This is a genomic window from Nocardiopsis suaedae (assembly GCF_027706745.1).
Lineage (GTDB): Bacteria > Actinomycetota > Actinomycetes > Streptosporangiales > Streptosporangiaceae > Nocardiopsis_A > Nocardiopsis_A suaedae.
Window position 1 is genome coordinate 54,919 of the sequence record NZ_JAQFWP010000008.1, and the last position, 55,122, is coordinate 110,040.

Below are 55,122 nucleotides of genomic sequence, written 5' to 3' on the forward strand. Positions count from 1 at the left end.
CCTGGGCGACCTCGGGCGAGCCCTCGGTGCGGGCCAGCACCCGTCCGGCCAGGTCGCACACGGCGGCCTGGCTGCGCGAGATGCCCAGGGCGGCGCTGAGCACGACGCCGCCGCCGGCGTCGAACGCCAGCCGCCCGGGCGGGCGGCCGCCGCTGGAGGGGCCGTGGTCGCCCTCGGTGACCAGCCCCAGGTCCATCAGCTCGGCCACGCGGGAGGCGACCGAGGGCCGGGAGAGCCGGGTGACCCGCGCGATCTCGGCGCGGGTGGCGGCCTCGCCGGTGCGGATCAGCCGCAGCACGTGGCCGGCGGAGACGGCGGTCGCGGACGGGCCGTGGCGTCGGGGCATGCCGCAATTCAACCACGCGTGGGCCGTCCGGGACGCCGAAACGGCGCACTTCTGTAAAAAAATCTTCAGAAGGATGACTTGTGGTGTGACCTAAGTTGCCGCTAGGTTTCAACCGGTCTGTCCGAAGTCCTGCTGAAAGGGACCACATGCCCGCCTCTGTCCCGGCCACCCCGCCCCCGGGGGCGGCGCGCTCCGCCGCGCCCACCGACCTCGTCGTCTTCGGCGGCACCGGCGACCTGGCGATGCGCAAGCTGCTGCCGGCGCTGCTGCTGTGCGAGAAGGACGGGCGCCTGGCGCCCACCACCCGCATCGTCGCCGTCTCCCGCGACGGCATCGGGGACGCCGACTACCGGGGCAAGGCCGAGGCGGCGGTGGCGGACAGCCCCTCGGTGCTGCGGGCCGGGGCGGTGCCCGTCCCGGTGCTGCGGCGCTTCCTGGACCGCCTGCACCACGTGCCGCTCGACCTGGACGACCCCGGCGACGGGTGGGACCGGCTGCGCGCCCTGCTGGACGCGCCCCCCTCCGGGGACGGCGCCGACCCGGACGCCGCGGGCGCGCCGGGCGCGCCGGACACCGCGGATGCGGGCGGCCGCGGCCGCGTGTACTACCTGGCGATGCCGCCCATGCTCTTCGGGCGCATCTGCGCCGACCTGCAGGCCAACGGCCTGGCCGGCGGCGGGTCCCGTGTCGTGCTGGAGAAGCCCCTGGGCCGGGACCTGGAGTCGGCCCGCGGGATCAACGACGCCGTCGGCGCGGTCTTCAGCGAGCGCCGCACCTTCCGCATCGACCACTACCTCGGCAAGGAGACCGTCCAGAACCTGCTGGCGCTGCGCTTCGCCAACATGTTCCTGGAGCCGGTCTGGAACAGCCGGTGGATCGACCACGTGCAGATCACCGCCGCCGAGACCGTGGGCGTGGGCACCCGCCACGGCTACTACGACCGCTCCGGCGCCATGCGCGACATGGTCCAGAACCACCTGCTGCAGCTGCTGTGCCTGATCGCCATGGAGCCGCCCGCCAGCTTCGAGCGGGAGGCCGTGCGCGACGAGAAGGTCAAGGTGCTCCAGTCCCTGGCGCCGCTGTCCGGGGAGGGCGCCCTGCGCCACACCGCCCGCGGCCAGTACTCGGCCGGGTCGCAGGGCGGGCGCGAGGTGCCCGGCTACACCGGCGAGCCCGGGGCCGACGGCGCCAGCTCCACCGAGACGTTCGTGGCGCTGGAGGCCGCCGTGGCCAACTGGCGCTGGGCCGGGGTCCCCTTCTACCTGCGCACCGGCAAGCGCATGGCCCGGCGCTACTCCGAGATCGTGGTGCAGTTCCGCGACGTGCCGCACCCGATCTTCCCCGGGCAGGGCGCGGCCGCCACCTCGCCCAACCGGCTGGTCATCCGGCTGCAGCCGGAGGAGACCATCCGCCTGCACATGCTCGCCAAGGAGCCCGGCGCCGGGGAGCTGCGGCTGCGTCCGGCCCCGCTGGAGCTGAGCCTGTCCGACGGCTTCGCGGTGCGCTCCCCCGACGCCTACGAGCGCCTGCTCATGGACGTCATGAACGGCGACCCCACCCTGTTCATGCGCCGCGACGAGGTCGAGGCGGCCTGGCGGTGGGTGGACCCGATCATCGGCGCCTGGCAGGGCACCGACCCCGAGCCCTACGCACCCGGGGGCACCGGACCCCGGGGCGCCCACGACCTCCTCGCCCGCACCGGCCGGGCCTGGCACGAAGGGGAAATGACCCGATGACCCTCCATCCGCGCATCCACGACGTCACCGAGCGCCTGCGCGAGCGCAGCGCCGAGACCCGCACCGCCTACCTGGAGCGGATCCGCGCCGCCGCCGACGCCGGGCCCGCCCGCGGCGCGCTGGGCTGCACCAACCTGGCGCACGGCTTCGCCGCCTGCCCCGCCGGGGACAAGCTGGAGCTCAGCCGCACCGTCCCCGAGGGCGCCAAGCCCAACATCGCCATCGTCTCCTCCTACAACGACATGCTCTCGGCCCACCAGCCGCTGCGGGACTACCCCGAGCTGCTCAAGGAGGCCGTGCGCGGGGCCGGGGGCGTCGCCCAGTTCGCCGGGGGCGTCCCGGCCATGTGCGACGGCATCACCCAGGGGCGCCCCGGCATGGAGCTGTCGCTGTTCAGCCGCGACGTCATCGCCATGGCCACCGGGGTGGCGCTGTCCCACGAGATGTTCGACGGCGCCCTCATGCTGGGCGTGTGCGACAAGATCGTGCCCGGCCTGCTCATCGGCGCGCTGAGCTTCGGCCACCTGCCGGTGGCGTTCGTGCCCGCCGGGCCGATGGCCTCCGGGGTCGCCAACGCCGAGAAGGCCCGCATCCGCCAGCTCTACGCCGAGGGCAAGGTGGGCCGCGACGAGCTGCTCAAGGCCGAGTCCAAGGCCTACCACTCCCCGGGCACCTGCACCTTCTACGGCACGGCCAACTCCAACCAGATGCTCATGGAGGTCATGGGCCTGCACCTGCCCGGCGCCAGCTTCGAGCAGCCCGGCACCGACCTGCGCCGCGCCCTGACCGAGGAGGCCGGGCGCCGCGTCGTGGGCCTGACCCGCCTGGCCGGGACCTACACCCCCGTCGGCGAGATGATCGACGAGCGCGCGGTCGTCAACGCGGTGGCCGCCCTGCTGGCCACCGGCGGCTCCACCAACCACACGCTGCACCTGGTCGCCGTCGCCGAGGCCGCGGGCATCCACCTGACCTGGGACGACTTCGCCGACCTGTCGGAGGTCGTGCCGCTGCTGGCGCGCATGTACCCCAACGGCTCGGCCGATGTGAACCGGTTCCACGAGGTCGGCGGCATGCCCTTCCTCATCGGCCAGATGCTCGACGCCGGGCTGCTGCACGCGGACGTGGGCACCGTCGCCGGGCCCGGGCTGGACCGCTACCGCACCCGCCCCGAGCTGGCCGACGGCGCCCTGGCCTGGCAGGAGATCCCCGCCGAGAGCGGCGACACCGACGTGCTGCGCCCGGCCAAGGACCCCTTCGCCGCCGACGGCGGGCTGCGCATGCTCGACGGCAACCTGGGCCGGTCGGTGGTCAAGGTGTCCGCGGTGGCGCCCGAGCGGCGCGTCGTCGAGGCCCCGGCCCGCGTGTTCGACTCCCAGGCGGCCCTGCAGCAGGCCTTCGCAGACGGCGAGCTGGACGGCGACGTGGTAGCGGTCGTCCGCTTCCAGGGGCCGCGCGCCAACGGCATGCCCGAGCTGCACAAGCTCACCCCCGCCCTGGGGGTGCTGCAGGACCGCGGCCACAAGGTCGCCCTGGTCACCGACGGGCGCATGTCCGGCGCCTCGGGCAAGGTGCCCGCGGCCATCCACGTCTCCCCCGAGGCCGCCGCCGGGGGCCCGATCGCGCGTGTCCGCGACGGCGACACCGTCCGGGTCGACGCCGAATCCGGCACACTGGAGGTGCTCGCCGCCGACCTGGAGCAGCGCGCGCCCGCGGCGCCCACGGTGGACTCCTCGGTCGGCACCGGACGCGAGCTGTTCGCGGCCTTCCGCGCGTCGGTCGGCCCGGCCGAGCGCGGCGCAAGCGTCTTTGGAGGAGACCGGTGACACGTGTGCAGTCCGCCCCCACCGCCGAACGGCCCTGGATCGTCGGCGACATCGGAGGGACCAACGCCCGGTTCGGTCTGGTGCAGGCCCCAGGGGGGCGGCCGGTGCACGTGGGCAAGGTGCCCAGCGCACTGCACGACGGGCTGGCCTCGGCCGCCCGGGCCTACCTGGACGGGCTCGCCGACCCGGTGCGCCCCTCGGCGGCCTGCGTGGCCGTGGCCGGGCCCGTCCTGGAGGACCGCATCCGGCTGACCAACGTCGGCTGGGACTTCTCGGTGGAGGAGACCCGCACCGGGATGGGGATGGACCACCTGGAGGTGGTCAACGACTTCGCCGCGCTGGCCCAGTCGCTGCCGGTGCTGGGCGAGGACGACCTGCTGCCGCTGGGCGGCCCGGCCACCGACCCGGCCGCGCCGATGGCGGTGCTGGGCCCGGGCACCGGCCTGGGCGTGGCGGGGCTGGTGCCGCTGCCGACGGGCGGGTGGCTGCCGCTGCCGGGCGAGGGCGGGCACGTCGACGCCCCGGTGGTGGAGGACATCGAGGCCGAGGTGGTGCGGGTGATCACCGCCGAGCGCGGCCGGGTGAGCGCCGAGGCGCTGCTCAGCGGCCCCGGGCTGCCCCGGCTGTACCGGGCGCTGGCGCAGGTGCGCGGCGAGGCGGCGCGGCAGCTGTCCCCGCAGGAGATCACCGCGGCCGGGGTGCACCCCGAGGGGGCCGAGCCGCTGTGCCGGGAGACCCTGGAGGTCTTCGGCGCCCTGCTCGGCGGCTTCGCCGGGAACGTGGCCCTGACCCTCGGCGCCACCGGCGGAGTGTTCCTCGGCGGCGGCGTGCTGCCCCGCATCCCCGAGGTGCTGCGCAACGGCCGGTTCCGGCTGCGCTTCGAGGCCAAGGGGCGGATGACCGACTACCTGAAGAACATCGCCACCGTGCTGATCACCGCCGACAACCCGGCGCTGATGGGCGCGGCGGCGCGACTGGACCACCGACTGGAGCGCATGTGAAACCCCAGACCAGCCACGACCTGTTCGCCCTCGCCCCGGTCGTGCCGGTGGTGGTGCTCGACGACGCCGACACCGCGGTGCCGCTGGCCCGCGCGCTGGTGCGCGGCGGACTGCCGGCCATCGAGGTGACGCTGCGCACCGAGGCCGGGCTCGCGTCGATCGAGCGCATCGCCGCCGAGGTGCCCGATGCCGTGGTGGGCGCGGGCACGGTGACCACGCCCGAGCAGGCGGCCGCGGCGGCCAAGGCGGGCTCGGCGTTCCTGGTCAGCCCGGGCTGCACGGACCGGCTGCGCGGGGCCATGGCCGACACCGGCGTGCCGTTCCTTCCGGGGGTGGCCACCGCCTCGGAGGCGATGGCGCTGCTGGAGCAGGGCGTGGACGCGCTGAAGTTCTTCCCGGCCGAGGCGGCCGGGGGCCGCGCGTACCTGAAGGCGCTGTCGGGGCCGCTGCCGCAGGTGCGGTTCTGCCCGACCGGCGGCGTGACCCCGGCGAGCGCGCCGGAGTACCTGGCCCTGCCGAACGTGGGCTGCGTGGGCGGCACGTGGCTGACCCCGCGCGAGGCGGTGGAGGCCGGCGACTGGGACCGCATCGAGTCCCTCGCGAGGGAGGCCGCCGCCCTGCGCGGGTAGGGGCGCGTCCCGAGAACGTGTGGGAACGGCCCACCGGTGATCACGGTGGGCCGTTCCCATGTCCGCGGCCGGTCCGCGCGTTCACGCCCCCGACGCGCGCCAGGCGGCCAGGCACCGGGCCATGATCCGGAACGGGAGGGCCTGCGCCGTGGTCTGGTCGACGGTCCCGGCCAGGTGCACGTCCAGCTCGGGGCAGGTGAACAGCCAGGTCCCGGTGGCCCCGGAGTGCCCGACGAGGGTGATGGGCCGGTGGCGCGGTGCCGCGGCCCGGCCGACCGTGAAGAACATGGTGCCCAGCCCGTAGCAGAGGACGGGGACGTTGCGCAGCCGGTTGCGGCGCTCGGTGAGCATCGCGGCCGTGCGGGGGTCGTGGAAGGGCGCCCCGGCGAGCAGTGCCCTCTGGAAGGTGATCAGGTCGTCGACCGTGCTGTACAGGTCGTTGCTGGAGGCGGTCAGCGACGGCAGTTCCACGCGCCGCCGTCCCTTGTGGAGCGGCGTCGGCCGTGCGGCCCGGAGGTGGGGCGGGCGGTGTCCGGGCGCCCAGGTGTCGGCCAGGCCGAGGGGGTCGAGCAGCCGTTCGGTGAGTAGTGCGTGGAAGGGGCGGCCGGTCGCTTCTTCGAGGATGCGGATGAGCAGCTGGAAGCCGGTGTCGGAGTAGCGGGCCCTCTGCCCGGGGGCGTCCAGGTCCTGCGGCGGGAAGTGCGGGCGCTGCTCTTCGCGGGTGGTGCGCAGCGTGTCCTCGAAGGTCCAGGTCGTATCGCGGCCCGCGGCCAGGAGCCGGTACAGGCTCGGGCCGCCGCTGCGCCTCTCGAAGTGGTCGGGCAGCCCGGAGGTGTGGGTGGCCAGGTGGCGCACGGTGATCGACGGCGTGTGGTCGGTGCCCCGCAGGACGTGCAGCCCGGCGGTCGCCTCCGGCGGCAACAGCGTGGTGACCGGTGCGCCGAGGTCGAGTTCGCGGCGCTCGTGCGCCTGGAGGACCAGCGCGGCGATGAAGCGCTTGGTGATGCTCGCGATGAAGAACGGGGTCTCGGGGCGGAGCGGAGGGGCGGCGTCCGCGGGGCCGGCGGCGGCGGCGCTCCAGCGCCGTTCGCCGTCGCCGCTCGCGACGGCGACGACGGCGTGGTGGAGGCCGCGCCGCGCGGCGAGGCGCTCGACCAGGGAGGTCAGCCGTGCGTCGAGGGCGTCGGGTACGTGGTTGTCCGGGGCGTGGGCCGTCACCTGGGGCGGTGTCACGTCGTGCTCCTAGCGGCGGGACCCCGCTCCGCCCTCCGCCGGTCGGGGGCGTCCATCCGTCGGGCGGGGACCCGCGATGCTGACATGTCTACTAGACATGTCTATGAGAGACAATAGACTCGGGCGATGGCCCACGTGATCCTCGGACTCCTGCTGATCGCCCCGCAGAGCTATTACGACCTCATCAAGGCCTTCGAGGCCGGGGTCGGGCTCTTCTACAGCGCCAGCTCCGGCAGCATCAAACGTGCGCTGGACCGCCTGCTCGCGCAGGGGCTCGTCGAGGTCGCCGACGCCGAGAGCGGGGGCCGCGGGCGCAAGGCCTACCGCCCGACCGGCGCCGGGCGGGAGGAGTTCGGCTCCTGGATGGCGGCGCCGCCGACCGGCTCCGACGCGGAGTCCGGGGCGCTGGCCCGGCTGTACTTCCTCGGCCTGCTCGAGGAGGCCGAACGCCTGCCGGTCCTGCGCGGCATCGAGGAGCGCCTGGAGGGGGACCTCGCCGCGCTGCAGGACCTCGACCGGGGCCTGGACACCCGCGACGTCCCCGAGGGGCTGCACGAGGTCTTCGCCTACCAGCGCGCGACGCTCGACTACGGTCTCGCGGCGAACCGCTTCGCCCTCGGGCGCTTCCGCGCCCTCATCGACCGCCACGAACGCGGAGAGCCGCCGCGCGACTGACGGAGAGGCGGCCGGGTCCGGTCCGCGGGGATGCGCGACGGGGCGGGGAACCGGCGGTGCGGACGGAGGGTCGAAAAGGGGAAGCGACGCAGGAGGTCGGATGTCCCCTCAGGAATCCCCGCGCCCGAACGCCGACGCCACGGACGGCGGAGCAGGTGTGCCCCTGGGCCGTACCGACCCGGCCTTGAGGCGGCTGTTGTTTCGGGCCTTTCCCTCGCTCGACGCCGTCATCGCCCGGCATGGAGGGGTGCAGGCCGCCCGTGCCGCACTCGTCCGGACGGCCCGTTCCCGGGTCAAGGTCAGGGCCGTTCGGGCGATGCTGCTCATGGGGGAACTGGATCGCAGAGAAGGCGATATTGAAGCCGCCCGCTCCTGGCTCCGGCGCGCATCGGACACCGGTCCGGCATTGATTCGGCAGGCCGCCGCGTACCGGCTCGGCCTATTCGAAGAAGGGCAGGGCCGAGTGGAGGCGGCCGAGGGACTATACCGGGAGCTGGCCGCCGAGGGGCATGCGGCGGTCGCTCCCCTCGCAAGGAACGCCCTCGGCCGATTCGCTGAATCGGCGGGAGACGACTTCGCGGCCTTGGACGAATGGATGGCGGCTGCCGAGAGCGGCCACCCCGAGGCCGCGCCCTGGGCCTTCCTCTACATGGCCCGACTCATGAACAGGAGGGGTGAGCGTCGGTCGGCCTTGAATCTGTGGGACCGGGCGGCCTGTCTTGAGGAGCGGGGCTGTGCCGCCGTTGCTCTCTTCGAGGCGGGAAGGGCCCTCTATGCCTGGAAAGACCACCGGCAGGCGCGAAAGCGGTTCACTCGCTGTATCGACCTTGGGGTTCCTCCGACGGTGTTCCGGGCGCAGGCCTATCTCGGGCAGGTGGAGTACCTGCTCGGCGACCCGGTTGCGGCTCGTGAGCGGTTGATGTCGGCGGTCGAGTCCGGTGACGGCTTTGCACGGGCCCACGCCCAGCTCACACTCGGCCATATGGACAGTGACCAGGGACGAGTGGTGGAAGCGTCAAGATGGCACGAACGGGCGGCCGAGTCGGAGGACCTCACGCTTGCCGCAATAGCGGTGACCCGGCTGGCGGTATCGGCTCGCGAACGTGCCGCCTACGGTGAGGCGCGCCGCTGGTACTCGCGCCTGCTGGACCTGGGGGACGCGGAGCAGAGGAACATCGCCCGATTCAACCTCGCGTTCGTGGACGCGCAGGAAGGCGACCGCAGGTCGGCGCGTGAGGGATACGCCCGCCTCGTCGAGACCGGCGATGGAGGATTGCGGGCGAACGCGATGTTCCACCTCGGGCAGATGGCCGTCGTGGACGGCGAGCCCGAGGAGGGCCGTAGGTTGCTGGAGCGGTATCTGAAACTCGACGTTTCCGAACACAGGCCTAGCGTCCTGTACTGGCTCGGCGATGCCGCCGAGCAGTTGGGGGAATCCGATGAGGCCGTCGCGTTCTATGACCGTGCGATCGCGACCGGAGACGCGCTGGCCGCGCAGAAGGCGATGTTCGGACACGCCAGAATGGCCAATGCGAACGGAGAATTCGCTTCGGCGCGGACGTGGTTGTCCCGCATCCTGGACTTCGACGGAGGGGCCCATCCGGAGCTGGCCTCCCGGGTGCACGCGGCGCTCGACGACCTGGACGGCGACGCCGGACACGAGTGACCTCGGGGCGTCCAAGCCCGGAACCGACCACGCGCCGATGGGGACCGGGGTGGTCAGGCGTGCCGTCGATGAGGACGTGCCACTTGAGGCAGAAGCCGTGCGCGTCGGACGCCTCGATGGTCACGCTCGCGTGCGCACTGCGACGACGCGGATGCGTTCGACGTAGAACGTCACCACTGATTCGGTGTGCTCGGTCAGCAGCACGCCGTGGTAAGGAATCGGGCCGAGGCCACCGGGCATGTGCGGGTCGACCTCCATGGTGGGATCGATCGCACCGGCCAAGCGGAGCAACGCGTCGCCGAACTCGTCCCGGACCTTGTCGGGAAGCGCTCGGATCTGACTACGCGCCAGTGGTTCCAGGGTGATCGGGCGCACCGCCGGCGTCCTCTCCGCCCTCGTCGTCGAACAGGGCGTGCCACTGGCGGCGGAAGTCGTCCACGTCGGACGCCTCGATGGTCACGCTTCCCTCGGGGGGCGGAGCTCCCAGCACCATGCGGCCATAGCTCGCGAAGACGGCCTGGATGGTCTCGGGGTCCGTATCGCGATACGGCGTGCGTGGGGTGTCCACGGGCGGCCTCCTCAGCGTTCCCAGCGATATTCATGGTAGCCGGTTCGATGCGGCGAGCACGGGGATTCCGCGCCAGAGCGGGAACCCCGGGGGCTTGCGCCCCGCTTCGTGGTGGGGAATGATTTTCATTCGCGATCAGAACAGGGGGACGGGCATGTCCGGATCAGGGGTCGGCGAGGTCTTCGACGCCGGGGCGCGGGAGTTCGACGCGTGGGGTGCCCGGCTCTGGGACCCGATCGGGGAGGCCACCGTCCTGGCCTCGGAGCCGCAACCCGGGGAGCGCGTTCTGGACGCCTGCTGCGGGGCCGGGGCCTCCGCCCTTCCCGCCGCCTCGGCCGTGGCCCCCGGCGGGTCGGTCGACGCCGTGGACCTGTCCGAGGCCCTGCTGGAACAGGGACGCGCGCGTGCCGCCCGCGCCGGAGCGGACAACGTCCGCTTCGTCCGCGCCGACGCCGCCGCCTGGCCCGAACCCGGCGCCTACGACCTCGTCCAGGTCGTGCACGGCGTGGCCTTCTTCCCCGACATGGACGCCGGGACCTTAGCCCTCGTCCGCGCGCTGCGCCCCGGCGGGCGCCTGGCCGTCACCGTCTGGGCCGAGGGCGCCCTCGCCGATTTCATGACCCTGTACATCGAGGCGATCGGCACCGAGACCGGAACCCGCCCCGAGATGCCCGGCTTCCGGCAGGCCCGCGACCGCATCGCGGACTCCGACCGGCTGGCCGCCTGGCTGGAGGGTCTGGGGGCGGACGTCGGCCACGTCGCCCGGCACGAGCACCGCATCCCCCTCGACGGGGACTCGGCCTGGGAGTTCATCCAGGGCAACGCCGCACGCGGTCTGCTGGAGGGCCTCGACGCCGCCGAGCAGGGGCGGGTCCGAACCCACCTGGCCGCCCTGATGGCCGAGCGCGGTGCGCACACCCTGGACGCCTCGTTCACCGTCGCGGTGGCCCACCGGCCCGAGTAGTGCCGCCGTGTGCCGGGCCGCCCGGGGCCGTCCGCCCCGGGCGGGGGCGCGCCGCCGTTCAGGCCGGTGAGGCGGGGAAGCACCAGCGCGTCTGGCTGGCCGCCTCGCCGCGTCCGAAGCCGAACGCGGTCACCGGGTCGACCCGGAAGACCAGCGCCGTGCCGTTCTCATGGGCGAATCCCCCATCACGCACCTCGAACCGCCACACCTCCCCGTACTTGGCGGCGAAGTCGTCGGCCAGCAGCGCCAGTACCGCCTCGTCGGTCACCGGGTCGACCCGGCCCTCTACCACCACGTCCAGCCCCTTGCCCAAGTCGTTGGCGCCGGTGGTGAGCGTGCAGTGCGGGTTGTGGGCCAGGTTGCGGGCCTTGCGCTCCTCGGGCCCGGTGCAGAAGTGCAGGGCGTGGTCGCGCCACACCGCGATCAGCGGCGTCACGTGGGGCCGCCCGTCCGGGCGCACCGTGGACAGCCAGTACACCCCGGCGGCCTCCAGGGCGTGCCGGGCCTGCTGCCAGGGGGTCGCCTGGGCCCCCGGCCCGCTGTAGCGCGCGTCGAGTTCGCCCGCGGGGTCCGTCCGGTCCGTCATCGCCCTCTCCTCTGCTCCGTCGCCAAGGACCTCATGCGGTAGTGACGGTGCGGGTGCCCCGAACTCATCGCTTCCCGGCCGGGTCTCCGGAATTTTTCTGCGGGGGTTGACACGGGCGACCCCGACGAGCATATTCAACGCAGAGGTTGAACAACGAGAAGGTTGAATAAGCATGGCGGACGACCCGCTCAGCAAGGTGTTCGCGGCCCTGGCCGACCCCACGCGCCGGGAGATCCTGGCCCGGCTGGCCCAGGGCGAGGCCACCGTCAACGAGCTGGCCGAGCCGTTCGCGATGAGCCTGCAGGCCGTCTCCAAGCACCTGAAGGTCCTGGAACGGGCCGGGCTCATCACCCGGGGGCGCGACGCCCAGTGGCGCCCCTGCCGCCTGCAGGTCGAGCCGCTGGAGGGCGCCTCGGCCTGGATCGAGCGCTACAAGGACGTGCAGACCGACCGGTTGGACCGGCTGGCGGCCGAGATCGACCGCATCCGCACCGGGACCGGCCGAAAGCAGGCCCCAGGGCCGGAGAGAGGGCAGTGACATGGGCAAGACCGAGTTCGTCATCGAGCCGGGACGCCAGGACCTGGTGACCGTGCGCACCTTCGACGCCCCGCGCGAGGCGGTGTTCCGCGCAATGACCGACCCCGGCCTGATCCCCCGCTGGTGGGGCCCGGCCAAGTACGAGGTCCGCGTCGAGGAGGGCGACATCCGCACCGGCGGCGCCTGGCGCTTCCTCACCTCGGGCGAGGACGGGGAGTTCAACTTCCACGGCGTCTACCACGAGGTCAGCGCCCCTGACCGGATCGTGCAGACCTTCGAGTTCGAGGGCGCGCCCGGGCACGTCTGCCTGGAGACGGTCGAGCTGGAGGACCTGGGCGGGTCGACCCGCTACCGCGCGGTGAGCGTGTTCCAGTCGGTCGAGGACCGTGACGCGATGGTGGCGAGCGGCATGGAGGAGGGCTCGGACGAAGGCCTGGAGCGCCTGGAGGAGCTGGCGTCCGAGATCGCGCGCGGCGCGTGAGGGAATGAGCGGGGCGGCGGGCCGGAGGGTCCGCCGCCCCCGCCTGCCGGCCCCGTGCCGCCGCGGTCCCGGCGCCGCTCCGGGGTGGTGCGTGTACCACCCCGGGGAGAGGGACCCGGTGTATGGTCCCGGGCCTGCGCCCGTCCGTAGCGTTCGGGGCATGCAGAAGCTCATCCGGCGCCTCGGCGCCGACACCCGCTACGTCCTCATCGGCTTCCCCACCGCCGTCGTCGCCTTCGCCGTCACCGTGGCCGGGCTGGCGGCCGGCGCCGGGGCCGCGGTCGTCGTCGCGGGGCTGTTCGTGCTCTCCGGCACCCTGCTGGCCGCCCGGATGGCCGCCGCCGTCGAGCGCAACATGGTCCCCGAGGTCATCGGCCGCTCCCTGGGCGCCCCGCGCTACCGCCGCGCCCCCGCCGGGGCCTCCTGGTTCCGCACCGCCCTTACCCCGCTCACCTGCGGCCAGAGCTGGATGGACGCAGGCCACGCGCTGATCCGCCTGCCCGTCGCCACCGTCACCTTCGCCGTGCTCGCCTCCTGGTGGGCCGTGGCCCTGGCCGGGATCGCCTACCCCGTCTACGGGTGGGTGCTGTTCACCACCGTCGGGAACGACGGCGGCCTGCCCGAGCTGATCGGCCTCGGCGACTCGCAGACCGTCTCGATGCTGTTCCACACCGCCGTCGGCCTGCTCTTCGCGGCCAACCTGCCGTTCGTGGCGCGGGGGGCCGCGGGGCTCAACGCGGCGCTCGCGCAGGCCTTCCTGTCCCCCTACGCTCCCGCCTACGAGGAGCCCGACCCCGTGCGCCCCGCCCCGAGGACCCCGGCCGCGGCCCCCGCGCCGGACACCCCTGCCGAGGCGGTGGCCCTCGGCGCCCCGCTGCACGCCGCACGGTGAGCCGTCCGGCTCACCCCGGAGTGCCCTCGCTCCGCCCGGGAACCACCAGCCCGGCCTCATAGGCCGCGACGACGAGCTGGGCGCGGTCCCGGGCGCCGAGCTTGTGCAGAAGCGCCCCCACGTGGGTCTTGACGGTCGCCCGGCTGCGCTGCAGGCGTGCGGCGATCTCGTCGTTGGACAGCCCGCGCGCGATCAGCTCCAGGACCTCCCGCTCCCGATCGGTCACGCCGTCCAGCACCGCACGCGGCGCCTCCGCGGGGCGGGCGCCCCTGGCGAAGCGCTCGACCAGGCGCCGCGTCACCGACGGGGCCAGCAGCGCCTCGCCCCCGGCCACCACCCGGACCGCGCGCAGCAGCTCCTCGGGCGGGGAGTTCTTCAGGAGGAACCCGGAGGCCCCGGCCTCCAGCGCCGCGTACACGTACTCGTCGAGGTCGAACGTGGTGAGGATCAGGACCCGCGCACCGGGCACGCCGTCGGGGCCGGTGATGGCGCGGGTGGCCTCGATCCCGTCCGTGCCGGGCATGCGCACGTCCATCAGGACGATGTCGGGCCGCTCGGCGCGGGCGAGTGCGACCGCCTGCGCGCCGTCCAGCGCCCCGCCGACCGCCGCCATGTCCGGCGCGCTGTCCACGAGCAGGCGGAAGCTCGCGCACACCAGGTCCTGGTCGTCGGCGACGAGCACGCGCAGCGGCTCGGCCGTCCCGGCCATACCGTCTCCTCCCGTCGCTCCGGCCCACCGATTCCCCGCCCATCGTGCCTGCCGCGTTCGCCGACGGCCTCCGCCTCCGGAGGCGGTCCTCCGCGGTGGCCTGGGTGCCGTGGGTGGCAGGGACGGCCGGAGCCGAAGCCGCTCCCGTTGATGCGCCTCGGCCGCCCTGGGCGACCGGTCCAATGGCGGACACGGTGCGGTCCAGGGCAGTGGCGTCCGCCCTGGCCTGGTCAGACGGCACCGACACACTCCTCAGGGGCAGAGCGCCTTTCCGGGGCGGCCCACCCGGCCACGAAGGCGCCCGCTGGAACGGTGTGCCCATCGTCCACCCGGGTCACCATGGTCTCAACGGCTCCGAGCGGCGCCGGTTCCACTGCCGGGGCCCCTCCTCCGCCTCCCGATCCTCCCGGTCAGCGGTCGCCCTCCCGCCCCAAAGGCAGGCTCCCCCGCACCTCGAAGCCCCCGTCCGGGAGCGGCCCCGCCTCCAGCACTCCCCCGTGGGCCTTCGCGCGTTCACGCATGCCGATGATGCCGTGCCCCGGCGGCGCCGGCGCGCCCGGCCCGCTCCCGGGCGCCCGTTCGCCGCCCCCGCCGTCGGTCACCGCGAACCGCACCGCGTCCCCCTCGGCGCGCACCCGGACCGTGCATCGGTCGGCGCCCGAGTGGCGCACCGCGTTGGCGACCGCCTCCGACACGATCCGGTACAGCGAGGCCCCCACGGCCTCGGGCAGCCCTTCCGCGCCGTCGGAGTCCAGGTCGACCCGTATCCCGGCCTCTCCCGCCCGCCGCACCAGCTCCCCCAGGCGCGCCGGCCCCGGCGGCGGGGCGCTCGCACTCCCCTCCCCCGCCCTGACCGCGCCCAGCACCACCCGCATCTCGGCCAGCGCCTCCCGGCTGGCCCGCTCGATGACCTCCAGCGCCTCCTGGGCCTCCCGCGGCCGCTCCCCGGCCAGGTGCCGGGCCACCCCGGCCTTGATTCCGATCATGCTCAGCGTGTGCGACACGATGTCGTGCACGTCCCGGGCCACCCGCAGCCGCTCCTCGGCGGCGACCCGCGCCGCCAGCTCCTCGGCCGCCCGCGCCGCCTGGGCACGGCGCTCGCGGACCGCGTGCCCCGCCGCCCAGGAGGCGGCCAGCACCGCCGCCCCCGCCACCGCCTGGCCGGTCGCCGCCATCGCGGCGCCGAGCTGCGGCACCCCGGCGACCACCGCCACGACCAGGACGCCCCCCGCGGCCGTGCCGACGACGACGGCCGGCGCCCTCCTCGGGCCGGGCGTGTCCAGCGCCAGCGCGTAGAGCGTGAACCCCGCGGCCAGGAACGGGTCGCCGATCAGCCCGGTGGCCACTCCGACCGGCGTCGCGACGGCGACCGCGGCCGTGGACGCCCGCGGCGCGGCCCGGCGCAGCGCCATCGGCAGGGCCGTTCCCAGGACCACCACCGCCAGGGCCCAGGCGGGCGCACCGGCGGGCACGGGCACCCCCGCGGCCGCCAGGTACCCGGCATAGCCCGCCCCGGCGAGCGCGTCGAGCGCGAGAAGGCCTCCCCGGCCCGCGAACGGCCCCATCCGGCTGAACATGCCGGGAACGCTACCCCGGCCCGTGCACGGCCGCCTCGCCCTGCGGTCCCTCATCCCCGGGGATGAGCGGCCCTCCTCCAGCCGCCGGTCTCCGCCCCCGGGCCGACCCGGAGGTCCGGCCCCTGCTCCGATGCCCCGGGCGGCCCGCCCGCGACACACTCGCCGCCGTGATCGAAGTAGACGAACTCACCAAGAGGTACGGCCGCACCACGGCCGTGGACCGGCTCTCCTTCCGCGCCGAACCCGGGGCCGTCACCGGCTTCCTCGGACCGAACGGCGCGGGCAAGTCGACCACCATGCGCGCCCTGCTCGGGCTGGACCGCCCGGACGGCGGCCGCGCCCACGTGCTCGGCGGCCCCTACACCCGGTTCCGGTACCCCCTGCGCAGGGTCGGGGCGCTGCTGGACGCCGGCGCCCTGGACCCCGGGCGCTCGCCCCGCGCGCACCTGCACTGGCTGGCGCGCTCCAACCGCATCCCGCGCGCCAAAGCCGACCAGGCCCTGGAGTGGGCCGGGATCGCCGGGGCCGCCGACCGCAGGGCGGGCGGGCTCTCCCTGGGCATGCGCCAGCGCCTGGGCGTGGCCGCGGCGCTGATGGGCGACCCCGAGGTGCTGGTGCTGGACGAGCCCGTCAACGGCCTGGATCCCGACGGGGTGCGGTGGATGCGCGAGCTGCTGCGGGCCCAGGCCGCCGACGGGCGCACGGTGCTGCTGTCCAGCCACCTGATGGGCGAGGTCTCCCAGACGGCCGACCGGCTGGTGGTGGTCGCCCGGGGCGGGCTCGTCGCCGACACCTCGGTGCGCGCGCTCGTGGAGGGGAGCGAAGGGGTGCTCGTGCGCTCCCCGCGCCCCGGTGACCTGGCGCGTGTGCTGGCCGGGCGCGGTGCCGGGGTGGAGCCCGGCGCCGACGGGGCCCTCACCGTGACGGGGATGGACGTGCGCGAGGTGGGCGAGGCGGCCGCGTCGGCGGGCATCCCGCTGCACGGGTCCGCCCCCGTGGGCATCTCGCTGGAGGAGGCCTACATGCGCCTGACCGCCGACGCCGGGGAGGCGGCCCGATGACGGACGCCCTGGCCGCTGAGTGGCTCAAGCTGCGCACCTCCCGCGCCGCCTGGTACTGCCTGATCGCCGCGGCGGCGATGCTGCCGGTGGCGGCGATGATCGCCTGGACGGCCTCCCAGGCCTGGGACGCGCTCCCGCCCGACGAGCGGACGGGCTCCATCTCGCCGCTGACCCAGCTGGCGTCCTGGGGCATGACACTGGCCCTGGGGGTGATGGGGGCGCTGTCGGTCTCGCGCGAGTACTCCTCGGGGATGGTGCGCACCACCTTCGCGGCGATGCCGTCCCGGGGCCGGGTGCTCGCCGCCAAGGCCGCGGTGTGCGGCGCGGTCGCCCCGGTGACGGCGCTGGCGGTGCTGGTGTCGGTGTGGGGGGCGACCCGCATGGTGCTCGGCGACCGGGAGATGGAGGGCGTCCCCGGGGCGCTGTCCCAGGAGTGGGAGCCCATCGCCGCGATGGCCGCCGAGGCCGCGATGTTCACACTTCTGGGCCTGGGGGTGGCGGCGCTGACCCGGTCGGCCGTGGCCTCGGTCGCCGTGCTGGGCACGCTGTGGTACCCGGTCCCGATGATGGCGCAGTTCCTGCCCGAGCCGTGGAACGAGCGGGTGGGTTCGGTCCTTCCCGGAGGACTGGCCGCCCAGATCGCCTCCCCCGGGCCGACGGGCGGGTCCGTCTACGGCGACCTGCTGCCCCCGTGGGGCGCGGCGCTGACCATGGTGGTGTGGGCGCTGGTGCCGCTCCTGGCGGCCTGGCCCCTGCTGCGGGTCCGCGACGCCTGACCGTTGCGGCGAACGCTCCGGCCGTGCGGAGGGTGGTGTCCGCCGGAGGCTGCGCGGACACCACCCTCGCGGGGGTTCCAGTGCGGTGAAAGAGCCGTCCCAGGGGCTGATCGCGTTGCAGAACCGCCGCCCTCGTCGCCCCGGGGCGCCTTCAGGGCCCCGGGCCTGCTCTTCTCGGCTCCCCGCCGCCTCAGACCGGGATCCGGACGCCGTTCCACCCCTGCAGGCACCATCCGGAGGCCAGGACCTCCTCCAACGGGTGGAAGTCGCGGTCCGCGGGCATCGCCATCTCCTCGGCGGACGTCGTCGCCCACACGCACCAGCCCCGCTCGGCCACCTTGAACACCGCGTGGCGCAGCTCCTCGGGGACCTCCTCGGGCGCCTCGGCGTCCCAGTCCACGGCCACACCCCTGTGCTCGGCCTCGCGCCGCGCGATCTCGCGCGTGAACGTCCGGGGGGTGTGGCGCATGGTTCTCCTCAGAGGTGGTCACGGTCCGCAGGTCATGCTACTGCCCGTGACCGCGCGGGGCTGCGGCGGTCAGACCAGGTCCCGCGGGATGGAAGTGTTCCACGTCCGGGCCGCCACACGCTCCCCGCCCTCGTAGGCGTCCAGGGTCGCGTTGAGGCGGAACTCCTCCGGCGTGGCCGACAGGGCGGTGCGCGTCACCGTGCGCACGTCCCAGTCCCCGCGGGAGAACCCCATGTGCCATTCGGTGCGCCCCACCGGGGAGGTGTAGTCGTCGCCCTGCGAGGCGTACTCCTCCCAGGCGCGCCGCGACACCTCCCAGCCGGTGTCGGGGAAGCGCACCGTCCCCAGGTCCTTCACGACGCACAGTGACGACCAGTAGTCGACCAGGTCCCGGGAGAGCTCCCAGCGCCCGTCCCCCGCGGCCACCTGTTCGGTGTGCAGCGCCGGGGTCCCCTCGGCCTCCTCGAACGGCGGCGGCTCGGGGCCGCGCCCCTGGGGCCGGATGGGCAGCACGAGCGAGGTGCCGCCCTCCAGCAGGGCGGTGAGCACGACCGGCTCGGGCGGCGGCCAGGCCAGCGGCCAGTAGGAGGTCGACACCGACACCCGGATGCGGTGGCCGGGCGGGAACGCCTGCGCGACGCCGTTCATCGGGACGGCCACGCGGTAGGGCCGCCCCGGCTCCAGCGGCCGCGGCGCGTCGTGCCCCTCGGCGTGGGTGAGGTTGAGCAGCCCGTAGGTCACCCGGGTGGCGCGCCCGTCGCGGGCCACGTCCGACAGCCGCACCGCCACCATGGCGACCGGCCGGTCCACGGTGAACTCCAGGTTGAGCACGGGCGCGCCCAGGATCTCCACCCGCTCGTCGAGCGGCGCGGTGTCGAACACCAGCGACCCGCCGTCCTCCTCCCGCTGGTCGTAGGGCAGGTCCGGGGGCGCGTTGTAGGAGCACCACTTCCCGGCGAACTGCCCCACCGTCAGCGGTGAGCGCACCTGCGCGCTCTCGCGGCCCACGCGCGCGCCCGGCTCGCAGACGCGGTACAGCGCCAGCGGGCGCTCCTGGTACTCGATGTCCGGCGAGGGCCACTCCTTCTCGCCGACCCACCGGCCCGGCCGCTCGGAGTAGGAGGTGGACGGCGGCACGCTCTCCTGCATCCAGCTGCGCAGCTCCGGCTCGTCGCCGATGCCGTTGTCCTTGCCCTTGAGCCAGCGGTCCCAGAACCGCACGCAGTGCTGGAGGAAGCCGATGGCCGGGCCGGGCCGCCCCAGGTGCGGGTACTTGTGCGACCAGGGGCCGATCAGCCCCAGGCGCGGCACGGTCAGGCCCTCCATCAGCCGGAAGACCGCGTTGGAGTAGCCGTCGGCCCACCCGCTGACCGCCATCACCGGCACCCGGATCGCCGACAGGTCCTCGCACACCGACCCGTGCCGCCAGTAGTCGTCCCGCCGCTGGTGGCGCAGCCAGGTGTCGAGCCACAGCCCGCTGCCCTCCAGCCGTTCGCGCCACATCCCGCGCCAGTCGGCGCCGACCGCGTCGGGGTCGGGCGGGCAGGAGGTGTAGGCGAACATGGTCGACGCCCAGGACAGGTTGTCGCCCAGCAGGCACCCGCCCATGTAGTGCACGTCGTCGGCGTAGCGGTCGTCGGTGGAGCACAGGGTGATGATCGCGCCCAGGCTCTCCGGCCGCCGCGCGGCCACCTGCAGCGCGTTGAACCCGCCCCAGGAGATGCCCATCATCCCGGTGGTGCCGTCGCACCAGGGCTGTCCGGCCATCCAGGCGAGGACGTCCTCGGCGTCCCGCAGCTCGCGTTCCAGGTACTCGTCCTCCAGGACGCCCTCGGAGTCGCCGCTGCCGCGCAGGTCGACGCGGACGCAGGCGTACCCGTGCCCGGCGAGGTAGGGGTGGATGGTGGAGTCGCGCTGGGCGGTCAGGTCGCGCTGGCGGTAGGGGATGAACTCCAGGACCGCCGGGACCGGCAGGCCCTCCGACCCGGCCGGGCGCCAGATGCGCCCGGCCAGGCGCACCCCGTCGGAGACGGGGATCGTCACCTCCCCTTCCTCGACGACCTCGTGCGGGAGCGCGGTGACGGTGCGCATCCGGCTCAGTCCCCCTCTGCGTGGTCGGTTCCGGGGCCGATGTCCTCGATCTCGAACGGCAGCCGCGCCAGGCACAGCTCGTAGGCGCGGCGCAGGTCCTCCTCCCCGCGCCCGGCGGTGAACACCTGGGCCAGTTCGTAGCTGTAGCTGTCCTGCCCGTACATCCGCGACAGCCGGGTGCCGGGGCGCACCGCGACCTTGGCGGTGGTGCCGGGCACGTCGCGCTCCATGCGGGCCACGTCCTCGGGGCCGGGGGCGGTGCGCACCACCCCGTCGGTGAAGCGGCGCAGGAACCATTTGGCGGCGGTGGCGTACTCGCCCGCCCCCGGGTCCAGCCGCGGTTCCAGGCCCAGGGCCAGGCGCACCATGTGGTCGTGGTTGGGCACCCCGTCGACCCGCTCGGTCATCCAGCTGTGCGACTGGGAGTGGCGGGGGTTGACCTCCAGCAGGCGGATGTCGTGCTCGTCGGGGCCGCAGAAGTACTCGATGTTGAAGGTGGTGTTGTCCAGCCCCATGCGGTACACGACGGCCTCGGAGATCTCGGCGAGCCGGTCCCGGACCGGGCCGGGCTGGCCGGAGGGGGTGGAGTAGCGCAGGAAGCTGGAGGAGTCGGGGTAGCGGGCCGAGTCGATGATGGCGTAGACGGCGGGACGGCCGCGGTGGACGTAGCCCTCGACGGTGACCTGCTCGCCGCAGGCCTCCTCTTCGGCCATGCAGGCCGTTCCCCCGGCGCGGGCGACCGCCTCGGGGAGTTCGACGCCGCGCAGGACCTCCTCGAAGGGGTCGCCGATCTCGTGGGCGTGTTCGCGGATGTGTCCGAGGGCCTCGCGGAACTCCCGGTCGCCGGTGACCCGGAAGGCCAGCGCGGAGGAGTAGGACTTCACCGGTTTGAGCCACATCGGGTAGCGCAGGCCCTCCGGCGGCTCCTGTGCGTCGAAGGGGACCGCGGCGAACGGGGGCAGGGCGTCGGTCGCCTCCCGCTGCGCCAGCCGGCTCCAGTACTTGTGCTCGCACTTGACGACGGCCTCCAGCGGCGCCGAGGGCAGGCCCCGTTCGGCGCACAGGATCGGCACCAGCGTGCACACGGGGAAGTCCCAGAAGCCGATGACGGCGTCCACGTTCCCGGGGAAGGCGTCCAGGTGCGCGCGTGCCTCGTCGAGCAGTTCTTCGAGACGCCCGTACGGGGAGCGCAGCCGCTCCATGTCGAGCAGGCCGTGGATGCGGTATCCGCGCTCGTCGGCCTGCCTTTCCAGCACCTCGCGGTTGTGGGGGTCCAGCCCGAGGACGAAGACGTCGGCGACCATTGTCCTCCCTTCCCGCTCGTGGGGTCCGACTACCCGCAGGTCGGGAGGTTACGTACGGCCGCTGGGGACGGTCGGGGCCCGGAACATGTCTGGGCCCTCGTTTGTTGTACGGGGTGTCCGGCGGAACCCCACCCGTCCCGCCGGACCGCGCCGGCCCGGCTCCGCGTCTGGGGGGATCGCGTCGAGCCGGACCGGCCTCTCTCTTTTCGGCGCTCCAGGCGCCGTGCCCCCTACTCGCCCCCCATACGGCACCCGAGGCCGCCGAGCGGCGCCCCGGGAGGGGGCAGAGGCTGCTATCGGCCCATCTCCTCCAGCGTCTTGCCCTTCGTCTCCTGCACGAACTTCCACACGAACAGGAAGGACAGCACCGCGAAGGCCGTGTAGACCATGTACGTGCCGCTCAGGTCCCAGTCGCGCAGGGTGGGGAAGGTGACGGTGACCAGCCAGTTGGCGATCCACTGGGTGGCCGTGGCCACCGCCATCGCCGCCGCCCGGATCCGCAGCGGGAACATCTCCCCCAGCAGCACCCACGTCACCACGCCCCACGACAGGGCGAAGAACAGCACGAACGCGCTCGCCGACACCAGCGCCACCGCGCCCCAGGCGAACGACAGCTGCGCCTGGTCGCCGACCACCGTGGCGTGGCTGAACGCGAACCCGGTCGAGGCCAGGGTCACCGCCATGCCCGCCGACCCGATCAGCAGCAGCGGCTTGCGGCCGATCCTGTCGACCAGGCCGATGGCGACGAAGGTGCCGACGATGTTCACGATCGAGGTGAACAGGCTCAGCAGCAGCGAGTCGCTCTCGTTCACCCCCACCGACTGCCACAGCGACGACGAGTAGTAGAAGATCACGTTGATGCCGACCAGCTGCTGGAACGCCGAGATCGCCATGCCGATCCACACGATGGGCAGCAGCAGGTAGGGGCCGCGCAGGTCCCTCAGCCGGGGCTTGACCTCCGAGCCCAGGGCCTCGTGGATCTCGGCGATGCGCGCGTCGGGGTCGCCGCCCTCGACCTCCTCCAGGACGCGGCGCGCCTTGGCGTCGCGCCCCACCCGCACCAGGTACCGGGGAGACTCCGGGATGGTCAGCGACAGCAGGATGTACAGCGCCGCCGGGAACACCTCCACGCCCAGCATCCACTGCCAGGCCTGGAGCGGCCCCAGCTCGCCGAGCGAGCTGCCCCCGGCCAGCGACGCCAGCGCGTAGTTCACCAGCTGGGACACGGCGATGCCGAGCACGATCGCCAGCTGCTGCAGTGAGGCCAGCCGCCCCCGGTAGGCCGCCGGGGACACCTCGGCGATGTAGGTGGGGGCGATCACCGAGGCGATGCCGATGGCGCAGCCGCCGACCACGCGCCACAGCGCCAGGTCCCACACGGTGAACGGCAGCGCCGAGCCGATGCCGCTGATCAGGAACAGCAGGCCGGCGAGCTGCATCACGCGGATGCGGCCGAAGCGGTCGGCCAGGGCCCCGGCCACCGCCGCGCCCACCGCCGAGCCGAGCAGCGCCGCGGCCACGGTGAACCCGGTGACGCCCGGCCCCACTTCGAAGTGCTGCTGGATGGCGTCGACGGCGCCGTTGATGACCGAGCTGTCGTAGCCGAACAGGAAGCCGCCCATGGCGGCCGCCCCGGCGATCATGACGACATGGGCGAGGTTTCCGGCCTCCGCATCGGAGGCCGAGGAGTGCGCTCTGGCCACGCTCCCCTCCTTACCGCGTCAACGGGGGGTAATGGACATGTTGCAGCTCACCATGGTCTCGCCGTGGCGGGTGTGCTCGGACACGAAACGCGGTGAGTTGTCTTTCACAGGCGCGATGATTGCCGTTTCGGGGTGCGGGTAGGGGCGGCATCCTCGGGTAGGGCCCCGCGCGCGGAGCCGGGGCCGCTACCGATCAGCGGAGGGAAAGAGCCATGTCCGACCTGCTGGACCTGCACGGCCAGGCGATGAAGGAGTTCGACCGCAGGGTGCGGGCCGTGGGCCCGGTGCAGTGGGCCGAGCCCACCCCCTGCACCGAGTGGGACGTGCACGACCTGGTGGAGCACCTGGTGCGCGAACAGCTCTGGGTGCCCTACCTGCTGGAGGGCGGCACCATCGAGGGCGCGGGCGGACGCTTCGACGGCGACGCCATGGGCGAGGAGCCGGTGGCCACCTGGGAGCTGGCCTCCCGGGAGGCGCGCACGGCCTGGCTGCGGCCCGGCTCCCTGGAGAGCACCGTGCACCTGTCGTTCGGCGACGCCCCCGGGTCGCTGTACCTGTGGCAGATGACGTTCGACCTGGCCGTGCACGCCTGGGACCTGGCGCGCGCGATCGGCGCCGACGAGCGGCTGGACCCCTCCCTGGTGCGGGCCCTGCTGGAGTCCGAGGAGATCTCCGGCGACCTGGACGCGGCCCAGGCGGAGGACGGCACGGCGTTGTTCGCCCCGGCGCGGCCGGTGCCCGAAGGCGCCGGCGACCAGACCGTGCTGCTGGCCCGGACCGGACGCGCGGCCTGAACCCGCCGGGGGCCGCGCGGGGGCGGCCGGGACCGTCCGCGCCTTAAGGGCGGTGGTCCACAAACCCCAGGGGGCCAAGTTTGGCTCGTCCGGCGCCTGCGGCCCGCGCGCCCCCTCCACCAGGATCGGCCCCATGGCCCGATTCGACGTGCTCTCGGACAAGGCGCTGCGGCGCGACCCCCTGACCCGCGATGAGCTGCTCGGTGTGCTGGGCAGCGACGACGACGCCCTGATGGACCTGGTGGCCGCCGCCGCGCGGCCCCGCCTGCGCGCCTTCGGCCGCACCGTCAAGCTCAACTACCTGGTCAACCTCAAGAGCGGGCTGTGCCCGGAGGACTGCACCTACTGCTCCCAGCGCCTGGGCTCCACCGCCGACGTGGTGACCTACACCTGGCTCAAGCCCGACCGGACCGCCGAGGCGGTGCGCGCCGGGGTCGAGGCGGGCGCGGCGCGCGTGTGCCTGGTGGCCAGCGGGCGCGGCCCCACCGACCGCGACGTCGACCGGCTGCGCCCGGCCATCGAGGGCATCAAGGCCGACCACCCCGGGGTGGAGGTCTGCGCCTGCCTGGGCCTGCTGTCCGAGGGCCAGGCCGAGCGGCTGCGCGCGTCGGGCGTGGACGCCTACAACCACAACCTCAACACCTCGGGCGAGCGCTACGCCGACATCTGCACCACGCACACCTTCGACGACCGGGTGGAGACCGTGGGCAAGGCCAAGGCGGCCGGCCTGTCCCCCTGCTCGGGCCTGATCGCGGGCATGGGCGAGGGCGACGGCGACATCGCCGACGCCCTGCTGGCCCTGCGCGGGCTGGAGCCGGACTCGGTGCCGGTCAACTTCCTCATCCCGTTCGAGGGGACACCGCTGGCCGGGCGGTGGGACCTGGACCCCCGGCGGTGCCTGCGCATCCTGGCGGCGGCCCGGCTGGTCTTCCCGGACACCGAGGTGCGCCTGGCCGCAGGGCGCGAGGTGCACCTGCGCGGAATGCAGTCCACGGCGCTGTACCTGGCCAACTCGATCTTCCTGGGCGACTACCTGACCAGTGAGGGCCAGCCCGGCCGGGCCGACCTGGAGATGATCCGCGACGCCGGGTTCACCGTGCTGGGCTCTGAGGAGGAGGACGAGCGCGGGGACGGGGACCGGGAGCGCCCCGAACTTGTGCGCCCCCGCCACCGGGGCGCGGGAACGGCCCTCCCGCCCAACGCCTGAGCGGCCCGTCCGCCCTTCCGGGGGCGCCTGCCGACCGGGAGGGCGGACGGGGAGGTCACCGCCTACCGCTAGCATCCGACCGTGCGCATCATCGTTCAGGACATCCCCTGGGACCACCCGACCGGGTCCGCCCTGCGCCTCGCCCAGGAGCAGGAGACCCTCGAACGCTACGGCGGGGACACCGAGGCCGGCCCGAAACCCTCCTCCGAGGACGCCGCCGCCTTCCTGCTCGCCACCGACGGGGCCACCGGCGCGGCCGTGGGCTGCGGCGGCCTGCGCCGTCTGGACGCCTCCACCTACGAGATCAAGCGGATGTACGTGGCCCCCGAGTGGCGCGGCCGCCGGATCGGCGGTCTGCTCGTGCGCGCCCTGGAGGAGCACGCGCGCGGGCTCGGGGCGCTGTGCATGCGCCTGGAGACCGGCGCCGAGCAGCCCGAGGCCATGCGCTTGTACGAGCGGTGCGGCTATACCCGCATCGACCGCTTCGGGCCCTACGCCGACTGCGAGCTGAGCGTCTGCTATGAGCGCGTGCTGGACGGCGCGCCCTCGCCGGTCTGACCGCCCGACGGCCGAGGAGGCGCCCGTGGACCGGGTCTGGTACGTGAGCTACGGCGCCAACATGGACGCCGGGCGGCTCGACTGCTACGTGCGCGGCGGCGCCCCCGGCGGCGGGGCGCGCGCCAATCCGGGGTGCAGGGACCGCACCCCGCCCCGCGCCGACAGGGCGGTGTGGCTGGCCGGAGGGGTGTACTTCGGGCTGGAGTCGCGGATGTGGGGCGGCGGCCTGGCCATGCTGGACGCGGGCCTGCCGGGGGCGGCGCCCGCCCGTGCGTATCTGGTGTCGTCCGAGCAGTTCTCCGACATCGCGGCCCAGGAGATGTACCGCTCCCCCGGGCAGGGGCCGGACCCGGCCGAGGCGGTGGGCCGCGGCCGCGCGGTGCTCGGCGAGGGGCGCTATGAGACGCTGCTGCACTGCGGCGACATGGACGGGGTGCCGATGCTGACCTTCACCGCGCACTGGTCGAGCGCCCAGGTGGAGCACACGGCGCCTGCGGCGGCCTATCTGCGGGTCATCGGGGCGGGGTTGGAGTCCGCCCACCGGTGGGGTCCGGACCGCACGGCCGCCTACCTGTCCACCCGCCCGGGCGCGGCGGGCGTGTGGTCCCCGGATGGCGTCAGGGAGGCGCTGGCACGGTGACGGCCCCCGCCGTGACACGCGTGGGTCGTCGGCCGTCCCCTGCGGCGGGAAAACCGGTTGCCCGGCGGCCTGGCGTGCGGGTCTAATGGCCGACGAGCGGGCCTGCGGGCCCGCGTGTTCCTGTCGCCGTGTCACAGATAGCGAGTGTGTGGCCTCTATGTCCAGCCAGGTGAGGTCCGTCCCCCGGTCGAGCGCCGTCGCGACCCTGCGGAGGGCTTCGGGCTCCTGACCGGTCGGAGGCCCTTCGCGGGGCGGCGGACGGCGCTGTGCGAGCGACCGCCCGTACCTTTCCGCGAGGAGTCACCTCCGTGTCACGACGACGCGAAAACCGCCACCGCTCCCGCCAGGGAGCCGACAGCTTCCGCTGCGCCAACTGCAGCCTCGACGTCCCGTTGAGCGCTCCGGGAACGCGGCACCGCAACCACTGTCCCAACTGCCTGTTCAGCAAGCACGTGGACGAGCGCGTTCCGGGCGACCGGGCGAGCGACTGCGGGGCCCGCATGGAGCCCATCGCGGTCACGGTGCGCGGTGACGGCGAGTGGGTGCTGATCCACCGGTGCACCGGCTGCGACGCCCTCGTCGCCAACCGGAGCGCCGGGGACGACAACCCGCTGCTGCTGATGCGCACGGCGACCCGCCCGCTGGCCACCCCGCCGTTCCCTTTGGAGCGGCTGGCCCGCCTGTGAGCCGCCGATGAGATGAGGGGCCGGAACCGCGTGCGGTTCCGGCCCCTACGCGTGCCGGTCAGACGGTGATCATGGGCAGGTCGTGCTCGGCGGCCTCGGCGATCCTGCGAATGTCTCCGGGGTCCGCTGCCACGACGGCGGCGCCCATCTCGATCGCGGCGATGACGGCCGCGGCGTCCACGATGTCGGCTCGTCCGGGCCGGCCGAGCAGCACACCGATCCGTTCGGCCGTCGGTTCTTCGAACAGGACGATCTCACAGGCGTTGACGCGACGGGAGAGGCCCGCCTGCCTCGGCCCGCCGCGCCATGTCTGAGCGAGCACACCGATCGGCAGCAGCGGGCGGCGCGGATCGGAGATCTCGGCCTGGCACAGCGTCCAGACCTTCCCGGGGGTGCCTCTCCGCATGGCAAAGGGCCCCTGCGTCCAACACCAGGCGCCGACTCCGCAGGACCCTCACGTGTCGTCCTCCAAGGCCAGGCGGTCGAGGCGCTGCGAAGCCTCGCGCCGAGCGCTGACGCTGTCCGCCGGTTCAGCGTGTCCCACGCCTGCGGCGTCGAGCTGGTCACGCGCCCAAGCCCGGTCTTCCGCTGACGGCTCGCCGTGGTCGGAGAACTGCTTCTGAAGCGCTGATTCTGCGCGCTGAAGCTCGGCGGCCTGCTCGGCGGCCCGCCCAACCAGGTGGACAGAGGGAGGCCGCACTGTGCGGCCGCCTCTCTGCCCTTGTCGTAGACCTCTTTGTCCAAGGAGACCGACAGCTTCTCAACGCCCATGGCTCCAGCATGGCCACGTGGTAGTACCGCCGGTGGTACTTTACTCGGTGTCTCGAATAATAAGACAAAGATATCAAAATCTGATACAGCGGTGTTACGGTGCGGGCATGCCGAACCAGACCTGGGACGCAGAGTTGTACGACACCCGCCATGCGTTCGTCGCCTCGCTCGGGGCCGATCTCATCGGCCTGCTGGCGCCGGCCGCCGGGGAGCGCGTGCTCGACGCCGGGTGCGGGACCGGGGACCACGCCGCCGCCATCGCCGAGCACGGGGCCGAGGTCGTCGGTGTCGACGCCTCCCCCGAGATGGTCGAGCGGGCCGCCGAACGCTTCCCCGGCCTGGACGCCCGCGTGGGCGACCTGCGGGACCTGGGGCCGGACGGATTCGACGCCGTGCTCAGCAACGCGGTCCTGCACTGGATCCCCGAGGCCGACGCGGCGGCGGCCTCGCTCGCGGCGGCATTGCGCCCCGGGGGCCGCCTGGTCGCCGAGCTCGGAGGCCGGGGCAACATCGCCGCCATCGACGGTGCGGCCCGTGCCGCGCGCGCGGAGGCGGGGCTGCCCGAGGCGGCCTCCCCCTGGTACTTCCCGGGGATCGCCGAGTACGCGGGAGTGCTGGAGCGGGCAGGGTTCGAGGTGACGGGGGCCTGGCTGTTCGACCGTCCGACGCGCTTGGAAGGCGAGGACGGTGTGGCGGTGTGGCTGCGGATGTTCGGCTCCCACCTGCTGGAGGGCGTCGCCGACACCGAGGCGTTCCTGGCCGGCGCCCAGGAGCGCACACGCGGCCGGCTGCACCGCGACGGCGCCTGGTGGGCCGACTACCGTCGCCTGCGGGTGACGGCCGTCAAGCGCTGACGCCTTCGAGGGGGCGCTCCGGTCCCGCTTCGGCGGCCGGGGCCGTCCCCGCCTCCCCCGCGGCCGTCGTGCCCCTTGCGCGCCTGCGGAGCACCACGGCCCCCGCCCAGGACGCCACGACGACGGCGCCCATCACGATGCGCGACGTCAACAGGTGCTCGCGCGGGTAAAGGGTGCCGGTCAGGTAGTGGTCGATGAACCCGTTCTCCATGACCGGGCTGCCGCCCATGGCCCGCGCCCAGTTCTCCAGCTCGGTCAGCGCACAGGGCCAGTCGATGATGACGATCCCCAGGGCGTAGGCGGCCACGGCCAGGTGGACCCGGATCGCCTTGGGGTGCTTCCACGCCAGGAAGCCGCCGAAGACGACGTAGCCGAGGAAGGCGAAGTGCAGGAGCGCCGTGGTGTTGCCGATGACCAGGTAACCCATGCCGTGAACCTACGGCCGCGGTCGGGAGCGCCGCATCGGCTCGGCTCCCCAGGGCGGCTGAGTAGGCATACCTAGAAGCGCGGGGGCGGCCCCGGCCCGGGCCCGCCCCCGCACATCGGGTCGCCTCACCCGCTCTTGGACACCGCCTCCTGCGCGCCATCCTCCCGCGTGCTGCCGGGCGCGGCCTGCGGAGCCGGTGCGGCCCGCCTGCGGGCGGCCCGCTGGGTCACGGCGATGCACACCAGCACCACCAGGGCCGTCACCGGCGCCCAGGCGCTGATCGCCTCGCCCAGGACCAGGAACGCCCACACCAGGGTCAGCAGCGGCTGCGCGAGCTGGAACTGGCTCGCCCGGGCGACCCCGATCAGCGCCATGCCCCGGTACCAGGCGGCGAACCCGCCGAACTGCGAGACCAGCGCCAGGTAGACCATCCCCGCGATGGGGACCGGCCCCAGGGCGACGGGCTCCAAGGGCAGCGCCACCGCCGCAGCGGGCACCATCACCGGCATCGACAGCACCAGCGCCCAGGCGATCACCTGCCACCCGGGCATGTGGGCCGACAGGCGCCCGCCCGCGGCGTACCCGGCGGCGCACAGCACCAGGGCGGCGAACAGGTACAGGTCGCCCGGCCCCGGGGCGCCGCCCGTCCGGACGGCGGTGAAGCCCGCGACGGCGGCGGCCCCGACCGCCGCCGCGACCCAGAACACCCCCGGCGGCCAGGAGCGCGACCACAGCGAGGAGACGACGGCGGTGCTCATCGGCAGCAGCCCGATGATCACCGCGGCGTTGCCGGTGGAGGTGGTCTGCAGCGCCAGCGACGTCAGCAGCGGGAACGCCACGACGCAGCCCAGCGCCACCACGAGCAGCCCCGGGATGTGGCGCCGGTCGGGCAGGCGCGCCCCGGCGCCCTTGAGCACCGCGGCGGCGACCAGCCCGGCCAGGGCGCACCGCAGGGCGGTGGTCGTCCACGGGCCGAAGCCTTCCAGCGCCCACGAGGTCGCGGGGAAGGTGAAGGAGAACGAGGCGACGCCCAGGGCCGCCAGTACGGCGCCGCGCCGGGCCGCTACCCGTTCCGGGGCGATAGCGCTATCATCAGCTCTCATGAAAAAGAGTAGCAGCGTGGGGGAGCTGGCCGCATCCCTGCGGCACGAGGTCAACCGCTACTCGCCCGGCGAGAAGCTCCCGCCGAGCAGGCGGCTGGTCGAGCGCTACGGCGTGAGCCCGGTGACCGTCTCGCGCGCGGTCGCGGTGCTGGCCGCCGAGGGGCTGGTCGTCACCCGGCCGGGCGCGGGCGCCTTCCGCGCCGCCACCGCCGCGGGCGCCCGTGCCCGCGGTGACACCTCCTGGCAGGAGGTGTCGCTGAGCGCCGAGCCGACCCTCGGCGGCGCCGAACCGGTGCCGCGCACCGTCGACGACGCCGGGATCCTGGCCACCCTGTCCTCCCCTCCCCCGGGCACGATCGCCTTCAACGGCGGCTACCTGCACTCGGCGCTGCAGCCGGAGCGGGCGCTGGCCACCGCCCTGGCCCGGGCCGGGCGCCGCCCGGAGGCCTGGGAGCGCCCGCCCGTGGAGGGGGTCACGGAGCTGCGGGGGTGGTTCGCCCGCGAGATCGGCGGGCACGACGGCATGCTCGACCCCTCCGACGTGCTGGTCACCGCGGGCGGCCAGAGCGCGCTGACCGCCGCATTGCGCGCCCTGGCCCCGCCGGGCGCGCCGGTCCTGGTGGAGTCGCCGACCTACCCGGGCATGCTGGCGGCGGCCCGGGCCTCGGGCGTGCGGCCCCTGCCGGTCCCGCTGGACCGGGACGGGATCCGCCCCGAACTGCTGGAGGAGGCGCTGCGCTCCTCGGGCGCGCGGGTGGTGGTGTGCCAGCCGCTGTTCCAGAACCCGACGGGGGCGGTGCTCTCACCGGAACGGCGCGGCGCGGTCCTGGAGATCGCCCGCGCGGCGGGGGCGTTCGTGCTGGAGGACGACTTCGCCCGGCACCTGGGGCACGCCGACGCGCCGCTGCAGCCGCCGCCGCTGGCGGCCGAGGACGAGCACGGCTGCGTGGTGCACGTGCGGTCGCTGACCAAGGTGACCTCACCCAACCTGCGGGTGGGGGCGCTGGCGGCGCGGGGACCGGTGATGCGCCGGCTGCGGGCCATCCAGGTGGTGGACAGCTTCTTCGTGCCGCGCCCGCTGCAGGAGGCGGCCCTGGAGCTGGTGGGCTCGCCGGTGTGGGGGCGCCACCTGCGCGCGGTCGCCGGGGGCCTGGCCGAGCGGCGTCGGGAGATGGCCGCCGCGCTGCTGCACGATCTGCCGGGCCTGCCCCCGCTGGAGCCGCCCCTGGGGGGACTGCACCTGTGGCTGCGCCTGCCGGAGGGCACCGAGGAGCAGGCGCTGGAGGCCTCGGCCCTGCGGGCGGGTGTGGCGGTGGCCCCGGGCCACCACTACTTCCCCGCCGAGCCGACCGCCCCGCACCTGCGCCTGAGCTTCGGAGGAACGGGCGGTGCCCCGGAGATCGGCGAGGGCGTGCGCCGCCTGCGCACGGCCTTCACCGAGTGCGGGTTGGCCTGACCGGTTCCTCTCCGGTTCGTGGCCGGGGGCGTTTCTAGGGCCTGTTTCAGACGTGGTCTTTTGAGGGCCTAATGAGTGTCGCGTTCGGCGGCGGCATGCCACCAGTGGGGTGGGGATGGGCCGATGGCTTTGGCGGTGGGTTGGTCGGGATGCAGCCCGAGCCGCCGTAGTGCGTCGGCCTGAATACGGATGTCGAACCAGCCGTTCCAGTGGCCGTCAGGACCGATGCCACAGGCAAGTCCCCAGCGGATTTCGTCCTGTTCAAAGGGCATCCAGTCGATGCCGCGGTCGCGGAGCCAAGCGCGCGCGGCCGCCATCGGCCGGAGGCGACCTGGCAGGTTTTCGTAGGGTGATCCAGTCGGCGCTCGGCGTGTCCATGATGTCCATGATGCCGGGGCGGTCACCTGTGAGTCACTGCCATTCGCCGATGGCGGCGACCAGCACGATGGCTTCGTCGTGGACGGCGAGCTCGTCGTCTCTCGTCGCCACCGCGCGGCGCTCCTCCACGTTGGTCCATTCATCGGCCGTGTACGCCGCGATCTCAGGCCTCGGCGGTGCAGACGACTCCGGCGTGGGCCCCCGGCCGCCTCGCTCGGGGCTGCGGGACGTTCCCGCCCTCCCTGCTCCGCCCCCTCCCCGTCCGTCGCCGATCGACACCGGTGGATCGACCGGGTCGGGTTCACGTCGGCTCCGGTCGCTGTGGCGGGACGTCGGCCATGGCCTCCTCCAGAGGCTTGCGCCGCAGGTCGGGGACGCGCACGTCGGGCGCCGGGTAGCCGACGGGGAACAGGATGTACGGCCTCTCGCTGGGCGGACGCCCGCAGATCCCGCTCAGGAAGGCCATCGGATTGGGCGTATGCGTGAGCGTGCTCAGGCCCATGGTGTGCAGTGCGGTGATGAACATGCCGCAGGCGATGCCCACGCTCTCGTTGACGTAGTAGTGCTTTCGCCGTGTGCCGTCGGGCCGCACACCGTACTTCTGGGCGAAGCACACCACCAGCCACGGCGCCGTCTCCAGGTAGGGCTTGTCGGAGTCGGTGCCCAGCGGCGCGAGCGCGGCGCGCCAGTCCGGAGGCAGCCGGCCGCCCTCGTAGTTGACCCGCTCCTCTGCCTCGGCGGCCTCGCGTATGCGCTTCTTGGTGTCCGCGTCCCCGACGACGACGAAGGTCCAGGGCTGCTGGTGGGCGCCGGAGGGTGCCGTGTTGGCGGCGTGCACGGCCAGGTCGATGCACTCGCGCGGGACCGGATCGCCGCTGAACGCGCGCACGCTGCGCCGCTGGTCGAGCAGTGCGGCGAACTCCCGGCCCCGGCGGATCATCTCCGACTGGGGCAGTCGCCCAGGCCTATAGGGGACGAAGGGGTGGGCGGGCTCGGCGGCCATGGGCGCTCCGTGGGGTGCTCTGGCCCTGCGCGTCCGGGCCGACCCGGGCCGCGGGGGCGGGCGTCCGTTCCGGAAGGTCTCCTTACCGTTGGTGCGGGGCGCAAACCGTCGGCGGAGCCGCCCCAGGAACGGCCTGGGACGCTCTTCGCCCCGCGCCCGCTCCAGGGCGGGAGGCCTGCGGCCGCTGGGCGAGATGCGGCCTCGGCGCCGATCGCTCCGCCACATATCCGCTTGCCCTCGACACGGGCGGCAGGGAAACTGGTGCGCATGTGCCGACGCGCCCGCAACCCCGGTGCGCATCACGTGTGCCTGTCCTGCCGCTCGGACTTCAAGGTCCGCAGCCTCCCCGATCAGCAGCGGGTCTGCCCCAACTGCGCAGGTGGACTGATCAATGCGGGCAACGACCTGGAAGTGCCCCGCCGCGATGACGCGGCCGGGTGGTTCGTGTTGGACGTCCTGCTCCGCGCCGGGGTCACCTTCCACTCCTCGTGCTGCGACGGGCCCGGGTGGCGGCCGCGCACCGTGCGCCAGGTCAAAGAGCGCCTCCAGGCCGCCGAGCGCACCGGAACCCCCCTCGCCCAGGCGCTGACCACCCGCGACCCCGACGAGATCGGGCGAGGCGTCACGCGTGCCCCGTCCGGTTGAGGTGGGCCAGGTACTCGGCCCGGTCCAGGGGGTTGCCGTCGGTGCGCTCCCGCCGCGGCGGCGGACCCTCGACCAGGCGGTCCCCGCCCGGGCGCGTGGACCATGTGGCCTCTCCGCCCGTGAGCCCCGGCAGCCGTGCCGCCAGGGCGTGCACCTGGCGTGAGGGGATCTCGCCGGTGATCCGCCAGGAACCGCGCCCGGTGTCGGCCTCCTCGATGTGCGCTCGGGCCGCCGACAGCGCCGCCAGCACCTCCCCGAGCGCCTCGGAGGGCCCTTCCACCTCGAAGGCCTGCAACGGCTCGTACACGCGCGTGCCCGCCCGCGACAGCGCGCGCATCAGAACCAGCGGGGTCAGGCCCCGGAAATCGGCCGCCACGCTCGCCGGGGCCAGGAAGCCGCTGCGGACCAGCGTCACCGCGCAGTCGGGCACCGGCCACCCGTACAGGCCCTGCCCGAGCGCGGAGCGCACGGTCTCCTCGATGGCCCGGTCATAGGCCGCCGGGATGGCACCGACCTCCACCTCGCGCCGGAACCGGACACCGCTCCCCTTGGCGCCCGGCTCGACACGCAGGCCGACCGTCGCCCAGAATCCGTCCACGCCCGGCCCCATCTCCTCCACGGCCTCGGCGGTGCCCGCGAGCCGCTCGGTGTAGACCGTGGCGCTCTCCTCGAACACCGCCTCGACGCCGAACTCCTCGGCGAGGGTGGAGGAGATGACCTCCTTCTGGACCTCCCCGAACAGCAGCACCGAGACCGCGCCGCCGGGCAATACGCGGGTGCGGATCAGCGGGTCCTGCTCGGCCAGTGCGGACAGCGCGGCGTGCAGCCGCCCCGCCTGGGCGGGGTCCGACGGGTGGACGGCGGACTCCAGGGGCGGGCGGGCGAAGCGCGGGGCGGGGGCGCCGGGCCGCGGCGGCCCGAGGCGGTCGCCGACCCGCAGCCGGGGCAGGCCCCGCACGCGCGCGATCCCGCCCGCTTCGAGCGCGCGGGGCCGGTCGGCCCCGGCGGTGACCACCTCCAGCGCGGTGATGCGCCCGGCGTGCCCCTCCTCCCCCGGGTCCGCGCGGACGAAGGAGACCTGGTCGCGGGGTTCCAGGCGCCCGGCGAACAGGCGCAGGTAGCCGGACGTGTCGCCGGAGGGCGACCGGTCGACGGCGAAAACGGTGCCCGCCGGGCCGTCCGGTTCGGCCCCGGGCCAGGGCCGCGGCGCGAACAGGCCGGTGAGGGCGCGGGTGAGCGCACCGACGCCGGCCCCGGTGACCGCCGATCCGAACAGGACCGGCTGCACGGTGCCCGCGGCCACCTGGTCGCGCAGGCGGGCCCAGAGGCCGGGGCCGGGCGGCAGCGGCCGGTCCTCGACCAGGGCGGCGAGCAGCTCGTCGTCGTGGTCGGCCAGGACCTCGGCCGTGCGCGCGCGGAACGCGGCGCCGTCCGGGTCGGCAGGGAGGGTGCGCGCCTGCCGGGTGCCCGCCCCTTCGACGCGGTTCAGGGGCAGGAGCCGGGCCGGTGAGCTGCGGCGCAGCTCACCGAGGACGCCGTCGGGCCGGGCGCCGCCCCGGTCGGCCTTGTTCACGAAGACCAGGACGGGGAGTCCGGCCTCGCGCAGGTGGCGCAGGAGCACGCGGGTGTGCGCCTGGACGCCTTCGACGGCCGACACGACGAGGACGGCCGCGTCCAGGACGGCCAGGGCGCGCTCGACCTCGGCCACGAAGTCGGCGTGGCCGGGGGTGTCGACGATGGTCACCTGGCGGCCGTGCGCGCTGAGGCAGGTGACCGCCGTGCGGACGGTGATGCCGCGCTCGCGCTCGATCCGGCCGGTGTCGGTGACGGTGTCGCCGGTGTCGACGCCGCCCATGCGGCCGATGGCGCCGGTGTCGTAGAGCAGGCGCTCGGTCAGGCTGGTCTTACCGGCGTCGACGTGGGCGACGATGCCGATCGTCAGAGGTGTGAGAGGCGAAGGAGGGGGCATCGGTGGCGACGTCCTGAGGATCCCGTGTCCGGAAGGCGGGCTCGAAGAATCCGCAGAGTCGCCGCATTCGGTCTCTCCCTCACGCTCGGTCGTGGTCGGCCACCGCATGCTCGCGCGGGAGCACCGCGATGCGCAACGGAATTTCGGGGAGGACGGGGCCGGTCGGCGTCGCCGACCGGCCGGGTCATGACGTCGGCGCTGCGAAGCCGGGTCAGGTCCACACCAGTGCCGTGACCACCGTGCCGGTCTGGTCGGGACGGGTGGCCCGCGCTCCGCCTTGGCCCCTCGTGCGGTGACCACATGCGTTCACCGGCTTGCTAGCCTCCTGGCATGGCAACGCAGGATCTGGAGGCCATCGTCGATGACCTGCTCGCCCTTCCCTTCCCGCGGGAGCAGGTGCGGGAGGGGGACCTGCGCGGCGGACCGGGCTACCACGTGCACGTTCTACGGACCGGCCAGGACTTCTGGGAGGACGGTGGGGAGGAGGCCGTCGAGGCGGCCGAGGAGGAGATCGACACCGCTTTCCAGGGGCTTGTGGAGGCGCTGACGACGCGTTGGGGTGAGCCCGAACCGGTCGATCTGACGCCGTACCTGGACAGGGAATCGGTCGAGCAACCGTTCATCGATCCGTTCGATCGGCAGATGCCTCGTGAGGAACATCCTGTTCCCGAGCCGATCAGCCAGTTGTGCATGCTCAGTAGCACGATGCTCCTGTGGCGGCGGCCGGAATCGGGTCGATGGGTCTCCCTTGCCGTCGGGCAGCACGATCGGGAGTTCCCCATCGAGCTGCTGGCCGCGGTCGGTGAGGCGCCGATCCCCCAGGTCGAGGATCGGGGCCGCCCGCTGTGATGTGGTCAGGCGGCCTTGGGGGCGGGCGGGCCGAACGTGTCACCGGACCCGGCGAACGTTCGCGGTCATCGCACTAGCCGGTCTCGATCGGCAGGGTCAGACCCGCCTTGACCGCGCCGGACGATGGGAAGGTCTCGTACCGCCTGACCCCGAAGTCGCTGACGAAGAGGCGCCGTGACACCTCCCTGTTCTGGGCGATGTCCCGCGTCACCAGCAGCACCGCGTAGTCCCACTGGCCGACGACCGCGTAGCACTGCTGCACGCACGCCTCCTCGCGCATGCGCGCCCGGAAGGCCGCGTGGTGCTCGGGGTCGTCGTCGGCCAGCGCCACCAGCACCAGGGAGGTGAGGCCGACCCCCACCGCCTCGGGGGCGACCACCGCCACCTCGGCGCGGATCGCCCCGGTGCGGCGCAGACGCGTCAGCCGGCGCTGCACCGCGCTGGGCGACAGGCCGACCTCGTCGCCCAGCTCGTGCAGCGGGCGCTGGGCGTCCTGCTGCACCAGGCCGAGCAGTAGGCGGTCCAGGTCGTCGAGGGGGTGCCGGTCGCGCATGCAAAAATCTTGCACGCATCGGCGGAAACGGGCAATCGCCGCCACCCCCTCCGTGCCTAACGTGGCGGCCATCCGCTCCGGCCCATCCGATGACAGGGAGTCCGCCTTGGACCGTGCGCACACGTGCCCCCACCCGGCCGTCACCGCCGACGGCGCCGCTGAGGGCGCCGACGACCTGGACCTGGACCGCATCGCCGCGGCCCGCGAGTACATCGACCCCGTCTTCCTGGACACCCCGCAGTACCGGGACCCGGTGCTGGACGCCGCGCTCGGGCGCCCCGCCCTGGTCAAGGTCGAGACGCTCAACCCCCTGCGCAGCTTCAAGGGGCGCGGCGCCCTGCACCTGGCGGCGCACCTGCCCGCGGCCACCGGGCTGGTGTGCGCCTCGGGCGGCGGCAACTTCGGGCAGGCGGTGGCCTATGCGGCGCGCGGCATCGGCGTCACCGCCGACGTGTTCGTGCCCGAGCACACCAGTGAGGTCAAGACCGCCCGCATGGTCTCCTTCGGGGCGCGGGTCCACCGGGTCGGCGCCCACCTGGAGGAGGCCGGGGCGTTCGCGGCCGCCGACGCGGGCCGGGTGATGGCCGTGGACGGGCGCGACGCCGCGATCGCCGAGGGGGCCGGGACCATCGGCGTGGAGCTGGCGTGGACCGGCGGCTTCGACACGGTGGTCCTGCCGCTGGGCGACGGCGCCCTGATCACCGGCGTGGCGCGGTGGCTGCGCGCGCACGCGCCGGGGGTGCGGGTGGTGGGGGCCGGTGCGGCCGCGGCCCCGGCGATGGCCCGGGCCTGGCGGACCGGGCGGGCCGAGGCGGTGGCGCCGTCGTCGTCCTTCGCGGCGGGGATCTCCATCGCCGCCCCGCACCCGGAGGCGGTGCGGCGGGTGCGGGCGCTGGTGGACGATGTGGTCCTGGTGGACGAGGAGGAGATGGCGGCGGCGATGCGCCTTGCCGCGCGCACGCTGGGGGTGCTGCCCGAACCGGCGGGGGCGGCCGGGCTGGCGGCGATCGCCCGCGGCCGGGAGGCGGTCCCGGGCGAGTCCGTGGCCACGGTGATCACCGGAGCCAACGCGGACCCGGCGGCGTAGGGGGGCCTGGCCGCGGGCTGATGCCACGACCCGAGAGGCGGCGGCCCCGCCGTCCTCAGGGCGGCCGCCCCTTGGGCCGGGGAGCTCTGCCTCCCCGGCGCTCGGCCCGGGACCGGTCGGGCTCCAGAGCTACCAGGACGGGAATTCGGGCGGCCGCGAGGGCCGTGTCCGCTGGAGTGGATTCATCTCCGCCCGGTCGGCACGGCCCCGCGATGCGGTGTCCCCGCAGCCACCTCGACGGGACCGAACACCGGGTGGCCTCCCGTCGCCCGCCGATGGGCGTTGGCGCCGGTCAGGGTCCCGGAGACGGCCCGTGTCCGGCCCGGAGCCGCAGCGACCGCGGTGCCCCGGCCATCGGCCCCCGGCGGCCGATGGCCGGTGCCGTCGAGGCCCGACGGGACGCCTTCGGCCCGCACCGGGCTCAGGTCCCGCCCCGGGGGCGCACCGGGAGGGACGCCAGGTGCCGGGAGCCCGGCTGGTCGAACCGTTCCAGGTCCTCGGGGGCCACTGCGAGCGTCAGGTCCGGGTACCGCTCCATCAGCAGTTCCAGCGCGATCTCGCCCTCCGTGCGCGCCAGGGCCGCCCCGAGGCAGTAGTGCGGCCCGTGGCCGAAGGACACGTGCGTCTCGCGCCGCCCCGCGGGCTCCCGGGTGAGGTCCAGCCGCTCCGGCTCGTCGAAGGCGGCCGGGTCGCGGTTGGCCCCCGTCAGTGCGCACACCACCGCGTCCCCGCGCGGAATGCGCACCCCGTGCACCTCCACGTCCTCCTTGGCGTGGGCGACGCCCGCCATCGGTGCCGGGCCGTGCAGCCGCAGCAGCTCGTGGACGGCGCGGGGCATCAGCCCGGGGTCACCGCGCAGTACCGAGAGCTGGTCGGGGTTCCGCTGCAGCGCCAGCACCGAGTTGGCCACGAAGTGGGCGGTGGTGTGGTGCCCGCCCTGGACGATGATGAGCACCATCGCGACCAGCTCGTCCTCGCTGAGGCGGCCGCCGTCCTCGTCGCGGGCGTGGATGAGCGCGGTCAGCAGGTCGTCGGGGGCCTCGCCGCGGGCGGCGAGGGCGCGCCGGTCGGCGACGTCGCGCAGCACCGCGTCGACCATCTGCATGAAGGAGTCGTTGTAGCGCTCCGGTGCGCCCTCGGCGATGGTGTGCATCCACGCCCGCCATTGGGCACGCTCGGACTCCTCGATGCCGACCAGTTCGCAGATGACGTTGCCGGACAGGGGGAAGCCGTAGTCCCGCAGCACGTCGAACTCCTCGCGCCCCTCCACGGCGTCCAGCGCCTGCTCGGCGATGGCGCGGATGCGGGGGCGCAGGCCGTTGACGCGGCGCACGGTGAAGGCGCGCGAGACCAGTTTGCGCAGGCGCGCGTGGTCGTCGCCGTCGGTGGTGAGCAGGCCGCGCATGTAGCGCTTGTACTCGTCGGTGACGCCGAAGGCCTGCACGATCTGGTCGAGGACGCCCGCGCCCTCCAGGCCGGGGACCCGTGCGGCGTCGCGCAGGAAGCGCGGGTCGTTGAGCACGTCGCGCACCACGTCGTAGCGGGTGGCCATCCAGGTCGTGTAGTCGACGCCGGGGAAGGCGATGCGCACGAGGGGGGCGCCCTCGCGCATGCGCGCGTAGCCGCGCGGGGTGTCGTCCATGAACTCGGGGGAGCCCAGGTCGAAGACGGTGTCGGAAGCGGTCATGGTCGGCCTCGCTTGGCAGGGCGGTGGTGGTCCGTCGCCGTCCACGCTATCCGGTCTTCAGTAATTTCTGAAGACTCGAAAAGATGATGGTGCGTCAAGAAACCGCAGTGCCGCCCCGCCTCCCCTGGCCGCCTCCGGCCGCCCCCGCCCCGATCCGGTGCGGGGCCGGAACCGGCCCCGCACCCGTCCCGCCGCTCCCGCCGCCGGAGCGGCCGCCCCACCTGCACGGACGCGCGGCGTAACCGCACGGCCACCGTCGAGGGGGCAACGTTCATCGCGTGATTGTTGGGACGTCCGACCTCGCATGTCCTGATAGACCTCGGTCCGGTCCGTCCCACCCCCAGGGGCGGATACCCGACGATTCCGAGGAGACGTGAATGTCGGACACCCCCCTGAACACATCCCCCTCCTCCCCCGCCCCCGGGGCGGCCGGACGCGGCGCCTCCCGTCGCGGCGTGCTGCTCGGCGCCGCCGTCGGGGCCGCGGCCTTCGGCGCCCTGGGCGCCGCTCCCGCGCACGCGGCGCCCAGGCGGCTGCCCGACCCCTTCGGCCTCGGCGTGGCCTCCGGCGACCCGCTGCCCGACAGCGTCGTGCTGTGGACCCGCCTGGCCCCCGAGCCGCTGGCCGACAGCGGCCTGGGCGGCATGCCCGAGCGCATGTACACGGTGCAGTGGCAGGTCGCCGAGGACGAGCGCTTCCGGCGCATCGTCTCCTCCGGCGAGACCCGCGCCGTCCCCGATTCGGCCCACTCGGTGCACGTCGAGGTCTCCGGGCTGCGCCCCGCGGCCGACTACTACTACCGGTTCCGGGTGCAGGGCCACCTCAGCCCGGTCGGCCGGACCCGCACCGCGCCCGCGCGCGGGGCGAGCCCCGACGCCTTCTCCTTCGCCTTCGCGAGCTGCCAGAGCTACACCAACGGCCACTACACCGCCCAGGCCCACCTGGCCCGGGAGGACCTCGACCTGGTCGTGTTCCTCGGCGACTACATCTACGAGTACGGCGACACCGGCTCGATCGGCCGCCCGCACGTCCCCTCCTGGGAGACCGTGTCGCTGACCGACTACCGGATCCGCCACGCCCAGTACAAGTCCGACCCCGACCTCCAGGCCGCCCACGCCGCCTTCCCCTGGGCGGTGGTCTTCGACGACCACGAGGTGGAGAACAACTGGGCCGACGACGTCCCCGAGGACGGGGGCGACCCGGAGGAGTTCCTGCGCCGCCGCGCGCGGGCGTTCCGCGCCTACTACGAGAACATGCCGCTGCGCGCCGCCCAGCGGCCCGACGGCCCGAACGTGCAGATGTTCCGCCGCCTGGCCTTCGGCGACCTGGTGGACCTGCACCTGCTGGACACCCGCCAGTACCGCAGCGACCAGGTGGGCGACGGGCAGCACGACGACCCCGACCGCACCCTGCTGGGCGAGCGCCAGCGCCGCTGGCTGACCGCCGGGCTCACCGGCAGCGGGGCGCGCTGGAACGTGCTGGGCCAGCAGGTGTTCTTCAGCCAGCGCGACTTCGTCGCCGGCGAGGGCACCAACTTCAGCAACGACGCCTGGGACGGCTACCGGTACGAGCGCGACGCCGTGCGCGACGTGCTGGCGACCGGCCCGTCCAACCCCGTGGTCATCACCGGGGACGTGCACGCCAACTACGTGGTCGACGTCAAGGCCGACTTCGACGACCCCGAGTCGGCCACCGTGGCCACCGAGCTGGTCGGCACCTCCTTCACCAGCGGCGGCGACGGCGCCGACAGCGGCCCCGACGACGGGGTGCAGCTGCAGGAGAACCCGCACATCAAGATGATCAACCGGCGCCGCGGGTACGTGCGCAACACGGTCACCCCGACCGAGTGGACCGCCGACTACCGCGTCGTCGACCAGGTCAGCGAGCCGGGCGCCCCCATCCGCGACCTGGCCCGCTACACCATCGAGGACGGCCGCCCCGGCGCGGTCGGCCCCGACTCCCGCGCCTGAGGCCCCGGGCGCCGGCCCGCGCCCCTGTCCGCGGGGCGCGGGCCGGCGCCCGCCATCGCATCCCGGCGTTCCGAGAACAGGTTCCACCGGGAGTGCTAGTTTCCCCTCATGCGTGTGGACGAGTACCTGGAACACGATGCCGTCGGGCTGGCCGGGCTGATCCGGGACGGGCAGGTGGGGGCCGCGGACGTGCTGGACGCCGCTGTCGCCCGGTGCGAGCAGGTCAACCCCCTGCTCAACGCGGTCGTCCGTCCGATGTACGACGAGGCGCGGCGGCGGGCCGCGCGCCCCCTGAGCGGACCCCTGGCCGGGGTCCCCTTCCTGCTGAAGGACCTGTTCCACGACTACGCGGGGGTCCCGACCTCGGCCGGGTGCCGTGCGCTGCGCGACGTGCCCGCGCCGCGGCACGCCGAGGTGGTGCGCCGCTGGCTGGACGCGGGCCTGGTGCCCTTCGGCAAGACCAACCTGCCCGAGTTCGGCGCCAAGGGCGTCACCGAGCCCGAGGTGTTCGGCCCCGCCCGCAACCCGTGGAACCCCGGGCACACGCCCGGCGGCTCCTCCGGCGGGTCGGCCGCCGCGGTGGCCGCCGGGGTCGTCCCGGCCGCCAGCGCCAACGACGGGGGCGGGTCGATCCGCATCCCCGCCGCCTGCTGCGGCCTGTTCGGCCTGAAGCCCGGCCGCGGCCGGGTGCCGTTCGGGCCGGGCCGCGGCGAGCCCATGCACGGGGCGGCGGTCAACGGCGCCGTCACCCGCACCGTGCGCGACGGCGCCGCGCTGCTCGACGCGGTCGCCGGACCCGAGCCGGTCTCGCCCTTCCCCATCGCCCCGCCCGAGCGGCCCTACGCCGAGGAGGTCGGCCGGGCGCCCGGCCGGCTGCGCATCGGCTTCACGGACCGGTCGCCGCTGGCCACGCCGGTGCACCCCGAGGCGGTCGCCGCGGTGCGGTCGGCGGCGGCGCTGCTGGAGGAGCTGGGCCACGACGTGGAGGAGGCCGAGCCGGACCTGGACGGCCGCCGCCTCACCGAGGACTTCCTGACGCTGTGGTACGGGTCCATGGCGGCGCTGGTGGACGGCATCAAGGCCGAGACCGGCTGCGGCGACGGGGGCTTCGAGCCGGACACGCTGATGCTGGCCGCCATGGGCCGGGCGATGAGCGCCGCCGACTACGTGCGCGGCGCCGACCGGTGGAACACGCACACCGCCGCGCTGAGCGACTTCCACGCCCGCTACGACCTGCTGCTGACGCCCGCCATCGCCGGTCCCCCGGTGGCGATCGGGCGGCTGGACCCGCCGCGGTGGCTGCGCGCCGCCGAGCGGCTGCTGGTGCGCACCGGGACCGAGCGCGTGGTGACGGCGACCGGGCTGGTGACCGAGGAGGCGGTGACCAACCTGACGGCGACCCCGTTCACCCTGACCGCCAACCTGACCGGCACCCCGGCGATGTCGGTCCCGCTCCACTGGACGGAGAAAGGGCTGCCGCTCGGGGCGCAGTTCATCGCCGCCGCCGGGGGCGAGTCGATGCTGTTCCGGCTGGCCGCCCAGTTGGAGGAGGCGCGCCCGTGGTCCCATCGCCGCCCCGGGGCGGTCCCCTTCCCCCGGCACGAGGCGGCGGAGGAGTCCCCGGCGGCGGGGTGAGGTGACCGGCCCCCGCCCGGCCGGGGGCCGTCAGCTCGCGCCCGCGGTGGACGGCAGGGCGGCCGCAGGGTCGGCGCCGGACAGGTGAAGAGCGGCGGCGAAGCCCGCGACCTCCTCCAACTGCCGGGAACGGGACAGCGGTCCGAGGACGGCGGGCACGCCGCCCGCGTCGCGGACCAGGACGCCGGCGGTGTCCAGCGCCCCGGGATCGTCGCCGCACATGGCGACCACCGGAGGCGCCGACGGGGAGGGGCGCTCCCACAGGGCCGCCGGGAAGAGGTGGAAGGCCTTCACCACGTGAGCACCGGGCGCGAGCCCGGCGATCCGCTGGGCCGCCGATCCTCCCCCGTCCACCTGCACGATCCCGGCACCATGGTCGACGGCGTTGACGGGGTCGATGAGCGCCGTGCCGCGCAGCGACCCGTCGCCTGCCCCCGCACCGGCCAGGACGTCTTCGACGGCTTCCCAGGGCACGGCCAGAAGCACCGCGTCCTGTCCCTCGGTGACCTCCTCCGGCTCGACCACCCCGGCCCCGCCGCCCAACCGGTCGGCCAGCGCGCGTGCCTTGTCCGACGACCGCCCCGACACAGCGATCTCGTGGCCGGCCCGCACCCAGGCGGTTCCCAGCACTCGGGCCATGTTTCCTGTTCCGAGCACACCGATCTTCATCGTCACCGCTCCCATCTGCGCTTGTGCAGTGCGACCGGAACACTAGGCGCCCCGTCGTGCACCGATCGGTGCGAAACGGGCCTGCGAGGATGGGGCCATGGCGGAGGAGACGGGCCGGTGCTACGACTACGTCGCCGACTGCCGCGTGCGCGCGGCGTTCGACCTGTTCGGCCACACGTGGGACCCGATCGTGCTGGCGGCCCTGCACGAGGGGCCGCTACGGCGCAGGCGCCTGCGCTCGTCGGTCGGGGGCGTCAGCGACAAGGCGCTCACCGAGTCGCTCACACGCCTCCTCGCGAACGGGCTCATCGAGCGGCGCCGTTTCCGTGAGGCTCCGCCGCGTGTGGAGTACGGGCTGACGCCCCTGGGCAAGAGCCTGGTCGACGGCCCGATGCGCGCCTTGGCGGACTGGATCGGCGAGCACGCGGACGAGCTCACCGCCGCCCAGACGGCCGCCGACACGGAAGGCCCGCCCCAGGACGTCTCCCCTCTTTAGACGTCGATGCTCAAGGCGTCGGCGTAGAGTTCTCCGCCGCCGTTCTCGGGATGTGGGAGGCCACGACGGAGGAAACGGGATTCGCCTCGTCGTTGGATTCGAGGAAACGCCTGGGGGCTCGATGACCTCCTGGCGCCCGCGGTGGACCGTCCCGCCGAGCTCGATCGCGCCGTCCGCGGCGTACAGCGGGAAGAGCCTCGAATTCCCTTTCATCGAGCGCCCGCGTGAGCGCCTTGATGAGGTACCTGCAATATCGGCCTTGACCGCGGTGGGACGCCTGTGTGCAATCTGGGCTCGCACGCCCCGATTACCGAAGGGCGGCTCAGCCCTCGCCCGTCAGTGCGGTGCCCAGGGGGGTCCTGGCGTAGAGCACCTTCCGGCCGACCCTCCACGACTCCAGCAGCCCCACCGCCCGCAGCGCCGTCAGGTGCCCCGAGACGCTGCCCGGGCTCATCTCCAAGCGCGCGGCCAGCCCGGTCGTCGTGTCGGGCTCGGCCAACGCCAGCAGGAGCGTCGCCCGGGTCCGGCCCAGCGCCGCCGCGAGCGCCTCGGGCGGCCGCCGTGCGGGCGGGGACCACAGGCCGCCCACCCCTCGCGCCGGATAGACCAGGGTCGGCTGCCACGGCTCATCGCTGATGAGGATGAGCTCCGGCCACACGAAGACGCTGGGCATCAGCACCAGCCCGCGCCCCTCCAGATGTAGCTCCTCAGGGGCCGACGGCCCCTGGATCGCCAGCGCGCGCCCGTCCCACCGCAAGCGCGCGTCGATGCCGCCCATGAGCCGCTCCAGTCCGCCCTCCGACAACCGGCGCGCCTGCTCGGCGATGTCCGCGTCCAGCAGCGCACGCATCCGGGGCCAGTGCGGCCGCACCAGGTGGTGCCAGAACACCTCCAGAAGGTCGGCCAGGGCATCGCGGGTGGCCGCCGGGTCGCGCAGCAGGTCGTCGACCGCCTCCCGGGGCAGTCGGCGGCGGGGGTCGAGCAGGCACTGGCGCAGCTCGGCCCCCACCTGGCCGGGCGGGGTGGCGCGCACCCGCGCCAGCTCGTCCCCGACCGAGGTCAGCGGTCCCTCGGGGGCGGGCGTCAGGAAGTCGGGCACGTAGCCGGGCCGGGGCACCAGCAGGCGGAACCCCGCCACGTCGGTGCCCTCGGGCAGACGGGCCCGGCGCACCCACGGCAGGTGGTGGCCGTGGCGGTCCGGTTCGAGCAGCGTGTGCGCGGCCGCGAAGGCCTCCCACAGCGGCGAGACCGCGAACCGGCAGCGCATGAGGTCCTCGTGCGCGAAGTACACCCGCCCGCCCACCGGCGCCCCCTCCCCGGCCGAGGATTCGACCATAGCCGAATCCATTGAGGGGGCGGGACGGCGGGCGGCACGGTCGGGGCATGCCGACCGCTCCCCCTGCGGCCCCCGGAGGCCGCACCACCTACCTGCGTGTTCTCGCCGTCGGCGAGTTCCGCGCCCTGCTCGCCGCCGAAGTGCTGTCCGTCCTGGCGCTGGTCGCCGTCCAGATCACCCTGTCGGTGCTGGTCTTCGACCGCACCGGGTCGCCGCTGCTGTCCGCGCTGGCGTTCGCCCTCGGGTTCGCCCCGCAGCTGGTGGGCGCGGCGCTGCTGTCGGCGGTGACCGACCGCTACCCGGCGCGTTCGCTGATGACCGGCGCGCAGGCCGCCAACGCGGCGCTGGTGGCCGCCATGGTGCTGCCCGGCGCCCCCGTCCCGGCGATGCTGGGGCTGCTGGCGGTGACCGGCCTGGTCGCGCCGGTGTACCAGGGGTGCCGCTCGGCCGCGGTCGCCGACGTGCTGGCGGGCGACGGCTTCCCGCTGGGGCGGTCGCTGCTGCGGATGGCCGCCCAGACCGCGCAGATCGCCGGGTTCGCGTTCGGCGGGACCCTGCTGCTGGTGCTGCGGCCGCAGACGGTGCTGGCGGTGGCGGCGGCGATGATGGCGGCCGCGGGGCTGCTGGTCCTGGTGGGGACGGCGGCCCGCCCCGCGCGCCAGGGCCCCGGCGGCCGTGTGGTGGGGGCCTCGCTGGCGGGGGTCGGCAGGGCCCTGCGGGTTCCGCGCCTGCGCGCGGTCCTGGTACTCATGTGGCTGCCCCCTGCGCTGGTGGTCTGGCCCGAGGCGCTCGCCGCACCGCTGGCCGACGGCATGGGCGGCGGGCCGGTCCTGGTGGGGCTGCTGCTGTCGGCCGGCCCGGTGGGTACGGTCGCGGGCGAGCTGCTGGCCGGGACGGTGCTCGACCCCGGACGGCGGCGGCGCTGGATGGTGCCCTTGGCGCTGGCGGCGTTCGTGCCGTTCCCGGTGTTCGCCGCGGGTCCGGGCCCGGCGGTGGCGGTCGCGCTGCTGGGGGCCGGTGCGCTGGGGTTCGGGTACACGCTGGCCCTGGACGCCCTGTTGCTGGAGGAGGCGCCCGAGGAGATGCGCGGGCGGGTGTTCACCCTGGCCTCGGCGGGGCTGATGATCACCCAGGGCGTGGGCTTCGCGGCGGCGGGTGCGGTGGCCGAGGCGGTCCCGCCGCACCTGGCGGTCGCCGTGGCGGGCGTGTGCGGGATCGCGGTGGTTCTGGCGGCCGGGCGGCCCTTCTTCACGACGCGGTGAGGCGGCCGACATGGATACGCGGCGGGACGTGGAGGGCGTGGAGGGCGTGGAGATGTCCCGCCCGTGCTCCCTTGAGGGCCGCCCCGGGTCTGTCGCCTCCCCTCGGAGGCGTTGCGCAGCCGAGGGCCGATCCCACACGTACGCACCTCGGCCCCTCACGCGGCGACCGCCGACACCGCCAAGCACACCGCCCCCGCCGCCGACAGGACCGTCCGCACCGCGTTCCAGCGGACCCATGGGGCCTCGAAGGCCCTCCGGGCCGCCTCCGCCTCGGCGCCCTCCACGGGCCCCGCCGCCTCCAGCGCGTCGTTCAGCGGGACGTTCAGCGCGACCGTCACCACGAACACCGCCGCGACCAGCACGAACGCCGCCCACCCGGCCACGGCGGCCACCCCGCCCGCACCGGTGGCCGACACCGCCGCCGCCAGCGCCAGCACCGGCGCTCCCAGGAACACGGCCAGGAACACCGGATTCACGATCGCCCGGTTGATGCTCCGCATCGCTCCGATGAACACCGGGGCGCCCACGCCGCGCAGCCCCGGCATCACCCCCACCGTGAACGCGAAGAACAACCCTGCGTACACGCCGGTGGCGAGCAGCGCCGCCACCGCCACCGCGACCCGCCAGAACTCCGCCACCGCGGCCTCCCCCGCCTCGCTCCCCGCACGGCCCCTGCGGCCGGTGCCCTCCGAGTCAACCGCCGGGCCCGTCGGGCCGCCATCGCTCAGGCGCTCGCGCACATAAGCGCGCGTCCCCGCGGTGCGACACTCCTCTTATGGACGAACTGGCCGGGCTGCTGGACGGCCCACGCGCACGCGGCGCCTTCCTCCTGCGCGTGCTGCTCGCCTCGCCCTGGTCGCTGCGCATCGAGGACGAGGCCCCGCTCACCCTCGTCCTCGTCGTGCGGGGCACCGCGCACCTCCTCCCCGGGGACGAGGACGCCAAATCCGTGCGCCTGTCCGCCGGGGACGCCGCCGTCGTCCTCGGCCCCGCCCGCTACACCGTCGCGGACCCGCCCGACACCCCCGCCCGCGTCGTCATCGGACCCGACCAGCGCTGCACCACCCTCCGCGGCCGCCCCCTGCGCGAGACCCTCGCCCGGGGCGTGCGCACCTGGGGCGACGAGGCCGACCTCAGCACCACCGAGATGCTCGTGGGGACCTACCGCGTCGGCGGCGAGGTCGGACGGCGCCTCCTGGGCGCCCTGCCCTCCGTCGCCGCCCTGCGCGCCCCCGGCCGCGGGCCCACCGACGGCGCCGGCCGCGCCCCCGACACCGCCGCCGAGCCCGTCGCGGCCCTGACCACCCTGCTCCGCACCGAGATCGGCCGCGACGCCCCGGGCCAGGAGGTCGTCCTGGACCGCCTGCTCGACCTGCTGCTCATCGCGGTGCTGCGCGCCTGGCTGGCCCGCCGGGGCGCCGACGCCCCCGGCTGGTTCCGCGCCCGCGCCGACCCCGTGGCCGGGCGGGCGCTGGGCCTGCTGCACGGCGCCCCCGGGCGCCCGTGGACGGTGGCCGCCCTGGCCGCCGAGTGCGGCTGCTCGCGGTCGGTGCTGGCGCGCCGCTTCACCGGACTGGTGGGCGAGCCGCCGATGGCCTACCTGACCGGGCTGCGCCTGGCCATGGCCGCCGACCTGCTGCGCGACGGCGACGCGACGCTGGAGGCCGTCGCCCGCACGGTCGGCTACGGTTCTCCGTTCGCGCTGAGCACCGCGTTCAAACGGGCCTACGGCCTCAGCCCCGCCGAGTACCGGCGGAGGTGAGCGGCGCCCGCCGCCGCACCGAGCCGCCCCTCAGCCGCCCAGCACCGCCGTGCCGCCGCAGTCCAGTCCCCAGGAGGAGGCGAACGCCGGCCGCCGCGCCGCGTCCACGACCTCGACGCGCGCCCCCACGGAGTCCAGGCGGTGGTAGGCGAACGGGCGCCCGTAGGGGCACCCGGAGAAGTCCAGGGGCGCGCCCGCGGCCTCCAGCCGTTCGCTCTCCCGCCCCAGGTCGGCGGCCCAGTACCCGAGGTGGTCGAAGCGCGCCTCGCCCCCGCAGGCCCACGGGCTTCCGGGCGGTCCCTCGATGAGCTCGATGAAGGGCGCCTCCCCGCGGGAGAACACGATGCGGAACTCCCACTCCCCCATCGTCTCGGTGCGGGGCGCGGCCCAGTCCGCACCGGTGGCCGCCCTCAGGTCCGCCATGGCCCGCTCGATGTCGGGCACGGCGAAACAGACGTGGTAGAAGTCCGCCATGGCCCCCCTTCCCGTCGCCGTCGGCCCGCGCCGCCGGTCGGCTCGGGCCGGGCGACCCTACGGCCGCGCGCTCCGCGGCACCAATCACGGGCCCGATGGCCGCCATCGGCGTACCGATGGCGGCCGCGCCCCCGGGCCTACGGCGCGGGCCGGGTCACAGGCGGCTCAGCGGGTCGGCGGCCTCCTTCTCCAGGTCGGCGGCGAGCATCTGCGAGTAGGTGGCGGTCAGGTGGTGGCTGTCCCGGTACACCAGCACGTTGCCCACCACGGCCGGGCACCTGTCGTCGGTGCACAGCCGGTCGTTGAGGTCGACCACCTTGGCCCCGGCGCCGTCCATCTCGGCCGCCATCAACTGCGGGTCCTCCTCGTCCAGGGCGTCGTCGCGCTCCTTCGCGCACACCGACGGGTCGTCGGGGTTGAGCTCCACGCACTCGGGGACCCGCGCCCGCTGGGAGGGGGTGTCGGCGATCGCGACCACCGAGCCGCCCGCCTCCTCCACGGCCGCCCACTGCTCGGCCATGCCTTCTGCGATGCGGCGCTTGCCCTCCTCGCCGCCGCCCGCCTGCGCGCTGGCGGCGCTGCTGCGGGCGCTGGTGAAGACCAGGTCCGGTTCGACGCCGCCGGTCAGCTGGTCCACCACGTCCTCGTTCCAGTCGGCGCACTCCTCGTAGGGGCGGTCGTCGTCGCTGGCGCGGGTCACCGTCTCGGCGGTGAAGGGGCAGGAGGACTTGGTGAAGGTGGAGACCCGCCACCCGTGCTCCTCGGCGACGCCGCGCACGGCCGGCACCCAGTGGGCGGCGTGCGAGTCGCCCACCACGGCCACCTGGACGTCGGCGTCCTCGGGTCCGTACACGCACGGGTCGGCGGCGCGGTCGCCGGGCATGGCCTGGCAGTCGTCGTCGTAGACGCTCGGCAGGTCGTCCAGGGCGTCCACCGGCGAGGGGTAGATGTCGGCGGCGGCGTCGCCCTCGGGGGCGGGGTCCGAGAGGGCCTGCGGGCCGACGTGCACCGCCGGGTCGAAGGCCACGTTGCGCTTGGCCTGCACGTGCCCGTACTGCACCGCGCTGACGGTGGCGGCCGCGAGCACCGCCGCGACCGCGAAGGCCAGGGCGGAGCGGCCGGTCTTCAGCAGCCCCCCGGTGCGCACCGGGTCCTCCACGGCGACCTTGGTGGCCCAGGCGAGCAGGACCGACCCGGCGGCCACGGCGAGCCCTCCGGCCAGGCCGAGCGAGTGGGAGCCGGTGGCGGCCAGGGTGAACACGATCAGCGGCCAGTGCCACAGGTAGAGCGCGTAGGAGATGTCGCCGACGAAGCGGGCGGGCGCCGCGCTCAGCAGCCGGTAGGTCGACAGCGGCCCGGTGGTGTGCCCGGCGGCGATGACGGCGGCCGTGCCCAGTACGGGCAGCGCCGCCGCCCAGCCGGGGAAGGCGACCGCGTCGTCGTAGGTGGCGGCCGAGGCGATGACGGCCAGCAGGCCCGCCCAGCCCAGCCCGGCGCGCACCCGCTCGGGGAGGCGGCGGTAGGTGAGCACGATCGCCAGCACGCCGCCCACGGCCAGCTCCCACATGCGGGTCTGCGGCAGGAAGTAGGCGGGGCTGGGGTCGTTCAGGGTCGTCCACACCGAGAAGGCGAAGGACACCGCGATGACGCCGCCCCCGCCCAGCAGCAGCGCGCGGGCGCGGCGCAGGTGCCCGGGCAGGGCCGTCCACCCGATGAACAGCAGTGGCCACACCAGGTAGAACTGCTCCTCCACGGCGAGCGACCAGAAGTGCTGCACGGGGCTCTCGGCCGAGCCCGCGGCCAGGTAGTCGACCGACTCCCGGGCCAGCAGGAGGTTCTGCACGTAGGCGGCCGAGGCGAGGATCTGTTTGGCGGTGTCGAGCAGCTGCGCCGAGGGCAGCAGCAGGACGGCGGCGGCGCCGGTGACGGCCAGCACGGCGGTGGCGGCGGGAAGGATGCGCCGGACGCGCCGGATGTAGAAGCCCGACAGGGACACCCGGCCCTTCTCCCGCGCCTCGCGCAGCAGGAGCGTGGTGATGAGGAACCCGGAGATGACGAAGAAGACGTCGACACCGATGTATCCGCCGGGGAGCAGGTCCTTGTCGATGTGGTAGGCGACCACGAGCCCGACGGCCAGCGCGCGCAGGCCTTGCACTTCGGGGAAGAAGCGGCGCGGCGCAGGGGCGGTCGGTGCGGTGGTCGGGGGCGCGGGCTGGGATTGCGTCGTCACGGAGGTCCTTGCCTGCGTATCGGGGCCGTCATCTGGCGGCGGGCGCGGCGCCCGGTACCGCCGCCGCATGCCGCGCTCCGCCGACTTTCCTGAGAATTCTCTCAGAGATGTGGATCCTCTCAGGAAAACACGACCGTGTGTAGTCGGACAGGCCGGTTCGGGCGACGAATGAACCCGATGTTCGTCCGGATGTGGCCATCGGGCCACCGGATCGTGGGACACCTTCGCGAACGGCGAGGAGCGGCGGGGCGGCCCGCCGCAGCGGCGTGCGCGCCGCCCGGCCCCGTCCTCGGCGCCCTGGTCGGCCTCCGGCCGTCGCCGCCATCGGTCGGCATGGCCGTGGTGGCCTGGATCGGTCCCGGCCCGCCGCCGTCGGCCGCACCACTCCAGCGGGCGCCGTCGCGGGCGCCGGTTCCTCGGATCGGTACGGGGGAGGACGACGATGATCGCTATGCTTCCGGCCAACCGGTCAAACGAACACAAGGGGTGTGCATGCGCGAACCGGTGGGCGAACGGAGGCGGAGGATCCTGGCGGCCGTCCGGGCGCGGGGCGAGGTGCGCGTGGCGGACCTGGCCTCCGAACTGGAGGTCTCGGTGGTCACGGTCCGCCGCGATGTGGAGGTGCTGGCCCAGGAGGGCAGGCTGCGGCGGGGCCACGGCAGCGCCCGCTCCCTGGTCCCCGCCGAGCGCCCCTCCGCGCCGCCGCCGGGTGGGCCCGGCGCCGTGGCCCTGGTCGTGCCCGAGCGGCACGCCTACCTCAACGAGGTCATGTACGGCGCGCGAACCGCGCTGGAGGCGGCCGGGATGCGCGTCGTGCTGCACATCGCCCCCCAGGTGGAGGGCGCGGAGCGGCCCATCGTCGAGCGCATCCCGCACGAGGGCGTGCGCGGCCTGCTGATCGCGCCGCGCTGGCGCTCGGCCGCCGAGGAGGAGGCCGACCAGGAGTGGCTGGCCCGGCTGGACCGGCCGACCGTGCTGATGGAGCGCAGACCCCGCCCGGGCGGTCCGCTGCACACCATGGACGCGGTGTGCAGCGACCACGGGTACGGGGTCCGGCTCGCCGTGGACCACCTGGTCGGCCTGGGGCATCGGCGGATCGTGCTGGCCGCCCGCGCCGACAGCCCCACCGCACGGGCGGTCCGCGCCGCGTTCACCGAGGTCACGGAGGCCGACCCGAGGGTGGAGGACTGGGCGGCGGTGCTCAGCGCCGAGGGCGCCGACGCCGACGGTGGCGCCGGTCCGGAGCCGGACTTCGACGATCCCGGGTGGCTCGCGGCGCTGCTGCGCCGCCGCGGGGCCACGGCCGCCCTGCTGCACGGCGACGTCGACGCCCTGATGCTGGTCCAGCGGCTCGCCGAGGCGGGGGTGCGGGTGCCGGAGGACTGCTCGGTGGTGGCCTACGACGACGTGGTCGCGGCGCTGGGCGCGATCCCGCTGACCGCGGTGGCCCCGCCCAAGGCCGAGGTCGGCAGGGTCGCGGCCGAACTGATGCGGGACCGGCTGGCCGCCGAGGCGGCGGGGACGCCGTGGAGCCCGCGCCGGGTGGAGGTGCTCCCGCGCCTGGAGGTGCGCGCCTCGACCCGGGCCGCCGCGCCCGACTGATCCCGGGCGGCCGCACGGCTTCCGCCGCACCGGTGCCATTCCGGCAGCTGAGGCCGCCCTGCGCAGCGGAACCGAAGCGGAATCGCGCCCTTGGCGCCCCGGGAACCGGGCAAACCGGGCGCCAGTCCGGTACGAGCTCGGCCAGAACCCGCCTTCCGGGCGCCTCGGGTACTCTGGGGGCATCTTGGGTGGTGAAACCGACGCCTGCTCTGCCCAAAAGCGTCGATTTCACGACGCAGGGTGCCCGACCCCCTCTCCCTGCCGTCCGGTATGCCCGATATGCATCACCCGAGCGCCCCCGCACCGCCGCCCCCTCGATGATCTCGACAAGAGTGCTGTCATTCCGGTGGTTTTGACAGCACTCTTGTCGAGATCATCGCCGGGCAGGGGTGCCGGGCCGACGTCCGCCACGAACGCGGGTGACCACGTGCCCACCGGGTCGCGCCGCCGCCCGGACCACAGGCAGCCCTCCGCCCGACTGGCGGGGCCGGGGAACCGCCCGGCTGTCGCCGTCGCCGCCATCCACGGCGACCACCCGCACGCCCTCCGCCCGGCAGCGCTACCGAACGGGCCGCCCGCCATTCCCCTCCGCCCGGCAGCGCTACCGAACGGGCCGCCCGCCATTCCCCTCCGCCCTCCTCCTCGCACCGGACAACGGGCATAGGGTGCCGGCCCCGCTGTTGTCGCTCCTGTGCTGCCGGCTCCTCTGCGACCCTGCAACCTCGTCTCCGCACCCACGCCCGCGCCCACACCAATTTTGATCGTTTGATCGGATTTTCCTTTCGTTCGACCTATTGACCGGTATCCGTTCATATGGCGAGAATCACGGTGTCCCACCCTGGACCACAGGAGCAGGAGGCACTGATGAGCGGTGCTCCGAGCCGCCGCGGCGTCCTGGCCGCAGGGCTGGCCCTGCCCGCGGTCGGCGCACTCGCCGGGTGCGCCCCCGACCGCCCCCGCCCCTCCGGGGGGCGCGGCCCCACCCGCATCACCTTCTGGTCCGCCATCCGCGGAAGCCAGGAGGTGGTCGACGCCTTCAACGCCACCCACGACCGCATCCAGGTCGACTTCGAGCAGATCCCCTCCGGCACCCAGGGCGGCTACGCCAAGCTCAGCAACGCCGCCCGCGCCGGGAACGCCCCCGACGTCGCCACCCTCGAATACCCCCAGCTCCCCGGCTTCGCCATCGACGGCGTGGCCACCGACCTGACCGGCCTGGTCAGCGACCGCACCCGGGACCTGCTGCTCCCCCAGGCCCTGGAGCGCGCCACCTTCGACGGCCGCATCTACGCCCTGCCCCTCGACATCGAGCCCATGGTCATGCACTACCGCCGGGACGTGTTCGACGAGCACGGCTTCGAGGCCCCCCGCACCTGGGAGGACTTCGCCGACCTGGGCCGCGCCGTGCGCGACCGGCTCCCCGGGGACCGCATCACCGTCTTCCCCACCGACGGCGGCACCCAGTTCGCCTCCTACGCCTGCCAGGCCGGCGCCCAGTGGTTCGCCACCGAGGGCGACACCTGGACCGTCTCCCTGACCGACGCCCCGACCCGCCGGGTGGCCGAGTACTGGCAGGGGCTCATCGACGACGAGGTCGTCTTCGCCAACTCCGTCGGCGGCCCGCAGTACCCCGCCCAGGTGGGCGACGGCACCGTCCTCGTCCGGCTGAGCGGCGCCTGGGACGCCGGTGCGCAGATGTCCTCCCACCCCGGCCAGAAGGGCCTGTGGACCGTCGCCCCGCTGCCCGAGTGGGAGCCCGGGGCCGGGGTGCTCGGCGACCACGGCGGCTCGACCTTCACCGTCACCCGCGACAGCCGCCACCGCGAGGCCGCCATGGAGTTCATCGAGTGGCAGGTCTCCCACCCCGACGCCATGCGCGCCCGGCTCTCGGCGGGCACCAGCTCCGCCTTCCCCGTGGTCGAGGAGCTGGTCGAGGTCGCCCGCCGGGCCCTGCCCGACTACTACGGGGACCAGGACATCTACGGCCTCTTCGCGCAGGAGGCGGCCAAGGTCCGCGACGACTGGGTCTGGGGGCCGCGGATGACCTCGACCCTCAACCTCATGCACGACAACTTCGCCCGGGCCGCCGCCGGCCGGGGCACCCTCGTGGACGCCATGCGCGCGGCCCAGGACGGCACCACCCCGGACCTGAGGGCGCTGGGCCTGTCCATCAGCGAGCGGGAGGGCTGAC

General features: G+C 74.5%; 53 protein-coding genes (1 of these 53 only partly in view). 29 read left to right on the forward strand and 24 right to left on the reverse strand.

Going from position 1 to position 55,122, the window contains the following annotated elements; translation table 11 throughout:
• A protein-coding gene (locus O4U47_RS06290) for an ROK family transcriptional regulator (RefSeq protein WP_270676639.1) crosses the window boundary here: on the reverse strand, positions 1-346 show its 5' portion. It extends 881 nt beyond the left edge of the window; 346 of the gene's 1,227 nt are visible here — the first part of the coding sequence; the start codon lies at positions 344-346; the stop codon falls past the left edge of the window.
• Positions 347-492: 146 nt separating this feature from the next.
• Between O4U47_RS06290 and zwf the strand changes: the two genes are divergently transcribed.
• The 4 genes from zwf to eda are packed head-to-tail and all read left to right on the forward strand — an operon-like array spanning position 493 to position 5,535.
• The gene (gene zwf / locus O4U47_RS06295) at positions 493-2,082 is read left to right on the forward strand and encodes a glucose-6-phosphate dehydrogenase (protein ID WP_270676640.1); all 1,590 of its coding nucleotides are present in this window, start codon (positions 493-495) and stop codon (positions 2,080-2,082) included.
• Positions 2,079-3,905 (forward strand): phosphogluconate dehydratase, encoded by a 1,827-nt coding sequence (gene edd, locus O4U47_RS06300; RefSeq protein ID WP_270676642.1) that lies wholly within the window; start codon positions 2,079-2,081, stop codon positions 3,903-3,905. The genes zwf and edd overlap by 4 nt, the downstream gene beginning before the upstream one ends.
• 5 nt (positions 3,906-3,910) lie before the next feature.
• On the forward strand, positions 3,911-4,906 hold the full coding sequence (gene glk / locus O4U47_RS06305) for a glucokinase (protein WP_270676716.1): 996 nt from the start codon (positions 3,911-3,913) through the stop codon (positions 4,904-4,906).
• Complete coding sequence (eda, locus tag O4U47_RS06310) at positions 4,903-5,535, forward strand: bifunctional 4-hydroxy-2-oxoglutarate aldolase/2-dehydro-3-deoxy-phosphogluconate aldolase (protein WP_270676644.1); 633 nt, start codon at positions 4,903-4,905, stop codon at positions 5,533-5,535. Before glk ends, eda begins: the two co-directional genes overlap by 4 nt.
• Positions 5,536-5,616: 81 nt before the next feature.
• Here eda and O4U47_RS06315 read toward each other — a convergent pair whose 3' ends face one another.
• Positions 5,617-6,768 (reverse strand): serine hydrolase domain-containing protein, encoded by a 1,152-nt coding sequence (locus O4U47_RS06315; RefSeq protein ID WP_270676646.1) that lies wholly within the window; start codon positions 6,766-6,768, stop codon positions 5,617-5,619.
• Between the two features lie 126 nt (positions 6,769-6,894).
• Between O4U47_RS06315 and O4U47_RS06320 the strand changes: the two genes are divergently transcribed.
• Together O4U47_RS06320 and O4U47_RS06325 are read left to right on the forward strand one after the other, a co-directional pair.
• The gene (locus O4U47_RS06320) at positions 6,895-7,443 is read left to right on the forward strand and encodes a PadR family transcriptional regulator (protein WP_270676647.1); all 549 of its coding nucleotides are present in this window, start codon (positions 6,895-6,897) and stop codon (positions 7,441-7,443) included.
• Between the two features lie 100 nt (positions 7,444-7,543).
• Complete coding sequence (locus O4U47_RS06325; protein WP_270676648.1) at positions 7,544-9,109, forward strand: tetratricopeptide repeat protein; 1,566 nt, start codon at positions 7,544-7,546, stop codon at positions 9,107-9,109.
• 120 nt (positions 9,110-9,229) lie between these two features.
• Here O4U47_RS06325 and O4U47_RS06330 read toward each other — a convergent pair whose 3' ends face one another.
• Both O4U47_RS06330 and O4U47_RS06335 read right to left on the reverse strand, forming a co-directional pair.
• Positions 9,230-9,484: a hypothetical protein gene (locus O4U47_RS06330; RefSeq protein WP_270676649.1), complete on the reverse strand. Its 255-nt coding sequence runs from the start codon at positions 9,482-9,484 to the stop codon at positions 9,230-9,232.
• On the reverse strand, positions 9,450-9,677 hold the full coding sequence (locus O4U47_RS06335) for a hypothetical protein (RefSeq protein WP_270676650.1): 228 nt from the start codon (positions 9,675-9,677) through the stop codon (positions 9,450-9,452). Before O4U47_RS06335 ends, O4U47_RS06330 begins: the two co-directional genes overlap by 35 nt.
• A 154-nt stretch (positions 9,678-9,831) precedes the next feature.
• Here O4U47_RS06335 and O4U47_RS06340 point away from each other — a divergent pair, with 154 nt between their 5' ends.
• Positions 9,832-10,641 (forward strand): class I SAM-dependent methyltransferase, encoded by an 810-nt coding sequence (locus O4U47_RS06340; RefSeq protein ID WP_270676651.1) that lies wholly within the window; start codon positions 9,832-9,834, stop codon positions 10,639-10,641.
• A gap of 58 nt (positions 10,642-10,699) precedes the next feature.
• Here the strand turns inward: O4U47_RS06340 and O4U47_RS06345 are convergent, their stop codons facing one another.
• A complete protein-coding gene (locus tag O4U47_RS06345; protein WP_270676652.1) occupies positions 10,700-11,227 on the reverse strand; it encodes a pyridoxamine 5'-phosphate oxidase family protein in 528 nt (175 codons plus the stop codon).
• Between the two features lie 172 nt (positions 11,228-11,399).
• Between O4U47_RS06345 and O4U47_RS06350 the strand changes: the two genes are divergently transcribed.
• The 3 genes from O4U47_RS06350 (at position 11,400) to O4U47_RS06360 (ending at position 13,138) form a co-directional block, all read left to right on the forward strand.
• A complete protein-coding gene (locus O4U47_RS06350; protein WP_270676653.1) occupies positions 11,400-11,765 on the forward strand; it encodes an ArsR/SmtB family transcription factor in 366 nt (121 codons plus the stop codon).
• Position 11,766: 1 nt separating this feature from the next.
• A complete protein-coding gene (locus tag O4U47_RS06355) occupies positions 11,767-12,246 on the forward strand; it encodes an SRPBCC family protein (RefSeq protein ID WP_270676654.1) in 480 nt (159 codons plus the stop codon).
• Positions 12,247-12,406: 160 nt separating this feature from the next.
• Positions 12,407-13,138: a sensor domain-containing protein gene (locus O4U47_RS06360; RefSeq protein ID WP_270676655.1), complete on the forward strand. Its 732-nt coding sequence runs from the start codon at positions 12,407-12,409 to the stop codon at positions 13,136-13,138.
• A gap of 10 nt (positions 13,139-13,148) precedes the next feature.
• Here the strand turns inward: O4U47_RS06360 and O4U47_RS06365 are convergent, their stop codons facing one another.
• Both O4U47_RS06365 and O4U47_RS06370 read right to left on the reverse strand, forming a co-directional pair.
• The gene (locus O4U47_RS06365) at positions 13,149-13,847 is read right to left on the reverse strand and encodes a response regulator transcription factor (RefSeq protein WP_270676656.1); all 699 of its coding nucleotides are present in this window, start codon (positions 13,845-13,847) and stop codon (positions 13,149-13,151) included.
• Between the two features lie 410 nt (positions 13,848-14,257).
• On the reverse strand, positions 14,258-15,424 hold the full coding sequence (locus O4U47_RS06370; RefSeq protein WP_270676657.1) for a sensor histidine kinase: 1,167 nt from the start codon (positions 15,422-15,424) through the stop codon (positions 14,258-14,260).
• 167 nt (positions 15,425-15,591) lie between these two features.
• Here O4U47_RS06370 and O4U47_RS06375 point away from each other — a divergent pair, with 167 nt between their 5' ends.
• Together O4U47_RS06375 and O4U47_RS06380 are read left to right on the forward strand one after the other, a co-directional pair.
• The gene (locus tag O4U47_RS06375) at positions 15,592-16,485 is read left to right on the forward strand and encodes an ABC transporter ATP-binding protein (protein WP_270676658.1); all 894 of its coding nucleotides are present in this window, start codon (positions 15,592-15,594) and stop codon (positions 16,483-16,485) included.
• The gene (locus O4U47_RS06380) at positions 16,482-17,261 is read left to right on the forward strand and encodes an ABC transporter permease (protein ID WP_270676659.1); all 780 of its coding nucleotides are present in this window, start codon (positions 16,482-16,484) and stop codon (positions 17,259-17,261) included. Before O4U47_RS06375 ends, O4U47_RS06380 begins: the two co-directional genes overlap by 4 nt.
• Positions 17,262-17,451: 190 nt before the next feature.
• Here the strand turns inward: O4U47_RS06380 and O4U47_RS06385 are convergent, their stop codons facing one another.
• From O4U47_RS06385 to O4U47_RS06400, 4 genes are all read right to left on the reverse strand, one after another.
• Complete coding sequence (locus O4U47_RS06385) at positions 17,452-17,730, reverse strand: hypothetical protein (protein ID WP_270676660.1); 279 nt, start codon at positions 17,728-17,730, stop codon at positions 17,452-17,454.
• A 69-nt stretch (positions 17,731-17,799) separates the two neighbouring features.
• On the reverse strand, positions 17,800-19,821 hold the full coding sequence (locus tag O4U47_RS06390; RefSeq protein WP_270676661.1) for a CocE/NonD family hydrolase: 2,022 nt from the start codon (positions 19,819-19,821) through the stop codon (positions 17,800-17,802).
• 5 nt (positions 19,822-19,826) lie between these two features.
• Positions 19,827-21,125, reverse strand: a complete 1,299-nt coding sequence (locus O4U47_RS06395; protein WP_270676662.1) for an ATP-grasp domain-containing protein — start codon at positions 21,123-21,125, stop codon at positions 19,827-19,829.
• A 293-nt stretch (positions 21,126-21,418) separates the two neighbouring features.
• Entirely contained in the window at positions 21,419-22,828 is a 1,410-nt protein-coding gene (locus tag O4U47_RS06400) for a sugar porter family MFS transporter (RefSeq protein WP_270676663.1), read from the reverse strand.
• Between the two features lie 212 nt (positions 22,829-23,040).
• On the opposite strand from O4U47_RS06400, the gene O4U47_RS06405 reads away from it, so the two are divergent.
• The 5 genes from O4U47_RS06405 to O4U47_RS06425 all read left to right on the forward strand — a co-directional run bounded on the left by O4U47_RS06405 (position 23,041) and on the right by O4U47_RS06425 (position 26,713).
• Positions 23,041-23,622 carry a TIGR03086 family metal-binding protein gene (locus O4U47_RS06405; protein ID WP_270676664.1) on the forward strand — a complete coding sequence of 194 codons (582 nt, stop codon included), beginning with the start codon at positions 23,041-23,043 and terminating at the stop codon, positions 23,620-23,622.
• Positions 23,623-23,755: 133 nt separating this feature from the next.
• A complete protein-coding gene (bioB, locus tag O4U47_RS06410) occupies positions 23,756-24,829 on the forward strand; it encodes a biotin synthase BioB (RefSeq protein ID WP_270676665.1) in 1,074 nt (357 codons plus the stop codon).
• A gap of 81 nt (positions 24,830-24,910) precedes the next feature.
• A complete protein-coding gene (locus O4U47_RS06415) occupies positions 24,911-25,387 on the forward strand; it encodes a GNAT family N-acetyltransferase (RefSeq protein WP_270676666.1) in 477 nt (158 codons plus the stop codon).
• A 25-nt stretch (positions 25,388-25,412) separates the two neighbouring features.
• Entirely contained in the window at positions 25,413-26,027 is a 615-nt protein-coding gene (locus tag O4U47_RS06420; RefSeq protein WP_270676667.1) for a histone deacetylase, read from the forward strand.
• Positions 26,028-26,335: 308 nt separating this feature from the next.
• On the forward strand, positions 26,336-26,713 hold the full coding sequence (locus O4U47_RS06425; protein ID WP_270676668.1) for an RNHCP domain-containing protein: 378 nt from the start codon (positions 26,336-26,338) through the stop codon (positions 26,711-26,713).
• Between the two features lie 58 nt (positions 26,714-26,771).
• Here O4U47_RS06425 and O4U47_RS06430 read toward each other — a convergent pair whose 3' ends face one another.
• Entirely contained in the window at positions 26,772-27,119 is a 348-nt protein-coding gene (locus O4U47_RS06430) for a hypothetical protein (protein WP_270676669.1), read from the reverse strand.
• A 472-nt stretch (positions 27,120-27,591) separates the two neighbouring features.
• On the opposite strand from O4U47_RS06430, the gene O4U47_RS06435 reads away from it, so the two are divergent.
• The gene (locus O4U47_RS06435; protein WP_270676670.1) at positions 27,592-28,338 is read left to right on the forward strand and encodes a class I SAM-dependent methyltransferase; all 747 of its coding nucleotides are present in this window, start codon (positions 27,592-27,594) and stop codon (positions 28,336-28,338) included.
• Here O4U47_RS06435 and O4U47_RS06440 read toward each other — a convergent pair.
• Entirely contained in the window at positions 28,328-28,765 is a 438-nt protein-coding gene (locus O4U47_RS06440; protein WP_270676671.1) for a DUF2784 domain-containing protein, read from the reverse strand. The two genes, O4U47_RS06435 and O4U47_RS06440, sit on opposite strands and share 11 nt — an antisense overlap.
• A gap of 125 nt (positions 28,766-28,890) precedes the next feature.
• Complete coding sequence (locus O4U47_RS06445; protein ID WP_270676672.1) at positions 28,891-29,868, reverse strand: DMT family transporter; 978 nt, start codon at positions 29,866-29,868, stop codon at positions 28,891-28,893.
• 16 nt (positions 29,869-29,884) lie between these two features.
• Here O4U47_RS06445 and O4U47_RS06450 point away from each other — a divergent pair, with 16 nt between their 5' ends.
• The gene (locus O4U47_RS06450; protein ID WP_270676717.1) at positions 29,885-31,324 is read left to right on the forward strand and encodes an aminotransferase-like domain-containing protein; all 1,440 of its coding nucleotides are present in this window, start codon (positions 29,885-29,887) and stop codon (positions 31,322-31,324) included.
• A 68-nt stretch (positions 31,325-31,392) separates the two neighbouring features.
• On the opposite strand, the gene O4U47_RS06455 is transcribed toward O4U47_RS06450, so the two are convergent.
• Both O4U47_RS06455 and O4U47_RS06460 read right to left on the reverse strand, forming a co-directional pair.
• A complete protein-coding gene (locus O4U47_RS06455) occupies positions 31,393-31,641 on the reverse strand; it encodes a hypothetical protein (RefSeq protein WP_270676673.1) in 249 nt (82 codons plus the stop codon).
• Between the two features lie 362 nt (positions 31,642-32,003).
• Positions 32,004-32,705 carry a nitroreductase family protein gene (locus tag O4U47_RS06460; RefSeq protein ID WP_270676674.1) on the reverse strand — a complete coding sequence of 234 codons (702 nt, stop codon included), beginning with the start codon at positions 32,703-32,705 and terminating at the stop codon, positions 32,004-32,006.
• A gap of 267 nt (positions 32,706-32,972) precedes the next feature.
• On the opposite strand from O4U47_RS06460, the gene O4U47_RS06465 reads away from it, so the two are divergent.
• Positions 32,973-33,350: a hypothetical protein gene (locus O4U47_RS06465; protein WP_270676675.1), complete on the forward strand. Its 378-nt coding sequence runs from the start codon at positions 32,973-32,975 to the stop codon at positions 33,348-33,350.
• Here O4U47_RS06465 and O4U47_RS06470 read toward each other — a convergent pair.
• Positions 33,328-35,319, reverse strand: coding sequence for an elongation factor G (locus O4U47_RS06470; protein WP_270676676.1), 1,992 nt, complete (start codon positions 35,317-35,319; stop codon positions 33,328-33,330). The genes O4U47_RS06465 and O4U47_RS06470 overlap by 23 nt on opposite strands.
• A gap of 330 nt (positions 35,320-35,649) precedes the next feature.
• Between O4U47_RS06470 and O4U47_RS06475 the strand changes: the two genes are divergently transcribed.
• Entirely contained in the window at positions 35,650-36,168 is a 519-nt protein-coding gene (locus O4U47_RS06475; RefSeq protein ID WP_270676677.1) for a hypothetical protein, read from the forward strand.
• 73 nt (positions 36,169-36,241) lie between these two features.
• Here O4U47_RS06475 and O4U47_RS06480 read toward each other — a convergent pair whose 3' ends face one another.
• Positions 36,242-36,721, reverse strand: coding sequence for an Lrp/AsnC family transcriptional regulator (locus O4U47_RS06480; RefSeq protein WP_270676678.1), 480 nt, complete (start codon positions 36,719-36,721; stop codon positions 36,242-36,244).
• 106 nt (positions 36,722-36,827) lie between these two features.
• Here O4U47_RS06480 and O4U47_RS06485 point away from each other — a divergent pair, with 106 nt between their 5' ends.
• Positions 36,828-37,808 carry a pyridoxal-phosphate dependent enzyme gene (locus O4U47_RS06485; RefSeq protein ID WP_270676679.1) on the forward strand — a complete coding sequence of 327 codons (981 nt, stop codon included), beginning with the start codon at positions 36,828-36,830 and terminating at the stop codon, positions 37,806-37,808.
• Between the two features lie 421 nt (positions 37,809-38,229).
• Here the strand turns inward: O4U47_RS06485 and O4U47_RS06490 are convergent, their stop codons facing one another.
• Positions 38,230-39,495 carry a cytochrome P450 family protein gene (locus tag O4U47_RS06490; RefSeq protein WP_270676680.1) on the reverse strand — a complete coding sequence of 422 codons (1,266 nt, stop codon included), beginning with the start codon at positions 39,493-39,495 and terminating at the stop codon, positions 38,230-38,232.
• Between the two features lie 377 nt (positions 39,496-39,872).
• Between O4U47_RS06490 and O4U47_RS06495 the strand changes: the two genes are divergently transcribed.
• Positions 39,873-41,465, forward strand: a complete 1,593-nt coding sequence (locus O4U47_RS06495) for an alkaline phosphatase D family protein (protein ID WP_270676681.1) — start codon at positions 39,873-39,875, stop codon at positions 41,463-41,465.
• A 108-nt stretch (positions 41,466-41,573) separates the two neighbouring features.
• Positions 41,574-43,100, forward strand: a complete 1,527-nt coding sequence (locus O4U47_RS06500; RefSeq protein ID WP_270676682.1) for an amidase — start codon at positions 41,574-41,576, stop codon at positions 43,098-43,100.
• Positions 43,101-43,130: 30 nt separating this feature from the next.
• Here the strand turns inward: O4U47_RS06500 and O4U47_RS06505 are convergent, their stop codons facing one another.
• On the reverse strand, positions 43,131-43,784 hold the full coding sequence (locus O4U47_RS06505; RefSeq protein WP_333563631.1) for an NADPH-dependent F420 reductase: 654 nt from the start codon (positions 43,782-43,784) through the stop codon (positions 43,131-43,133).
• Positions 43,785-43,866: 82 nt separating this feature from the next.
• Here O4U47_RS06505 and O4U47_RS06510 point away from each other — a divergent pair, with 82 nt between their 5' ends.
• Entirely contained in the window at positions 43,867-44,265 is a 399-nt protein-coding gene (locus O4U47_RS06510) for a winged helix-turn-helix transcriptional regulator (protein ID WP_270676683.1), read from the forward strand.
• 322 nt (positions 44,266-44,587) lie between these two features.
• Here the strand turns inward: O4U47_RS06510 and O4U47_RS06515 are convergent, their stop codons facing one another.
• Positions 44,588-45,601, reverse strand: coding sequence for an ArsR/SmtB family transcription factor (locus O4U47_RS06515; RefSeq protein ID WP_270676684.1), 1,014 nt, complete (start codon positions 45,599-45,601; stop codon positions 44,588-44,590).
• Positions 45,602-45,648: 47 nt separating this feature from the next.
• On the opposite strand from O4U47_RS06515, the gene O4U47_RS06520 reads away from it, so the two are divergent.
• Positions 45,649-46,863 (forward strand): MFS transporter, encoded by a 1,215-nt coding sequence (locus O4U47_RS06520; RefSeq protein WP_270676685.1) that lies wholly within the window; start codon positions 45,649-45,651, stop codon positions 46,861-46,863.
• A gap of 155 nt (positions 46,864-47,018) precedes the next feature.
• On the opposite strand, the gene O4U47_RS06525 is transcribed toward O4U47_RS06520, so the two are convergent.
• Positions 47,019-47,501 carry an anthrone oxygenase family protein gene (locus O4U47_RS06525; RefSeq protein ID WP_270676686.1) on the reverse strand — a complete coding sequence of 161 codons (483 nt, stop codon included), beginning with the start codon at positions 47,499-47,501 and terminating at the stop codon, positions 47,019-47,021.
• Positions 47,502-47,638: 137 nt separating this feature from the next.
• On the opposite strand from O4U47_RS06525, the gene O4U47_RS06530 reads away from it, so the two are divergent.
• Positions 47,639-48,625, forward strand: a complete 987-nt coding sequence (locus tag O4U47_RS06530; protein WP_270676687.1) for an AraC family transcriptional regulator — start codon at positions 47,639-47,641, stop codon at positions 48,623-48,625.
• A 30-nt stretch (positions 48,626-48,655) separates the two neighbouring features.
• Here O4U47_RS06530 and O4U47_RS06535 read toward each other — a convergent pair whose 3' ends face one another.
• Positions 48,656-49,099 carry a VOC family protein gene (locus O4U47_RS06535; RefSeq protein ID WP_270676688.1) on the reverse strand — a complete coding sequence of 148 codons (444 nt, stop codon included), beginning with the start codon at positions 49,097-49,099 and terminating at the stop codon, positions 48,656-48,658.
• Positions 49,100-49,253: 154 nt separating this feature from the next.
• Positions 49,254-51,329, reverse strand: a complete 2,076-nt coding sequence (locus O4U47_RS06540) for an acyltransferase family protein (protein WP_270676689.1) — start codon at positions 51,327-51,329, stop codon at positions 49,254-49,256.
• A gap of 492 nt (positions 51,330-51,821) precedes the next feature.
• On the opposite strand from O4U47_RS06540, the gene O4U47_RS06545 reads away from it, so the two are divergent.
• Together O4U47_RS06545 and O4U47_RS06550 are read left to right on the forward strand one after the other, a co-directional pair.
• Complete coding sequence (locus O4U47_RS06545) at positions 51,822-52,931, forward strand: substrate-binding domain-containing protein (RefSeq protein WP_270676690.1); 1,110 nt, start codon at positions 51,822-51,824, stop codon at positions 52,929-52,931.
• Between the two features lie 864 nt (positions 52,932-53,795).
• Positions 53,796-55,121, forward strand: a complete 1,326-nt coding sequence (locus O4U47_RS06550; protein ID WP_270676691.1) for an ABC transporter substrate-binding protein — start codon at positions 53,796-53,798, stop codon at positions 55,119-55,121.
• Position 55,122 lies beyond the last annotated feature (1 nt).

Excerpts from the sequence above, each read along its gene's own strand:
- O4U47_RS06395 (WP_270676662.1), bottom strand. The coding sequence starts at position 21,125 with ATGGTCGCCGACGTCTTCGTCCTCGGGCTGGACCCCCACAACCGCGAG.
- O4U47_RS06550 (WP_270676691.1), top strand. The coding sequence starts at position 53,796 with ATGAGCGGTGCTCCGAGCCGCCGCGGCGTCCTGGCCGCAGGGCTGGCC.
- O4U47_RS06360 (WP_270676655.1), top strand. The coding sequence starts at position 12,407 with ATGCAGAAGCTCATCCGGCGCCTCGGCGCCGACACCCGCTACGTCCTC.
- O4U47_RS06370 (WP_270676657.1), bottom strand. The coding sequence starts at position 15,424 with ATGTTCAGCCGGATGGGGCCGTTCGCGGGCCGGGGAGGCCTTCTCGCG.
- O4U47_RS06475 (WP_270676677.1), top strand. The coding sequence starts at position 35,650 with ATGGCAACGCAGGATCTGGAGGCCATCGTCGATGACCTGCTCGCCCTT.
- O4U47_RS06530 (WP_270676687.1), top strand. The coding sequence starts at position 47,639 with ATGGACGAACTGGCCGGGCTGCTGGACGGCCCACGCGCACGCGGCGCC.
- O4U47_RS06405 (WP_270676664.1), top strand. The coding sequence starts at position 23,041 with ATGTCCGACCTGCTGGACCTGCACGGCCAGGCGATGAAGGAGTTCGAC.
- O4U47_RS06510 (WP_270676683.1), top strand. The coding sequence starts at position 43,867 with ATGGCGGAGGAGACGGGCCGGTGCTACGACTACGTCGCCGACTGCCGC.
- bioB (WP_270676665.1), top strand. The coding sequence starts at position 23,756 with ATGGCCCGATTCGACGTGCTCTCGGACAAGGCGCTGCGGCGCGACCCC.
- O4U47_RS06325 (WP_270676648.1), top strand. The coding sequence starts at position 7,544 with ATGTCCCCTCAGGAATCCCCGCGCCCGAACGCCGACGCCACGGACGGC.
- O4U47_RS06535 (WP_270676688.1), bottom strand. The coding sequence starts at position 49,099 with ATGGCGGACTTCTACCACGTCTGTTTCGCCGTGCCCGACATCGAGCGG.
- O4U47_RS06390 (WP_270676661.1), bottom strand. The coding sequence starts at position 19,821 with ATGCGCACCGTCACCGCGCTCCCGCACGAGGTCGTCGAGGAAGGGGAG.
- O4U47_RS06380 (WP_270676659.1), top strand. The coding sequence starts at position 16,482 with ATGACGGACGCCCTGGCCGCTGAGTGGCTCAAGCTGCGCACCTCCCGC.
- O4U47_RS06345 (WP_270676652.1), bottom strand. The coding sequence starts at position 11,227 with ATGACGGACCGGACGGACCCCGCGGGCGAACTCGACGCGCGCTACAGC.
- O4U47_RS06490 (WP_270676680.1), bottom strand. The coding sequence starts at position 39,495 with ATGACCGCTTCCGACACCGTCTTCGACCTGGGCTCCCCCGAGTTCATG.
- O4U47_RS06435 (WP_270676670.1), top strand. The coding sequence starts at position 27,592 with ATGCCGAACCAGACCTGGGACGCAGAGTTGTACGACACCCGCCATGCG.
- O4U47_RS06430 (WP_270676669.1), bottom strand. The coding sequence starts at position 27,119 with ATGCGGAGAGGCACCCCCGGGAAGGTCTGGACGCTGTGCCAGGCCGAG.
- O4U47_RS06465 (WP_270676675.1), top strand. The coding sequence starts at position 32,973 with ATGTGCCGACGCGCCCGCAACCCCGGTGCGCATCACGTGTGCCTGTCC.
- O4U47_RS06505 (WP_333563631.1), bottom strand. The coding sequence starts at position 43,784 with ATGGGAGCGGTGACGATGAAGATCGGTGTGCTCGGAACAGGAAACATG.
- O4U47_RS06515 (WP_270676684.1), bottom strand. The coding sequence starts at position 45,601 with ATGGTCGAATCCTCGGCCGGGGAGGGGGCGCCGGTGGGCGGGCGGGTG.
- O4U47_RS06480 (WP_270676678.1), bottom strand. The coding sequence starts at position 36,721 with ATGCGCGACCGGCACCCCCTCGACGACCTGGACCGCCTACTGCTCGGC.
- O4U47_RS06460 (WP_270676674.1), bottom strand. The coding sequence starts at position 32,705 with ATGGCCGCCGAGCCCGCCCACCCCTTCGTCCCCTATAGGCCTGGGCGA.
- O4U47_RS06455 (WP_270676673.1), bottom strand. The coding sequence starts at position 31,641 with ATGGCGGCCGCGCGCGCTTGGCTCCGCGACCGCGGCATCGACTGGATG.
- O4U47_RS06320 (WP_270676647.1), top strand. The coding sequence starts at position 6,895 with ATGGCCCACGTGATCCTCGGACTCCTGCTGATCGCCCCGCAGAGCTAT.
- O4U47_RS06445 (WP_270676672.1), bottom strand. The coding sequence starts at position 29,868 with ATGAGAGCTGATGATAGCGCTATCGCCCCGGAACGGGTAGCGGCCCGG.
- zwf (WP_270676640.1), top strand. The coding sequence starts at position 493 with ATGCCCGCCTCTGTCCCGGCCACCCCGCCCCCGGGGGCGGCGCGCTCC.
- O4U47_RS06340 (WP_270676651.1), top strand. The coding sequence starts at position 9,832 with ATGTCCGGATCAGGGGTCGGCGAGGTCTTCGACGCCGGGGCGCGGGAG.
- O4U47_RS06440 (WP_270676671.1), bottom strand. The coding sequence starts at position 28,765 with ATGGGTTACCTGGTCATCGGCAACACCACGGCGCTCCTGCACTTCGCC.
- O4U47_RS06385 (WP_270676660.1), bottom strand. The coding sequence starts at position 17,730 with ATGCGCCACACCCCCCGGACGTTCACGCGCGAGATCGCGCGGCGCGAG.
- O4U47_RS06520 (WP_270676685.1), top strand. The coding sequence starts at position 45,649 with ATGCCGACCGCTCCCCCTGCGGCCCCCGGAGGCCGCACCACCTACCTG.
- O4U47_RS06545 (WP_270676690.1), top strand. The coding sequence starts at position 51,822 with ATGCGCGAACCGGTGGGCGAACGGAGGCGGAGGATCCTGGCGGCCGTC.
- O4U47_RS06350 (WP_270676653.1), top strand. The coding sequence starts at position 11,400 with ATGGCGGACGACCCGCTCAGCAAGGTGTTCGCGGCCCTGGCCGACCCC.
- edd (WP_270676642.1), top strand. The coding sequence starts at position 2,079 with ATGACCCTCCATCCGCGCATCCACGACGTCACCGAGCGCCTGCGCGAG.
- O4U47_RS06500 (WP_270676682.1), top strand. The coding sequence starts at position 41,574 with ATGCGTGTGGACGAGTACCTGGAACACGATGCCGTCGGGCTGGCCGGG.
- O4U47_RS06495 (WP_270676681.1), top strand. The coding sequence starts at position 39,873 with ATGTCGGACACCCCCCTGAACACATCCCCCTCCTCCCCCGCCCCCGGG.
- O4U47_RS06355 (WP_270676654.1), top strand. The coding sequence starts at position 11,767 with ATGGGCAAGACCGAGTTCGTCATCGAGCCGGGACGCCAGGACCTGGTG.
- O4U47_RS06365 (WP_270676656.1), bottom strand. The coding sequence starts at position 13,847 with ATGGCCGGGACGGCCGAGCCGCTGCGCGTGCTCGTCGCCGACGACCAG.
- O4U47_RS06470 (WP_270676676.1), bottom strand. The coding sequence starts at position 35,319 with ATGCCCCCTCCTTCGCCTCTCACACCTCTGACGATCGGCATCGTCGCC.